Origin of the sequence: Comamonas piscis (assembly GCF_014109725.1) — a bacterium.
Taxonomy (GTDB): domain Bacteria; phylum Pseudomonadota; class Gammaproteobacteria; order Burkholderiales; family Burkholderiaceae_C; genus Comamonas; species Comamonas piscis.
Map to the genome: position 1 here is coordinate 622106 of NZ_CP058554.1, position 57087 is coordinate 679192.

Genomic DNA, 57087 nt, shown 5'->3' on the forward strand with positions numbered 1-57087 from the left:
TGAAGGCTATTGGACCTTGGGTTGGAAACGGCAGGGCATGGATGCCAGAGGCAGCGACTTTTCTGAGCAGGTGATTGCGCTTGCGCAGGACAACGCAAGGTCGCAAGGGATTTCACCCTCCATATTTTCCCAGCGCAGCATCTATGATCTCGTGCCTGCCAGCGACGGCGCAGAGCTGGTGGTGTGCTGCGAGGTGCTCGAGCATCTGGAAGATCCCCGGGCGGGTCTGGAGGCGCTTCAGCGGGTGGCCCAGGAACATGTCATTCTGAGCGTCCCGCGGGAGCCCATCTGGTGTGCGCTGAACATGGCCAGAGGCAAGTACTGGGGAGATCTGGGCAACACGCCCGGGCATATCCAGCACTGGTCCAGCGATAAATTTGTCCGCCTCGTCTCCGAGTATTTTGAGGTCCATGAGGTCTGCAAGCCTTTGCCATGGACCATGCTGCGATGTAAAAAATTCCAGTCCCCCACTTGATGCCTGCCAAATTATTCTCCAAAAAATACCTGCACCTGATGGGCGGGGTGCTGGGTGTTCTGGGTATCTTTTTTGTAGCTGCGCGGCTCTATAAATACGCTGACCAAATCAGCATCGCGCATTTCTCATCCCGAGAAATTTTCTGGATGGTATTGGCTGTGGGTGTGTATGGCGCGGCCAATGTCCTTCTGGCACTGGCCTGGCAAAAAATACTGGCTTTTTTTGATGCGCCTGTCGCGACGCCGTGGGCGATTCGAGCCTATGGAGTCTCGCAGCTGGCCAAGTATGTACCGGGCAATATCTTTCAATTTGCGGGGCGGCAAGCCATCGGCATGGCAGCAGGGTTGGAAGCGCGCGCGTTGCTGAAATCCACCTTCTATGAGTTGGGCTTGCTGGCGCTGGTTGGCGCATGCTATGGGATTCTGGCCTTGCCGCTGTTGCTCGGCTGGCTGAACGGATGGATGGCCTTGCTGCTCTTTATCGCGACGATCAGCGCTTTGGCATGGGGCATCCACCACTTTTTCGCTGCAAAACTGGCTGTCGCTTGGGGAATGCACACGCTATTTTTGATGGTGTCTGGCCTGATTTTCTGGCTGATTTTGCAAAACATCAGTCATGCCACGCCGCTGCCGGTGGCGGGCGTGGCAGGGGCCTATGTGTTGGCATGGCTGATCGGCCTGGTCACCCCGGGTGCACCCGCTGGCGTGGGTGTACGAGAGGCAGTGCTGTTGTTTCTGCTGGGTGCCTGGGTTCCACCAGGTCAGTTGGTCTTCACCATTGTGGTGGGTCGGATGGTGACCGTGCTCGGGGATTTGCTTTTCTTTGGCGTCTGCTGCGTGATGAAACGCAGCCAAGCTTGAATCAATATAAATCTATGCAATTTTCGTTTTCAAAATCGCAGACGCCTCCAGTGCACATAGGGCAGGCTAGTTTTTATGTGATTGCCTGTTTGTTTGTGATTTTTGTGAATGGCGCCGTTCCTTTTTTTGGTATTCCTACCTTGGGACAGGCCGTTTGGACGACAGGCTTTTCTCAGTCGTTTGCCAATGACTCTATTCTCAGTATCCATGCCCATAATATTGGTGCACCCCATCCTGCTGCCATGGCCTTTGGATTGGCAGGCGCCTGGTTGGCGGGGGTGTTTATCCGTTTGGGTTTGCATGCAGCGGATGCTTATGCGCTGATGGTGGCTTGCTGGCTCACGCTCGCATTTTGGGGTGCCTATCGGCTGTCTCGTGCGCTGGAGGTGGCGCCTGCCTTATCCGTTATCGCGGCCCTGGGCTGGGGCACCATGCCCATGGTATGGAACCATGCAGGCTATTCCATGCTGTCGACGGGCATTGCGCTGTTGCCGTTGTATATGTGGACGGCGTTGCGGTTCCTGGACGCCCCTTTGCTGGGCCATTATGGAAGAGCCATCAGCTATTTGATGGCCTGCATACTTGCCATCTTTATGGATGGCTATAGCTTCATGATGTTTGCGACCGGGGCCAGCATTCTTGCCGTTGCCTGGTACTGGAGAAAAAGAGCCAGCTGGCTGCATCTCGGTATCCATGGACTCTGCTTTTTGACTGCCTATGTCTTGTTCGCCCTCTACATTGGAAGAGGACAATATGCGGCCGCAGATTTGAATTTTTTCAGAGGATGGGGTGCCGATCTGGGCTTCTTCCTCATTCCTTCCGCAGGGGTGCACTGGTTCGCAGATCTGGCCGGCTGGAGCAGGCCGCGTTCGATGCGCGAGTATTTTGGTGACGAATCGGTTTGGATTACGACGTTCTGTTTGCCGTTGTTGGTCTTTGCAGCAGTCTTTTTCTTGCTCGGCAAGGGAAGATACAAGTACCCCTTGATGCTCATCTTGCTGTTTGGCTTCTACATGGCGATGGGTCCTTCTTTGAAATTCAATTCTCTGAAGCCCGCCACGGAAACCTCGCTGTCGATGGATGCCAAATACGCCATAGCGCCTACGGGATCGGGCTTTATTTCTCAGCATGTTCCCGGTTTCAAGAACATGCGGGCCAGCTATCGATGGGCTGCGCTGGGGGTTTTTGGCGCCTGGGCATTGTTGGTTGCCGCCCTTTCCCGAACACAGCGCAAAGAGGTCTCGGTAGCGGCGGCGCTGTCACTGGTGTTGGTGGTGGCGGCCAATCTTCCGAATCTTCCCCAACGATGGGAGTTGCAAAAGTCCTATCGCTCTCAATTCATGCAGATCGACCAGGATCTGTTGTTGAGCTTGGGGCAGCAGTTGCACCCCGGCGATAAAGTCGCGTTTATGCCTTGGCGGAATGATTTTCTGGTGAACTACCTGGCAAGCAAGCTGGATGTGGTTGCCTACAACATTGGCGGTGACAAGAATTTTGAAGATGCCAGAAGATTCTGGCCCGAGATATTGAAGACCATGCCGCTGGGCGGTATTCCGGACGACTTTTCGCAGCGGATCGTCAGCCTGCTCCGGAGCGGAGATGCTGACGCAGTGGTCATCCCTTACGTCGATATGCTGTGGGCCGCGCACCGCTGGCCTTATCCGGCTGAGGGCAGGGAGGCACTGCGCCCTAAGCTCCTGGAGCTAAGTGCCTCCCCCCTTGTCAGCGTGGCTGAAGAGACGTCTTATGCGGTTATTCGGCTCAAACCACCAAGTGTTTTGCCCTCCACGCGACAGGAATAGGCGGAGTGGCGACACGAAGTACTGGATCGGCTGGATGCGATCTGATCAAGGGGCTAGAGTGAGGCTGCGTCCAATTCCAGCCCCCGGGGCCAAAAGCCACTAAAGATGGCGGCGCACAGACTCTGAAACAGTTTTGATTTTTGATTACAAATTGCGCGATGTTCACCCCAGGTCCAGGCGGAAAGATCCTGCATAGTCATGCGGGTTTTCTGCCCTAGCGATGGCTTTCCAACAGGCCGCGAAGGCGCCATAGATTCAACGAGAACAAGCTCATGAAAAAAGCCATCATTACCGGCATTACCGGCCAAGACGGGGCCTACCTAGCCGAGCTGCTGCTCTCCAAGGGCTACACCGTGTACGCCACTTTCCGACGCACCAGCTCGGTCAACTTCTGGCGCATAGAAGAACTGGGCATCCAGAACCACCCGAACTTGCATCTCGTCGAGTACGACTTGACCGATCTGTCTTCCAGCATCCGCCTGCTGCAAAGCACAGAAGCCACCGAGGTGTACAACCTGGCCGCGCAGAGCTTTGTCGGTGTGTCGTTCGAGCAACCGGTGACGACTGCGGAGATCACTGGCTTGGGTGCCGTGAACCTGCTCGAAGCGATTCGCATCGTCAACCCCAAGGTGCGCTTCTACCAGGCCAGCACCTCGGAGATGTTTGGCAAGGTGCAGGCGGTGCCGCAGAAGGAAGACACCCCCTTCTACCCGCGCAGCCCCTATGGCGTGGCCAAGCTGTATGCGCACTGGATGACGGTGAACTACCGTGAGAGCTATGGCATCTTTGGCGCCAGCGGCATTTTGTTCAACCACGAAAGCCCGCTGCGCGGTCGCGAGTTCGTGACGCGCAAGATCACCGACAGCGTGGCCAAGATCAAGCTGGGCAAGCTCGATGTGATGGAGCTGGGCAATATTGATGCCAAGCGCGACTGGGGTTTTGCCAAGGAATATGTGGAAGGCATGTGGCGCATGCTGCAGGCCGATGAGCCTGACACTTTTGTGCTGGCCACCAACCGCACCGAGACCGTTCGCGACTTTGTACGCATGGCGTTTAAGGGCGCTGGTGTCGATGTTGATTTCCAAGGCAAGGCGGAGGCAGAGACCGCTGTTGATACCGCCACCGGCAAGACGGTGATGCGGGTCAATCCCAAGTTCTACCGCCCTGCCGAGGTGGAGTTGCTGATTGGTGACCCGGCCAAGGCCAAGGCCAAGTTGGGCTGGGCGCCGCAGACCTCGCTGGAGCAGCTGTGCCAGATGATGGTCGAGGCCGATATGCGCCGCAACCAAGCCGGGTTCTCGTTCTGATGAACGCCGCCGCCAATGCCATGGGTGCAGCAGGCCAAAAGCGGGTGCTGCTGACGGGTGCGCAAGGCTTTACCGGCCAGCACCTGGTGCCGTTGCTGCGCGCTGCGGGCTGGGATGTCTGGTCGCTGGATCGCTCCACCCCTAATGGCGCTGGGCTGATTCCAGCAGCGCAATGCCTGCAGGCGGATTTGCTCAATGAGGCAGCGCTGCAAAGCGCCGTTCAGCAGATCAGCCCGCAGGCGGTGGTGCATTTGGCGGCGATTGCCTTTGTGGGCCATGGCTCGGCGGACGACTTTTACCGGGTCAATGTGGTGGGTACCCGGCATTTGCTGCAGGCGTTGAGCACGCTGCCTGTGAAGCCGCAGTGTGTGCTGCTGGCCAGCAGTGCCAACATCTACGGCAACAGCCATGAAGGCGCCTTGCCAGAGGGCACCACCGCCAACCCCGCCAACGACTACGCGGTGAGCAAACTGGCCATGGAGTATATGGCGCGGCTTTGGCTGCCACAGCTGCCAGTGGTGCTGGTGCGGCCGTTCAACTACACGGGCCTGGGCCAGTCGCCGCAGTTTTTGATTCCCAAGATCGTGGACCATGCACTGCGAAAGGCGGACGTGATCGAGCTGGGCAATCTGGATGTGGACCGAGATTTTTCTGATGTGCGCGATGTGGCTGCTGCCTACGTGCGCTTGCTGGATAGCGCCGCGCAGGGCTCCGTGGCCGGTGGCGTGTTCAATGTCGGCTCGGGCCGCACCTGGTCGCTGCGCGATGTATTGGCACAGGTGCAGCAGATCAGCGGGCATGCGATGGAGGTGCGGGTGAACCCCGCCTTTGTACGCGCCAATGAAGTGCGCATCCTGTGCGCTGACACCACGGCGCTGGAGCAGGCGATTGGTGAATGGCGCAGCCACCAGCTGGAAGACACCCTGCGCTGGATGCTGCAGGCTTGAAGGACGTTATGGGTTTGGACATCATCCTGGGCGCCGATGCGCTGCATGCGCCGTTGACGGGCATTGGGCGCTACAGCTTCGAACTGGCCAGCCAGCTGCGCCAGCATCCCGATGTGGACCGTTTACGTTACTTCTCGCACGGCCATTGGGTGGCAGATCCGTTGGCGGCGCTGGGTGGACAGAGTTCAAGCCCCACCGCCCCGGTGCCTGGTGCGCAAAGCACTCCCAATACCGCGCCAACCCTGTTCACGCGTCTGCGAAGTACCTTGTCGGCCAACCGTACAGCAGTGCGGGTCTACCAATCGTTGATGCCTGCCATTTCGCGTTGGCGGGTCCGCGCAGAAGGCCAGGCCATCTTCCACTCTCCCAATTACCTGGTGCCGCCTTTTCCGGGCCGCACGGTCAACACCGTGCATGACCTCTCGCATGTGTTCTACCCAGAGTTCCACCCGCAGGCGCGGGTGGAGTTCATGAACCTGGCGTTTGGCAGCAGCCTCAAGCACACTGACCATGTCATCACCGATACGGAAACGGTGCGCCAGGAATTTATCCAGCACTTTGGCTGGTCGGCGGACAGGGTCAGCGCCATTGGCCTGGGCATGGATGCCGCCTACCACCCGCGCAGCGATGCGGAACTGGCGCCGGTACTGGCCAAGCATGGGCTGCAGCCATGCGGCTATGCGCTGTATGTGGGCACCATTGAGCCGCGTAAAAATATCAGCCGTTTGCTGCAGGCCTATGCGCAGTTGGACCCGGCTTTGCGCAAGGCCTGCCCTCTCGTGCTGGCAGGTGGCAAGGGCTGGAAATCCGAAGACGTACACCGCCGCATGGAGCAAGCCGCCAACGAAGGCTGGCTGCACTACCTGTCCTATGTCGACCAGGCCGACCTGCCCATGCTCTATGCGGGCGCGCGCCTGTTTGCCTACCCCTCGCTCTACGAAGGCTTTGGGCTGCCGATCGTGGAGGCTATGGCCAGCGGTACCCCCGTGCTGACCTCTGATACCTCCTGCATGCCAGAAGTGGCCGGTGGCGCTGCCGCGCTGGTCAACCCGCTCGATGTGGACGACATTCTGCGGGGCCTGCAAAGCCATCTGGGTGATGACGCCTGGCTACGCGATGCCAGCGCCAAGGGCTTGGCCCGTGCCGCCACCTACTCCTGGCAGCGTTGCACGGCGGAGACCCTGGCGGTTTACAAAGCGCTGTGAGCTGGCAAAGGTCTGAGTCCTGGTTAGGCCTCGTTAGCCCTTGCTGTCGGGCCAATCCACAAAGGAATGGCTCCACCCCGTCCACACCGCGGGCCCCGGCGCCATCTCCGCATCGCTGAGCAGGCAACTGTCCAACTGCGCGCGCAGCGCTGCCTCATCCATCCCCATGCCGATCAACACCAGCTCCTGCCGGGCATCCCCTACGCGGTCGTCCCAGGCTTTGCGGATCAAGGCCAGCGCCTCCGCATCCTGCGGCCAGCGCTCTTCCGGCACAGCGGCCCACCAGTAACCCGCAGCGCTATGGCGCGCCACCGCACCGGCTTGTGACCACTGGCCTGCCAACGTGGGGTGGCTGGCCAGCCAGAAAAAGCCTTTGGAGCGCACAACGCCCGGCCATTCCTGGTTGATCAGCGCGAAAAAGCGCTGGGGGTGGAAAGGGCGGCGCGCGCGGTAGACAAAGCTGCCAATGCCATAGGCTTCCGTTTCGGGCTGGTGGCTGCCGCGCAGCTCCTGCAGCCAGCCGGGCGCCTGGGAGGCCTGCTCAAAATCAAACAGACCCGTTTGCAGCACCTTGTGCAGGGGCACCTGGCCAAACTCGGCCAGCTCAATGCGGGCGCGGCGGTTCAGGCCGCGCAAGATGGCGATGAGCTGCTCGCGCTCTTCGTTGGATACCAAGTCGGCCTTGTTGAGGACGATCACATCGCAGAACTCGACCTGCTCGACCAGCAGATCCACGACGGTGCGCTGGTCCTCATCGCCCAGCGATTGGCCACGCGCCTGCAAGTGGTCGCGCGAGCTGTAGTCGCGCAAAAAGTTGAAGGCATCGACCACCGTCACCATCGTGTCCAGCTGCGCCACATCGCCCAGGCTGCGGCCGTCTTCGCCGGCAAAGGTAAAGGTCTCTGCCACGGGCAGAGGCTCGGAGATGCCGGTGGACTCGATGACCAGCTGGTCAAAGCGGCCTTCGCTGGCCAGGCGGGCGACTTCCACCAGCAAATCCTCGCGCAGGGTGCAGCAGATGCAGCCATTGCTCATCTCCACCAGCTTCTCATCGGTGCGCGATAGCTCGGCCCCGCCCTGGCGCACCAGGGCCGCATCGATATTGACCTCGGACATGTCATTGACGATGACCGCCACGCGCCGGCCTTCGCGGTTGTTGAGGATGTAATTCAGCAGGGTTGTTTTACCGGCGCCCAGAAACCCCGAGAGCACGGTGACCGGGAGTTTGGGTGGGCGTGTGGTTGCCAGTGGATTGGAGAGGGCGGTGGAAGTCATCGTGGAATAGCTGGGTTGGCGCTGGCTGGGGTGGCTTGCTGCATGCAGGGCCCGCGCTGGGTGGTGCCTTTGTTGGTGATGCAATATGTTATAACATAACAAATCGAAGCTGACTTTTCTCAAGCGTTCAGCGGGAACCGGGGGATGGCGGCTATCAGATGTGGAAAGGACAACGATGATTCCCAGAACCTACGCGCAGTGGCGGCACTGCATCACCGTCGAATGCGGCATCCCCTTGAGCGCCGACTTCATCGCGCTGCGCCTCGCGGTATGGCGCAATCCGGAGCTGGAGGAAACCCAGCGCTTCAGGCGCCTCTACGGCGATGCGCATTGGCAGGCGGTGCAGCGCTGGTTTGTGCAAGCCGCGCAAGAGCAGGAGGGCGCCCCTGCGGTGTCCCCGCTGGCCGTGTCCGCACAGCAGAACGGCTAAACTCTGGCCTCTGCCTTTGTTGTCACCATGTCCACAGTCGCCAAAACGCCCCCGCCCGAGTTGACCAAGCACCAAGCCCTGGTGCTGCAAGCGTTGGCGCGCGAGGCCAATCCAGCCAGCGCCTATGCCCTGCTCGACAAGTTGCGTGACGAAGGTGTGCGTGCGCCGCAGCAGGTCTACCGCGCGCTGGACAAGCTGATCGAGTACGGCCTGGTGCACCGGGTGGAGAGCCTCAACTCCTTTGTGGCCTGCGCCCATACGCATGCCGAAGGCCATGACCATGGCCTGGTGGTGTTCGCCATCTGCGATAGCTGCGGCCAGGTGGATGAGTTTTTGGAGCCTGCGGTAGAGCGGCGCCTGAAGACCTGGTCCAAGGCCAATGGCTTTCGCCCCAGCAGCACCCATGTCGAGATGCATGGCACCTGCGGCCGCTGCACTGCTGCACCGGCTGCCTGAGCGCGTCTAACCGCCGCTCTTTCCCCTCTCCGCTTCCGCTAATTCCTTCCCGTCCTTGCCTGGCCGTTTGTGCCGGGCTGGCTGCGTTTGCGCTTTGTTGTTTTCATTTGATGTTATAACATCACATTTTGAAATGCAGCAGTTGCGTGCTTTGTGCCACCAGGCGGATCTGGGTACGGCGGCAACTGTGAACGGGCGAGCTATGGGATCAACACAAACAACCAGGCGCCGCAGTGCCTTGCAGGCATCGGCGCTGGCGCGTTGCCTGCTGGCGCTGGGCTTGAGCGCGCTGCTCTGGGGCGTAGTGCTATGGGCGGTGCAGCAGCCATGATGCAGTCGGTTTCCCCTCTGACGGCGGCAGTGCATGGCGTGGACTTTGAACTCTCCAACCTCGGCCTGGGCTATGGCGGCAAGCTGGCGCTGCGGGGTGTCAGCGGGCAGTTTGCGGCGGGCTCGATGACGGCCGTTGTCGGCCCCAATGGCGGGGGCAAATCGACCTTGCTCAAAGGTCTGCTGGGGTTGCTCAAGCCCATGCAGGGGACGGTGCGCTGCCGCTATCCCCGCGCCGCGCTGGGCTACCTGGCACAGGCTTGCGAGGTGGAACGAGATTTTCCCATCAGCGTGGAAGACTTTGTCAGCCTGGGCCTCTGGGCGCAGACGGGCGCGCTGGGTGCCGTCAGCGATGCGCAGCGCGTGCAGATCAGCACTGCATTAGCGACAGTGGGCTTGCAGGGCTGGCAGCCGCGCTGGATTGCCGAGCTCTCGGGCGGGCAGTTCCAGCGCATGCGCTTTGCCCGGCTCTGGGTGCAGAACCCGCCGGTGATCTTGCTGGATGAGCCCTTTACCGGTGTCGATGAGCCCTCCATCGATGTGCTGCTGCAGCTGTTGCAGCAGTGGCATGTGCGGGGCCGCACCGTGCTGGCCGTGCTGCATGACCGCGAGATGGTGGAAGCGTTTTTTCCGCAGGCCTTGGCGCTGGCGGGCACGCAGCTGGGCTGGGGGGATACCGCTGATGTGCTGCCGAGCCTGGCTGCACGCGCAGGTGCCAGGAGGCGCGCATGATCGACGAGCTGTTGTGGCAGCCCTTTGTGGACTACGGCTTTATGCGCCGCGCGCTGGCCGGCTGCCTGGCCTTGAGCGCTGGTGCCGCGCCCTTGGGCACCATCTTGCTGTTGCGCCGCATGAGCCTGGTGGGCGATGCCATGTCGCATGCCATCTTGCCGGGCGCGGCCATGGGCTATTTGCTGTTTGGCCTGTCTCTACCGGCGATGACGATCGGTGGCCTGGCCGCGGGCCTGATCGTGGCCCTGCTCTCGGGCGTGGTGACCCGCTACACCGCCCTGCGCGAGGACGCGAGCTTTGCCGGCTTCTACCTGATCTCGCTGGCGCTGGGCGTGTTGCTGATCTCGCTGCGCGGCTCCAATGTGGATCTGCTGCATGTGTTGTTTGGCTCGGTGCTGGCGCTGGACGATCCCACCCTTTATCTGACCGCCACCATCGCCAGCCTGTCGATGCTGGGCCTGGCATTGATGTACCGGCCCTTGCTGATGGAATGCCTGGACCCCGGCTTTTTGCGGCTGCAGGGGCGCATGGGCAGCATCAGCCATGGGGTTTTCATGCTTTTGCTGGTGCTCAATTTGGTAGGGGGATTTCATTCGCTGGGCACCTTGATGGCGGTGGCCCTGGTGGTGCTGCCCGCCGCCAGTGCGCGGTTCTGGCTGCGCGGCGTGGGCCTGCAGATGGCGCTGTCCACCGGTATCGCGATGGCCGGCAGCGTGCTGGGCCTGCTGCTGTCCTTCCACGCGGGCATTGCGGCATCGGCCGCCATCACCTTGAGCCTGGGCAGCTTGTACCTGCTGTCCTTGTGCCTGGGCCGGCTGGGCAGCGTGTGGGCGCAGCGCCAGGCACCAGCCAACGATTCTGTGACTGAACCAATGGGAGTATCCGAATGAGCAACTTTTCCCTGAACCGCCGCGCGCTGCTGGGGCTGGCGCTGAGCAGCGCTCTGCCTGTCAGCACCGTCTGGGCTGCGGGCCAGCCGCTGCCCGTGGTGGCCAGCTTTTCGATCTTGCAGGATCTCACCCGCCAGGTCGGTGGTGATCTCGTCAGCGTCTCTGCGCTGGTCGGCCCTGACGGCGACGCCCATGTGTTTGAGCCCACGCCGCAGCAGGCGCGCCAGCTGCAGCAGGCCAGGGTATTGGTGGCCAATGGTCTCGATTTTGAGAGCTGGTTGCCGCGCCTCAAAAAGGCCGCAGGCTTTAAAGGCCAGGAGATCGTCGCATCGCAGGGCATTGCGGTGCGCGCCTTGCCCAAAGGGCAAGGCCATGACCACGGGCACGTCCATGGCGCTGGCGCTGAAAAGCACGACCATGACCATGGGCACGGCCACAACCATGGCCCCAATGACCCCCACGCCTGGCAGGATGTGAAAAACGCCATCGTCTATGTGCGCAATATCGCCAAGGGCCTGGCCACGGCAGACCCGGCCAACGCGTCCCAGTACGACCAGCAGGCCACGCAGTACATCGCCCGCTTGACGGCGCTGGACACGAGCCTGCGCCAGCGCTTTGCCGCCGTGCCCGCAGCGCGCCGCACCGTCGTCAGCACCCACGATGCCTTTGGCTACTTTGCCCAGGCCTATGGCCTGCATTTTGTGCCGGTGCGCGGCCTGTCGACCGAGTCCGAGCCCTCGGCGCGCGACATGGCAGCGCTGGTCAAGCAGGTGCGTGAAGAGCGCATTGGCGCCATCTTCCTGGAAAACATCTCCGACCCGCGCCTGCTGGAACAGCTGTCGCGCGAGACGGGCGCTGCCATCGGTGGGCGCCTCTACTCCGATGCGCTGTCGCCTGCAGGTGGACCGGCTGCCACCTATATCGATATGGTGGAGACCAACGCCAGCACCTTGCTCAAGGCCTTGCAGGCCGGTTGATCGGCGACTGGCTTACCGGCCGCTTCCGCTGTCTGCGCGGCAGCGGCGGCCATGCATGCTGGATTGTCGACCAGATGCATATTTGCAACGGCATCGGGCGGGGGTGGCCCGGTGCCGTCCAACGTCGGTGGCTGAGCGCCGCCGGCTCCTGACTTTTCTGCGCTGAGCACCCCGCTCCCCATGCACACAGCGGTACCCGATACTGCTGAATTCCCCTGATTTTCTAGATCCTCTGCTATCAAATTGTTTTTTGATGGCAGTCTTTCGCGTACCCGCTCGGCCCTCGATTTGCGCCGCAGCGGCCTCGGCGCAGACGCGGGCATCAAGATGCGTTATGACTATTGATATCATTCATTGATTAGTAAATAGCTCGACATCACTTATGATGCGACGCTGTTAGAAATGATATGAATTTCTAAAAATCAATAAATTAAATCGATGATTCGATCGCCGATGCTGGCGTCTACCGCCGCCGCGCGATCTTGTCATCCTAGGTTTGGAGCATCGCCGCTGTGTTTCAAGGCGATGAGGGAGGGGTGTCAACATGGTTTTTATTCAGGAAATCCGTCTGCGGCGGGCGCGCCAGCCTGTGGGCGGTAGCGCCTGTCGTCGGCTCAAGGCGGCCCAGGGCTTTACGCTCATCGAGGTCATGATCGTGGTCGCCATCGTGGGCATTCTGTCCGCGATTGCCTTGCCCAGCTACAGCGAGTACATCAAGCGCGGCCAGATCGTCGAGGGCATCACACCCTTGGCCGATATGGGCGCCAAGATGGAGCAGTTCTACCAGGACAACCGGACCTACGTTGCTGCCTGCCAAAGCAAGATAGCCGCAGAGCCTGCCGAAACGTCCCGCTTCAAGTACATCTGTGACGGACACATGTCTCGCTACACGGTAAAGGCCGAAGGCAAAGGATCCATGTCCGGCTTCGCGTTTGTACTGACCCACGAAGGTGCCCGCAACACAGCCAGCACGCCGCCAGGCTGGACGGCAGGATCAGGCTGCTGGTCCAGCCCATCACCACCCGGATCGAGCTGGTGCAGGGCGGCACGCAGCTGCCGCGTATTCTGGTTGCGACCGGGCGGTTGTTGGGCTTGGCTGATATGAGCGATGACAAGCAGCAGTCGGTCTATGGCTTTGATGACAAGGCCAGTGGCTATGACATGAGCGGGCCTGCGTTCCGCGCTGACCTGAAAGCCTCTGAGCTGAAAAACATCAGCCAGCCGGACGGCACGCTGGCGCGTGAGCTGCGCTGCACCAGCGCCGACCCGGCCGTCTGCAATGACCGCCGCCAAGGCTGGTATGTCGACCTGCCCGATGCCGGTGAGCGGGTCAATATCAACCTGCGCCTGGCGGGCAGCACCTTGGTGGTCGCCAGCAATGTGCCATCGGATGAGCCCTGCGTCGCAGGCGGCCATGGCTGGCTCAACTACCTCAACTTCGAGACAGGCCTGGCGGTGGTCGATGGCCCCAATGGCGGCCCGGCTGGGGTACAGGTGCCCGATACGCTTATCGTCGGCAATGCGCTGACCGCCAACCAAAACGGCGATGTCACCAGCCACGTCAGCCCCGGCAGTGTGCAGGATGAGCCGATTGACATCGCCATTCCGGTGGCAGCGCCCCGGCCGCAGGGCCGGCGCATTGGCTGGCGCGAGGCGGTGACAAACTAAGCGCTGGACCTCAACACAAAGGCCACCCGGGACATCTGTCTGGGTGGCCTTTCTTCTTGCGCAGAAACGCTGCGGGTTTCTGCAGCCAGATGCTCAGCGGGCCTCGGCCCCGGGAGCCGCCGCAGGCAGCCCCGTACCCAGCTGCAGCACCGCCGTCACCATCGTCCCTGCAGGGCTCGATTGCACACTGAAGCTGGCGCCCAGGCGCTCGGCGCGGGCGGCCATGCTGCGCATGCCCACCGATTGGCCGGCGCGCTGCACCGCCTGCACATCAAAGCCCACGCCATCGTCCTCGACCCGCACCAGCAGCTGGTTGGGTTTGGGCTGTGCGTATTCCACCCGCACCTTGCTGGCATGGCTGTGCTTGATGACGTTGGACAGCGCCTCTTCCACCAGCCGGGTCAGCAGCAGGCACTGCAGCGCATTGGGGCGCTTGCCTTCCTCGACCGTGCCCTGCCACTGCGCGGCAATACTCCAGTGGGTCTGCACGCCAATCTCATCCAAGATGCGGGTGATGCGGTGGCGCAGCGGTGCGGCCCATTGCACGGGGGTGTCGGGCACCGAGGCACCGGCACTGGAGCCGTAGTCAATCAGCTGGTTGAGGTCATCGCGCATGCTTTTGAGCAAGGACAGCACGCGCGCGCTGCTGATAGTGTCCGGTGCCTGCTCCACCAGCGCCATGCTGCGCACCAGCGCACCGCCCAGGCCGTCGTGCAGGTCATGGGCCAGGGCCATGCGCTCTTGCAGCTTGGCGTTTTCCAGCGCTTGCAGATGTTCGCGTTGCAGCGCCAGGGCCAGCTCGCTGCGTGCCGATTCCACCCCCACCTTGAGCTCGCGGTTAAAGCGCCGCACCTCGTGCATCTGCCGCACCAGCTGGCCACCCAAGAGCAGCATCAGCAGGCCAATCACCAGCACGCCGCTGAGTGCGGCCCAGTCGCGTGCCACCTGCCAGCGGTCCAGCACCGAGTAGAGGTTGTTCAGCGCCACCAGGGTAAGCAGCAACCAGATGCAGGCGAGCAGGATATGCGCCAGATTGCGCGGCCGATTGCGCGGAAACCAGGCATGGAGCTGGAACTGCAGGCCATTGACCAAAAACACCGCCGTCGCGCCCTGCCACACCAGGCTGAAGCCCTGGCGCGCATGCTCGGCCGGCACCAGGCAGGTGGCAGCCGCGCCGATAAAGGCCAGCAGCCACAAGAAACGCTCCACCCAGGGTAGCTTTTGCGCCCCAAAGCGGAAGGTGAAAATGCAGACGCTCAGCACATAGCCCAGCAAGGCAATCAGGCTGAAGCGGCCCCGGGTCAGCGAGTCGGGCCAGGGCCATTGGGTATCGGCCAGGTAGGTGCTGAGGTAGAGCATCCAGCACAAGGCCATCAGCGCAAACCAACCATAGGTGCGGGCCTTGCGCTGCAGCAGCCAAATGCTGAAAAACAGCACGCCGGCCATCGCACACAGCACGGCATTGACAAAGTAGACCGTGCGCTGGCGCCATTCCTTGGCCTCCTGCATCTGCGCCACCGCCTGGGGCGTGCCCAGCCGCAACTGGCCCATGCCGGGGCTCAATGCCCGGGGGCCCACCGCATAGACCCAGACCGTATTGGTACCCGGCTGCAGCATCGACTCGGGCAGCAACCACCAGCGTGGCACATTCCAGCTGCGCGACAGCGGCTCGACCAGCGAGGCATCGCTCCAGAGCAAATCGCGGTTCACATAGACGGCACCGGCCACGCTGATGCCGTCGATGCCCAGCGCGACGGGCGCTGGCGCTGGCATTGGCGCTGTGGCCAAGGCGGAGGCAGAGACGGCATCGGCGGCAGGCGGGCTGCTGCTGCAGGCACGCTGCCAAAGAATGCGGTACCAGACGGCGCCATCATGCTCCGGCCAGCGGCTGGTCCATACATCGGGGAGCGTGACCGGCTGCCAGCCTTGTTCCGGGGCCGGCAGGGTGGCGTTGCCCTCGGGGGCGCGAACGGCATCCACCTGCAGGATCTGCGCCGGGCAGCGGTCCGCATCTGCGGAAGTGGGTGGCGCAGCCTGAGCCATCGCGGGCCCCGCCAGCAGCAGCCACAGCAAGGACAGCAGCACCAGCAACTGCGCCCCGGCTTGCTGCAGCCGGGGCAGGGGGCTCCAGCGCCCGCTCACTCAATCATTCCCCGTGCGCGTGCTTCGCGCACCGCCATCATGCGTGAGGAGACGGCCAGCTTGCGATAAATGCGTTTGACATGGCTCTCCACGGTGTGGTGGGACAGATGCACTTCATTGGCAATCTCGCGGTTGCTCATGCCATCGGCCACCAGACGCAAAATCTCGGCCTCGCGGGGTGTCAGGCCCACATCCGGCTCGCCGCCGATGGCTGCGGTTGCCGCACCATCGGCCGCCTTGGGCGCGCGCAAGGGCAGCAACTGCAAAATGCGCCGGGCAATAAAGGGGTCGATCGGTGCACCGCCGCGCAAAACACTGCGGATGGATAGCATCACCTCAAAATCATCGCGCTGCTTGAGCACATAGCCGGTGGCCCCGGCGCGCAAGGCGCTCAGGATCAGCTCCTCCGAGCTCCAGGCCGACACCACCAGAATGCCCAGGCCCGGGTCCTCGGCCCGCAGCTCTTCTATCAACGACTGGCCATTGCCATCGGGGAGCCGCAAATCCACTAAGGCCAGCCCCACCGGCTGCTCGGCCACCACCGCCCGCGCGGCAGCCAGGGTATCCGCAAAGATCAGGGCATCGTCCTCATAGCCCAGTTGCTGCAAGATCTGGCGCAAGCGTTCCTGCAGCAGGGGCTCGTCCTCCACCACCAGCACGGGGACGGGCAAAAGGGCATCTTCAGCGAGCAAGGAGGGTTCGAGCATGGGCAATCACAGAAACGCGGGGGCGGACCCCCGCGATGGTAGGCGAGTGGGCGAAAAATGCTATCCCTGAAACTGGGGAATTTCCCCGCCTGTGCGGTTGGTCGATGGCAGGTAAGTGGTCACTGCCCAGCCAGCAAGCCGGGGCAGCGCAACCAGCAATCCCCATTTTGTTTTTGCCGAAGTGATAGTTATGAGTGATTTAAATTGGTATTACCAATATAGCAATTAGGCTATTAGATTGTTAAATTAAGGGTTTACCCGGGCAATAAAATCCGCAGTTTCCCCAATAATCGCCCAACTTTGCCGCAGGTTGGCGATTTCATGGTTTATTGGTAATACCAATTTAGACCAGCGGCCCAACCAATGGCATAGCGTACAAGCCATTCACCTGGCATGTCTCGAAGCAGGGCAGCCCCAAGCAGCCTGCTGCGCGATGTCACTCGGTGAACAGCCCAAGAACAAGGGGCGCCACGCGCCCGTCCAATCACTTCGAGACATCGCCATGCAAACTCTCTGGCAGCAAAATTACGACCCGGCGGGCAACATCTGGGTCTCCGCCCTGGTAGCGCTGATCCCCATCGTTTTCTTCTTTTTGGCACTGACCAAGCTGCGGCTCAAGGGCTACCAGGCGGGGACCGTCACGGTGGTGTTGTCACTGGCGGTGGCGTTGTTGTTCTACCGCATGCCCGTCAGCGCGGCGCTGGCCTCGGCCGTCTATGGCTTCTTCTACGGCTTGTGGCCGATTGCCTGGATCATTGTGGCTGCCGTGTTTCTGTACAAGATCTCCGTCAAAACGGGGCAGTTCGATGTGATCCGCTCGTCCATCCTGTCGGTTACCCCGGACCAGCGGCTGCAGCTCATCCTGGTGGGCTTTTGCTTCGGGGCTTTTTTGGAAGGCGCGGCAGGTTTTGGCGCACCGGTTGCCATCACGGCGGCCTTGCTCGTCGGCCTGGGCTTTAAGCCGCTGTATGCCGCAGGTCTGTGCCTGATTGCCAATACCGCGCCGGTCGCCTTTGGCGCGATGGGCATTCCGATCATCGTCGCTGGCCAGGTGTCGGGCGTCGATGCGTTTGCGATTGGCCAGATGGCTGGCCGCCAGCTGCCCTTTATGACCGTGCTCGTGTTGTTCTGGCTGATGGCCATCATGGATGGCTGGCGGGGTGTGAAGGAGACCTGGCCTGCCGTCCTGGTCGGTGGCGGTTCGTTTGCGATTGTGCAGTTCCTCACCGCCAACTACATTGGCCCGGAGCTGCCCGATATCACCTCGGCCATCGTGTCCTTGATTGCGCTCACCTTGTTCCTCAAGGTCTGGCAGCCCAAACGCATCTTCCGCTTTACGCCAGAGCCCGGTGAGCAGGGTGCCGCAGCCGTGCCTGTAGCACCGGTGTCGTCGGGCGCGCCACTGACGGCCATGGCCGTCATCAAGGCCTGGTCGCCCTTCATCATCCTGACCGCCATGGTCACGGTCTGGAGCATCAAGCCCTTCAAGGCGCTGTTTGCGGCGGGAGGCCCGCTGGCGGCTACCGTCATCAATATTCCGGTGCCGTTCTTGCATAACCTGGTCGAGAAGACGCCGCCCGTCGTGGCCGCTGCTGCGCCTTATGGCGCCGTCTACACCTTCAACTGGCTGCTGGCCACGGGCACCGCCATCCTGATTGCGGCGCTGATCACCATTGCCTTTACCCGCCTGTCACCGTCCAAAGCGGTCGCTACCTTGGGCGAGACCTTCAAAGAGCTTGCGGTACCGATCTACTCCATCGGCATGGTGCTGGCCTTTGCCTTTGTTGCCAACTACTCGGGCCTGTCGGCCACCCTGGCGCTGGCGTTGGCGCATACCGGCCATGCCTTTACCTTCTTCTCGCCTTTCCTGGGCTGGATTGGCGTGTTCCTAACGGGGTCGGACACTTCTGCCAACGCGCTGTTTGCCGCGCTGCAGGCCACCACCGCGCAGCAGCTGGGCCTCCCCCAGGTGCTGACCGTGGCAGCCAACACCACCGGCGGCGTTACGGGCAAGATGATCTCGCCCCAGTCCATCGCCATTGCCTGCGCCGCGGTGGGGCTGTCCGGGCGCGAATCTGATCTGTTCCGCTTCACGGTGAAGCACAGCCTGATCTTTGCCGTCATCATCGGTTTGATTACTACGCTGCAGGCTTATGTGTTTCCGTGGATGATTCCAGGTCATTGAGCGTCGCTGCGCCATCGCCATCGTTGGGGCCGCGACCACCACACAGAAAACCTGAAAGCTCCCCCATGCGCCTTGCTGACCATGTTGTCGAAAAACTGCTTGCCCTGGTGCAGGCCCGTGGGCTGCAGCCGGGCCAGCGCCTGCCCGCAGAGCGGCAACTGGCGCTGGATCTGGGGGTGTCGCGCACGTCAGTGCGCGAGGCGCTGCAAAAGCTCATCAGCCAAGGGGTGCTGTCGGCCCGGCGCGGCGATGGCACCTATGTGCAGACAGTGCCATCGGCCGATTGGCTGCAGGAGGCCATGGCGCCACTGGCGGGGCTGATCGAATCGGACCCCAACTACCGCTACGACGTACTGGAAACCCGCCATGCGCTGGAGAGCAGCACCGCCTGGCTGGCTGCGCAGCGCGCCACCGCGCAAGACAAGGAGCGCATCCAGCGCTGCTTTGAGGTGATGATTGACCACCAGCAAAGCGGCCATGCCGAGCTGGCCGCGCGGGCCGATGCGCAGTTCCACCTGGCGATTGCCGAGGCCTCGCACAACCTGGTGTTGGTGCAGGTCATGCAAAGCCTGTTCACCGTGGTGCTCTCTACCGTGGAGCGCAACCGCCACGACATGTTCCGCCTGAGCGCCCCTGTTACCCTGCAGCAGCTCACGGTGCAGCACCAAAGCCTCATGCAGGCGATTCTGGAGGGTGACCCGCAGCGCGCCCGCGCCTGCATTGGCGAGCACCTGGAGCATGTGCGCCACACCATCCAGCAGATGGACGAAGAGCGCGCCCGCCGCGAGCGGTCGATGCGCCTGCTGGCCGAGCTAATGCCCAGCCCGCCGGCTGCGCCATGATCTGCATTGCGCCAGACGACAGCCGAGACAACAGCCCCGAGACAAACACCCCAGCCCTGAGAGCGCCACCATGATCATCTCTTCCGCATCCGACTACCGCGCCGCCGCGCAAAAGCGCCTGCCGCCCTTCTTGTTCCACTACATCGATGGCGGCGCCTATGCCGAGCAAACGCTCAAGCGCAATGTGGCCGACTACGCCGATGTGGCGCTGCGCCAGCGCGTGCTCAAGGACATGAGCCAGCTCGACACCAGCATCGAGCTGTTTGGCGAAAAGCTCTCCATCCCCGCCATCCTGGCGCCCGTCGGTCTGCTAGGCATGTTTGCCCGCCGGGGGGAGGTGCAGGCATCGCGCGCCGCAGCCGCCCACGGCATTCCCTTCACCCTGTCCACCGTCTCGGTCTGCCCGATTGAAGAGGTGGCACCCGGCCTGGGCCGCCCGATGTGGTTCCAGCTCTATGTGCTCAAGGACCGGGGCTTTATGAAGAACGCGCTGGAGCGCGCGCAGGCCGCCGGCTGCTCCACCCTGGTGTTCACCGTCGATATGCCCGTGCCCGGCGCCCGCTACCGCGATGCGCACTCGGGCATGAGCGGCCCCAATGCCGCACTGCGCCGTTACTGGCAGTCCGTCACCCACCCGGCCTGGTCCTGGGATGTGGGCTTGAACGGCCGCCCGCACGACCTGGGCAATATCTCCGCCTACCGAGGCAGCCCCACCGGTTTGGCCGACTACATCGGCTGGTTGGGCAGCAATTTTGATCCATCGATCTCCTGGAAGGACCTGGAATGGATCCGCGATTTCTGGAAGGGCCCGATGGTCATCAAGGGCATCCTCGACCCAGAAGACGCCAAGGATGCCGTGCGCTTTGGCGCCGATGGCATCGTGGTCAGCAACCATGGTGGCCGCCAGTTGGATGGGGTGCTGTCATCGGCCCGTGCGCTGCCGGCCATTGCCGATGCGGTCAAGGGCCAGATCAAGATCCTGGCGGACTCGGGCATCCGCAATGGCTTGGACATTGTGCGCGCCATCGCCTTGGGGGCTGATGCCACCTTGCTCGGCCGCGCCTTTATCTATGCGCTGGCCACCTCGGGCCAGGCCGGCGTCAAGCACCTGCTGGAGCTGATGGAAAAGGAAATGCGCGTCGCGATGACCTTGACCAGTGTGGCCAAAGTGGCCGATATCAACGGCGACCTGCTGGTGCGCCCCTAAACCCCGACCAGCCCTCGACCCCGACCTGCCATGACCGCTGCCCCCACCACCCCCGTCTCGCGCGATGCGCTGCTTGCCCAGCTGCGCGCCGCCGTCGGCCCCGCCCATGTGCTGACCGGCGACCAGGCCACGCGCCGCTTTCGCAAAGGCCACCGCACGGGTGAAGGCCCTGTGCTGGCCGTGGTGCGCCCGGCCAGCTTGTGGGAGCAGTGGCAGGTGCTGGAGGCTGCTGTGGCCGCCGACCGCATTGTCATCATGCAGGCGGCCAACACCGGGCTCACCGGCGGATCGACGCCCGACGGCAGTGGCTATGACCGCGAGATTGTGCTGATCAACACCTTGCGCATCACCGGCGTACAGGTCATCAGCGATGGCGCTCAGGTCGTCTGCCTGCCAGGCGCGACCTTGGACAAGCTGGAGCAGGTGCTGGCACCCTTGGGGCGCGAGCCGCATTCGGTCATTGGCTCGTCCTGCATCGGCGCCTCGGTGCTGGGCGGCATCTGCAACAACTCCGGTGGCTCGCTGGTGCGGCGCGGCCCGGCCTATACCGAGCTGGCGCTCTATGCCCAGGTGCAGGCCGACGGCACGCTGGCGCTGGTCAACCACCTCGGCATTGCGCTGGGCGCCACGCCGCAAGAGATCCTCACCCGCCTGCAAAACGGCGACTACCACGAGGCCGACATTGCACACGATGCGCAGCGCGCCGCGTCCGATCCGCGCTACGCCGCCGCCGTGCGCGATGTGGACCAGGATTCGCCCGCGCGCTTCAATGCCGATCCCTCGCGCTTGTTTGAGGCCTCGGGCTCGGCCGGCAAGCTCTGCCTGTTTGCGGTGCGGCTCGACACCTTCCCCAAAGTGCCCAGCACCGTGTTCTACATCGGCAGCAATGCGGCCGATGATTTGACCGAGGTGCGCCGCCATCTGCTCACCGCCTTGCCGGAGCTGCCCATTGCCGGCGAGTACATCCACCGCACCGCTTACGACATTGGCGAGCGCTACGGCAAAGACACTTTCTTACTGATTGACCGCTTGGGCACCGCCCGGGTACCCGCTGCTTTTGCGCTCAAAAGCCGTATTGACGGCTTTTTTGAGCGCCTGGGTGTGCGCGGGCTGAGCGACCGCGTCATCCAAACCCTGACCCAATGGCTGCCCAGCCACCTGCCAGCGCGTATGCGCCAGTGGCGTGAGCGCTACGAACACCATCTGCTGCTGCGCGTCTCCAACGACACGGCTGAGGCCACGCGCGCGTTTCTGGCCAGCTATTTTGGCGGTAGTGCCAGTGGCGCTTGGTTTGAATGCGATGCCGACGAAGGCCGCAAGGCCTTTTTGCACCGTTTTGCGATAGCCGGTGCCGCCATCCGCTACCGCGAAATCCACCGTGCGCAGGTGGAAGACATCGTCGCGCTCGATGTGGCGCTGCGCCGCAATGACCGTGCATGGGTGGAGCAGCTACCGGCCGATGTGGAGGCCGACATGGTGCACAAGCTGTACTACGGCCATTTCTTCTGCCATGTTTTCCACCAGGACTACATCGTGAAGAAGGGGGTGGACCCGTTGGCCATGGAGCACCGCATGTGGGCGCTGCTGGATGCACGCCGGGCCGAGTACCCGGCAGAACATAACGTGGGCCACCTCTATGTGGCCAAGCCTGCGCTGGCGGATTTTTACCGTAGCCTGGACCCCAGCAACAGCTTCAACCCCGGCATTGGCCACACGGCACGGGGCAAGAACTGGGAGGCTTGCTGCGATCGGCCAGGCGGCTGGTCCAAGGCGTACTCAGAATAGCTGGCGCGTGCAAGCGACGGGGTGGCGCTGGCCGCTCAGAGCGTGTCGCACAGCAAGTCCCAGAAACTTTGCACCAGCAACGGTGTATCGGCCCGTTTGCCATGCTTCATCAGGCAAATCTTGCGGGCCAGATGCGGGCGGCTGACCGGCAGGTAGCACAGCTGCGGGTCGGCCAGCGCCTGCTTGTTGAGGCTGGAGATCACGCCCACCTTCAGGTCGTTGTGCACCACCGCATACAGCGATTCGATGGACCACAGGTTCTGCGGCGTGTTCATGTTCACGCCCTGGGCCTTGAGCGTGGCGGCAATCATCTCGTAGGTACTGCCCCGGCGCAAAACCACCAGTGACTGGTCCTTCAAATCGCGCCAATACAGCGTGGCATGCTGCGCCAGCGGATGGCGTTCGGAGACGGCGACCAGGATCTCATCGGTGGCAATCAGGCGCGAGTCGATGTGCGCTGGCGTGTCGAAATGCAGGCCCACCGCGATATCGGCATCGCCCTGTGTGATGGACTGGGCCAGCGTGTCGCTGTGCATGTCGTCCATCTGGAACTGCACCTCCGGGTAGTGCGCTTGAAACTTCGCCATATACGGGGCAATCCACTGCAGGGCCGAGGGAATGCAGTGGATGCGGATGACATGGCTGCGGTGCTGCAGGCGCTGCAGCATGTCGTCCATCCCCTGGTCAAAGGTGGCAATCATCCAGCTGACCTGCGCGCGCACCGATTCGCCCGCTGGCGTGAGCCTGACGCGCCGCATGCTGCGGTCAAACAAGGTGGCACCCAGGGTGATCTCCAGCTCGCGGATGGCGGAGGAGAAAGCCGGCTGGCTCATCTCCAGCGACTCTGCAGCCTGGGTGAAGGTGGGGTGTTCGGCAGCTTGCTTGAAACAGCTGAGTTGCCGCAACGTGGGGATGGGGGCCGATCTCTGCGGCTGGAATACGTGCGTCATGTCGAATTCATTTTTTCAAATCGTATTAAATTATCCAATTGTAAATATCTATGCAATGCAGCTTTTACTAAAAAGTAAGAAATTGATGGATATCCAGTGGTGCTCTTAGCCCCATTCCGCATGGCAGACGCGCGAAACGGGTGCTGACTTATGCGGTTAAAAACCATTAGGCATGGGGTTTTTACTGGTTTACATGCGAGCGAGACTGGGTTGTTTGGAGGAAGTGCAGCAGCCAAAAATTCCGTGAAAACGCGCTGGCATAACATTTGTTAAATTTATTGATTGTTATTTTTGATAGATGTACTTTATCATGTAAGTTGGTTTTTTAGCGCAGGTTCTCGCCGGGTCAACGCGCCGGTGTTGGCAGTTTTGGCGATGGGCCGAGCGCATGCAACGCGGTGCCGTCAGCGATGTCGGCCGCTTTCGCAACGGGGGCCAGGCAAGTGCTTACCGGCAGTTGCAGCGGCATTGATGTACCGGTGCGCCGATGCGCCGGTGCGTCGATGCGCCCGTCTCGCCTAGCGCAGCAACCTCCCCGTACTTTTTGTGATCCGCATCTCCGTGCTGCAGCCAACGCCACCCGCTCGCAGGGGCTTGCCTGGCGGCGCGGCGCTGCTTTTTCTGTGATGAACTCAGCTATGAAAATGACCGCAATTGATTGGAACCAGGCGCCAGAGAACGCGCGCTGGTGGGCGATAGATGGCGATGGCCATGCCTATTGGTACTGCATGCCGCAGATTGCAACGGCGACCACGTTCTGGTTCTCTGCGCGCCAGCCGGCCCCCAGCTTTGGCTATGCCCGCGATTTCCGCGTGTCGCTGCAAGAGCGGCCACCGGCAGTGGATGTGTCCTACCCCGCGCCCGTGCAAGTGGCAGCGGCGCGTCTGCTGCGCCGCTGAAGGGGCTTGGGGTGCCCACGCAAAAACGGCGCCCGAAGGCGCCGTGTGCACAGATCCTGGTGGACGCCTAGATGATGCCCAGGAAGCAGGTCGCGGCCAGCAGCGACAGCGACAGCCCCCAAATCCAGAAGAACGAGTAGCGGATGTGCTGGCCCGTCGACAGCTTGGCCAGGCCCAGGCCCATCCACAGCGCGGGGGAGAACGGCGAGACAAAGGTGCCCACGATGCTGCCGATGATCATCGCGTAGCCCGCTGATGTGGGCGCCACACCGGCTTGGCTGGTGATCTGCTCGACGACGGGGAACAGCGCAAAGTAATAGGCATCGGTGCTCAGCACCAGCTCCAGCGGAATGCCGATGGCGCCAATCACCAGGTGCAGATAGGGCAGCAGCACCGCAGGCAGCACATCGACCAGCGCCACGGCAATGCTGTTGAGCATGCCCGACTCCTTGAGGATGCCCAGGAAGGTGCCAGCGGCCAGGATGATGCTGGCCATCATGATCGCACCGCCCGCATGCGCGTTGATGCGCTCAATCTGCATCTTGGGTTGGGGGTAGTTGATGACCAGGGCCACGCACAAGGCAATCATGAAGGTATAGCCCGGTGGGAACAGTCCCATCACCAGCACCGCCAACGTGAGCAAAAACACCAGCGCATTCACCCAGCGCAGGCGGGGGCGTAGCAACTGAGCACGCGCCTCATCGGCCGCTCTTTCTGCCGCTTCCTGGATGGCCAGCTCGGTGGCGCCATGGGGTTGCAGTGCGGCGGCCAGGCCGTCTACCGGCGTAGGGGCAAGTGCGGCTCCATGGCTGGCTGCCAACGCGGTCTGCGCGCCTGCGTCGGCGCTGTCATCGCCTTGCTCCATTGCGCGGATGCGGCGCTGCTCACGCAGGCCCAAAAACACCGCCATGGCCAGCAGCATCACCAGGCCGATGGCCTGCACCGGAATCAGCGCACGCCACAGCACAACGGCATCCATCTCCAGCACCGTGGCCACCCGGCCCACCGGGCCGCCCCAGGGCAGCATGTTCACCACGCCCGCACTGGCGGCCAGCAGCAAAAACAGCAGATACGGGCTCATCTTGAGCCGGCGGTACAGCGGCAGCAACGGAGGCACCACCAGCAAAAAGGTCGATGCGCCGGCGCCATCGAGCTGGGCCACCGCCGATATCAGCACGGTGCCCACCGCCACGGCAATCACATTGCCGCGGGTGATGCGCACCATCGCGCGTATCAGGGGGTCAAACAGGCCCACATCGTTCATCACGCCAAAGAACAGGATGGCGAAGATGAACATGGTCACCACCTGCACCACCGAGCTGATGCCGTGGCGGTAGAAGGCGTTGATCTCTTCAGGGCTGAAGCCGGCCACGAGCGCGCCGACCAGGGGAACCAGAACCATGCTGATGACCGGAGAGACTTTCTCGGTCAGCAGCAAGGCGACGATGACAACAATAATGGCCAAGCCAATCAAGGTGAGCATAGGGACTTACTTCTTATAAGACGTGGGGGGTGGTGGCCCATACCCATGCAGGTATGCAGCCGGCGGGCTCAGAGCGGCCCACAAGGCCTGGTGACGGACCGACCGACGCCTGGCAGTGCTTGTGGCGTGGCCTGGGGCTGGGGCGGTGTCTCCTTGGCAAACTGGGGAGGGGGTGGTTTGCCGGGGCCGTGTGGGCCGTTCTTATCTGCTGCCTGGCCTTTTCTGGGGGTTGAATTTGAAAAGGCCCTTGTCTCTCACGTAGCGGGCAGATTGCTTGCGGGCATTGCGCGCCCGGGTTCGTTTGTGGGTGTAGCCGGACCAGTCGGCCCAGAGCTTCCACAGCAGGGCCATGAACGAGGGCAGCAGCACCTCGGGCCAGAGCCAGCCATCAACGGGTGGCACTTCATAGATTTTGAGCATCAGCACGCTGACAGCAAAGATCAGGAGGTACATGGCAGGGCAAAGGGAGCGCGCTGGTGCTGCTGGGCGCTGAAAGGGCCGGTACCTGTGTGGACGGCGAACCTTTCAACGGCAGCTGCAGCGCAAGGCAGGTGGTGGCTTGGGACAAGGCCAGAACACCTGCCGGGGTTGAACAAGAAAGCCAGGCCGCCTGATTGCCGGGGAGCAAAGGCCACACCCCACACCTTGCAAGCCTGAGAGATGCCTGCCTGGCCTGCGCCGGGCTGCGGCCAAGGCGGAGGGAGAAGCAAGCGCTCGCAAATTATAGCTTTACGCTAAGAAAAACATTAAATAAATCATTAACAGCTATTGTTAATCGTCTGCGGTGCCGTGCCGAGGCGCTGACTTGACCGCCCCAGGCCAGGGCATCGCGCAGCCAATTTTTGCAAGAGATGGGGGCCTTGGCAGTTGCTTCTGTCGCAGGGCGAGGTATTGCCAAACACCCTGTGCTGGCATGTTCCTGAGGGAAGGGCTGGTAGCGCTCAGTGGCCAGGAATTAACCGCCATCCAACACCCCGCAATGCCCTCTATGTCCTAGTGGCATATAGGGTTTGGTTTTCAGAAGTTAACGAATCGATTCCTCTGAATAAACACATTCAGAAAAATAGTAATCAATCAGATATGAGCAAGCTGCTGTGACAAATTAGCAATGCCTGCATCCTATAAAAAGCAACGATAAAAATAAAATTCAGTGTTTTCAATGGCTTCTGAATGCGGTTATTTCGTCATCCTAAGCGTCTCTTTCTGCAAACATAAACCTATCGTTACAAAATAAACACATGCATGATTTTGGACATTCTGAGCTCATATGTGAACCGTTTTGTCGCTTTAGGTTGGTGGGAACGCACGCGCACTTTGCTAGCAGCCATCGCAAGACAGATAGGCGATGCAGCGCATTTAGCGGGGTGGTAAATGGGGTGCAAAAGGCATCCATAACAGGGTGGGTAAACCCGTGGACGAGGGCCTCCATACCTCAGCAATGTCAACTTTTATAAACCTTTGGCGAGTTGGTGGTTTTCACGCCGCCAGTTGCTTCGGGTGCTACTTTTTGGAGGCGAGACCTTAGAATTCTGAAATATTAATATTTTCAATGGATGGAGTGGTTATGATAAAAAACTGCATCAATTTGCTAAGGCCAGGGGCGTCGCCCTCGGCGCTCAACGCCCCTGAGGCGGCAACCCCCAAGCGGGCTGCGCCCCGCATTTCGGCAATCGCCCCCACCTTGCTGGCCCTGGCCGGCTTTTGCGTGTTGGCGGCCCCTGCGCATGCCGCCATTGGCATCACCAGCGTGGTGGTCAGTGCTGATGGCACCATCCCTTTCGATGCCGATAACAACCCCGGCAACGACAGCGGTGCGCTCAATGGCGTGGTGCGTTCGCAAGACACGGTTCTGTACACCGTCAACTACAACGCTTCGGACACCACCAGCAGCGTGATCACCGCGACTTTGTCTGCTGGCATGCGTTGGGATCCGACGGTCACGGCCGCCACGGTCTGTAATGGACCTAGTGGTGGCTCGTTGAATGCTGACCGCAATGTGCTGACCTGTGATCGCCAGCCTGCCACTCCAGGGGTGGAGTCTTTCCAGCTGTTGGGTTGGGTGGGCGCGGTAGCCAATGGCGCGGCAGTGACGATGACGGCAGCGTCGGGTGGCACAACGGCTACTTCGACGCCTGTGACGGTGTCGGCTACGCCGAAAACTGACACCCGAAATCGAGTGGAAGTAGCCAATATCGTGCGTGTGGAGAGTGCACCAGGCTCAGGGGTTTGGTTGCGCCGAATGCCTTTGGTAATCAGCCTCGGGGCAGTACTTCCAGCCAGTGGCCACTTCAAAGGTTACGAGGCTCTGCAGAATCCATTTTCGATTACGCTCAAAGTGCAACCTGGTGCGTTCGTCTCAACATGCCCCATCGGAACTACGTGTAGCCAGCCCGGCGGTCCAGGTACAGATGTAACGGTGCAATTCAACAACCGTGTTACGCATTTTTTGGACGCAGCGTCTGTTGGGGGATATGCGGCCAACTGGCGTCAAACCGCAGCTGTTGAGGTGCGAATTGATGTGCCTGAAGTACCGAACTTTCCAGCAGGTGTGCAGAGCTACATCACGGCACAACTGACGGATTTCGCACCTCAAGGTTTGTCAGGTCAGCCCAATGTGGTGCCTGCGCCGGGTTACGAAGCCGGCTTTACTTGCCCAGTGAACGCGGCCATCAATAATGCGCAAACCTGCCTTAGCGCGTCAATCAATCGCACACAGACGGTGCAATTGCAACCCAGCGGTGGAACAGCATTTGATAGTTCTAACTTTCTGTACAACGATGGTCATGGATTTGCGCAGGGGTTTGAGAAAGTGCTGCCGGGTCAAAACTTTTTCGCTCTGGTGGGTTTGGCTAATCAGAGCGTTTCCGAGCAAGCTGCTACGGACACACAATCTTGCGTGACATGGGATCCAACATTGCTGGAGCTGCGTGCTGCGTCGACCCTCAAGTTCAGCAACGTGACGCTGTTCTATCAGCCACTTAATCTGACTCAGCCTGACGTTGCCCCCGCAGATATGGTGATGGAGTATTCTGCACAGCCTTATGCCGACGACGCAGCACGCCGTGCTGCCAATTGCGGTGTAGCTGGCGATGGCAGCCCACTGTGGACCAGCGACTACGCGTCGTTGCCGGCTAATAGCATTACCAGTGTTCGTTATCTCTACCGCCCAGATCTGGCGCCGGGCCAAACAGTTGGCTTGGTCATGCCGCTACAGCGCAGCACCAGCGCTGCATCGTTAGCGCTGGCGGACAATGCTCCTTTGCCTTGGTTCCGGCAGTACTTCACCGATGCATCCGGTCGTGTGTATTCCACCTTTAATGGCAACAGTGCCTCAAATGGCATTGGCGGTGGCTATGTGCAGGCCGCGTCAGCACTGGTCCGCCACAGCATTGGCATGCCTGCGAGTGTGGCGCCGGGCGATCTCTTCCCGATCACCGTGACGCCGCGTACCATTGGTTCGCCCATCAATGGCCTGAATGCCGTCTCGCGCAATGTGGAGATCACGCTTGATTTCCCCAATACCTATATCCAACCGCTGGAGTCATCGATTGCTCCGGCCTTGCCGCCTGGTGCGACCTACACGCTGACGCCCGCCAACCTGGGCGTTGATGGTTTGCCTGGAACGGGTGACCCTGGCGAGGCACCTGCCAAGCTGGTACTGCACCTGAATGACCTGGCTGCACCAGGGGGGGCTGTTGGCCCGACCCCGCACCAAGGTCATGTCACGGTCTATCCACCGATCACCTTCCAGGCGCAGGCCGCGTACGTATCGCCGGTGGGTGCTTACCCGCTGGTGGGTTTGGTAACTGCCACTAACGACCTGAGCTTTGGTGACTGGACTGGCGTAACCAACATCGCCCCCGTTGCACTGCTGCAAGACCGCACCGAACGCGTCAGCACCACGGTCTCCGGCGTCGCCGGCTTCCAAATGAGCAAGGCGCTTGTCAGCGGTGGTACCGAGGACAACAGCGACCCCGCCAACCCGGTGATCCGTATCACTGCTGGTCAGCCGTTTGGCTATGCGATCTCGTTCGGCAATGCCACCTCGTTGGCCAAGGGCCAGCTGCGCATGGTTGATTTGCTGCCTTTTGATGGTGACGTCCGCGGCACCACGGGCCTGGGCCCGCTGCAGATGCTGACGGCAGACGGCGCCATGGCCAACGCCGGCCAGGGCACGATTGGTATCGAGTACACGCTCACGCCATCAGCGACGGTGCAAACCCAACTGCAAATAGTGGGCAATGAGGATGCGGCCACCGGCGTCGCCTGGGTGGCCTACATGCCTGGTGCTGTCTTCCCCGCCGGCGTGACCGCCCTGCGCTTTACCACCAGCTCGACCCTGCAGCCTGGCTACAGCGGCATTGCCAACCTGACGATGCGCAGCACCCGGCCGCTGACCCCAGCGACCACGCTGTTCAACGACGTGTTTGGCCGCGAGTTGGTCGCCAACGGCCTGGTGCTGACGGCCAGCGGCCGGGTGGCGCTGGCTGGCCAGGCGGCTGCCAGCCTGGTGGGTACCGTGTTCAACGATGCCAACATGAACAACCTGCCTGACCCGGGTGAAGCCGGCATTGCCGGTGTGACCGCCACCTTGACCTGTGTGGCAGGCCCTGCTTGCACGGCCGGCGAGGCGCACAGCGCAGTGACCGATGCCACGGGTGCCTACAGCTTTGCGCCGGGCGCCACGGTTGATGGGGTAGCCAACTTCCCTGGCTTGGCCAGCGGATCCTGGACTCTGAGCATTGCACCCGCTGCCGGTTGGGCCAATGTGGGCTCTACGGCGGGTACGGTCAACGGTGCGGCATCCGGCACGGCCGCGGGCCGCAGCATCAGCGGCATTGTGGTGCCCATCGGTGGCACGGCGATCGACTACCTGTTTGCCGAGCAGGAGCTGGGCGACCTGACCATCAACAAGGCGCTGACCTTGCCTGGTGGTGTGACCGGTCCGTTTGACTTTGCGTTTACCGCCACCTGCGACCTGCCCACGGCAGGCTCGGTGTACCCCGCCACCCTGTCGGGCTACCCCACCAACACGGCAGTGACGATTACCGACCTGCCTGCTGGCGCCAACTGCACGGTGACGGAAGACACGCCTTTGCCTACCGCTCCCGCCATGTACGAATGGGCCGCACCCAGCACCCCCGCTGCGGTCGTGGTGCCTGCCAACAGCAATGTGGCAGTGACGGTGACCAATGCGCTGAACCCACTGCTGGGCAGCATCACCATCACCAAGGATCTGACCTTGCCGGGTGATGCCCCTGGTCCGTTCACCTTTACCTACACGGCGACCTGCGATCTGCCAACGGCCGGCTCGGTGTTCCCTGCCAGCCTGACGTACCCGACCGCGACGTCGACCACCATCCCGAATGTGCCCGCTGGTGCGCAGTGTGTGGTGGCAGAAGGTGCATTGCCAACCGCCCCCGCGAACTACACCTGGGGCCCCGCGGCTGCCAACGCCAATGTGACCGTGCCGCTGAATGCATCGGCCCCGGTGACGATGGCTAGCACCCTGGTTCGCGTGCTTGCTGGTATTGAAGTGACCAAGACCCTGGCTTTGCCTGCCGGTGTGACGGGCCCCTTCAGCTTTGGCTTTACCGCTACCTGCAACCTGCCAACCCCAGGTTCTACCTTCGGCGCGACCTTGGCGAACTACCCGACCAACACGCGGGTGACGATCCCCGGTATCCCATCGGGTGCCAGCTGCGCGGTGACGGAAAACGCGCCGCTGCCTACAGCGCCTAATGGCTACGAGTGGGGCGCTCCAAGCGTGCCTGCGGCGGTGACGGTGCCCAGCTCGGGTGTGGCTTCGGTGGGTGTGACGAATACGCTGATTCAGCAGTTCGGCACGATCACCATCAACAAGACGCTGCCGCTGCCTGCGGGTGTGACGGGTCCGTTCAACTTCACCTACACGGCGACCTGCGATCTGCCAAGCGCCGGCACGGTGTTCCCGGCGAGCTTGACCTACCCGACGGCGACGTCCACCACCATTGCCAATGTGCCCGCTGGTGCACAGTGTGTGGTGGCCGAAGGTGCACTGCCCACGGCTCCGACCAACTTCAGCTGGGGTCCTGCGGCTGCCAATGCAACGGTGACGGTGCCTGCCAACAGCGATATCGCGACCACGATGGCCAGCACCCTGGTGCGCCAGCAAGCCGGTATTGAAGTGACTAAGACCCTGGCGTTGCCCGCCGGTGTGACAGGCCCCTTCAGCTTTGGCTTTACCGCGACCTGCGACCTGCCTGCTGCCGGTACCACCTACACCGCGACCTTGGCCGACTACCCGACCAATAACAAGGTGACCATTGCCAACGTGCCTGCTGGCGCGAACTGCACGGTGGTGGAAGACCAGCCCTTGCCCACGGCGCCGACCAACTACGACTGGGCAGCACCTTCGGTGCCCGCCCCCGTGGTGGTGCCTGCAACGGGTGTGGTGGCTGTGGGTGTGACCAACGCGCTGACGGCCAAGCAAGGCAACATCCAGGTCAACGCCACCACGACCTTGCCTGATGGCGTAGCCGGCCCCTTCAGCTTTACGCTGACCGCGACCTGCGACTTGCCTACCGCTGGCACCGTGCACACCGCGACCCTGACCGCCCCACCTGGCGCGATGGCGATGATCACTGGCGTGCAAGCCGGTGCCCAGTGCACGATGACGCAGACCACGCCGGACGCCCCTGTGGGCTACCGTTGGGCAGACCCTGCGTTTGACCAGACGACGGTGACGGTGGAAGCCGATACCGACATGCCTGTGGCTTTGGCCAACAGCTTGACCCGCATGCAAGCGGCCAATCCTGTGCCGGTGCCTGTGGACAGCCGCGTTGCGCTGCTGTTGCTGGCCATGTTGATGGCGGCTGCTGCTGGCTTGCATATGCGCAAGCGTTAAATCGGAAGGACAGCAGGGCGGGCCACTCCGCGCTGCTGTCTGAGCGATGCGAGTGAGAACCGGGGCTTCGGCTCCGGTTTTTTTGTTTTTAGCGTTGCCGGCGTGTGTCCGCAATGCTCTTTTCTTTTTATAGGCGGTAGCTTTAGCTTTAAAGCTGCTGGCCGGATTTCGCCCGGCGGGCGAGGTACTTTTCTTGCTCAGCCCCGGATCGCCGGCCGAAGAAAAGTACCCAAAAGAAGGCTGCCCCTGCTGCTTGCGTCCCTTCGCTTTGCGAAGGGCAACCTGTGCCGTGGCGTTTGCGGGGTGTGCCGCGAAACTCACTACGCGCCGTAGGCGCTCCGTTCGGACAGACGCGGCAAGCTAGTTGACGAAGCACTGGCACTCTTCGGTGCCAGCGCCACCCCGCAAACACCACGCCCCAGGCGCATGCAAAAGGGGGGATTCGAGATAGCTTCTTTGGGTGGTGGAGGACTTGGTCCTTTGCGGTGGAGTGCGGCTCCCGGCTTGCTTTCCGCTGGGCTTTTTTTTGCCGTTGTTTACTACTGCGTAGGGCAGCTGGCCGGGTCTCGCCCCGGCGGGCGAGGTACTTTTCTTGCGCGGCCAAGAAAAGTACCCAAAAGAAGGCCGCCCCTGCTGCTTGCGACCCTTCGCGTTGCGAAGGGCAACCTGTGTCGTGGCGTTTGCGGGGTGTGCCGCGAAACTCTCTACGCGCCAAGGCGCTCCGTTCAAACAGACGCGGCAAGCTAGTTGACGAAGCGCTGGCACTCTGCGGTGCCAGCGCCACCCCGCAAACGCCACGCCCCAGGCGCATGCAAAAGGGGGGGATGCAGAAAACAGCCAACAGCCAACAGCCAACAGGTCGTCGCTGCGCTCGGCCAGTTTTCGGGGCCGAGCGCAGCGATGGCCCATGTTTGCTCAACCCCCTTCTGAATGCGCCGAGGAGCACAGGGTATGGGCTGGGCAGTTGCACCGCAGAGTGCAGCTGCATCGTGAACTGACTCACCGCGTCTGTTTGAACGGAGCGCGCAGCGCGTAGTGAGTTTCGCGGTGCAGCCCATACCCGAGCACCACAGGTTGCCCGCAGCGAAGCGAAGGGACGCAGTCAGCAGGGGCAGCCTTCTTTTGGGAACTTTTCTTGGCTGCGCAAGAAAAGTGCCTCGCCCGCCGGGCGAACACCGGCCAGCAAAACTAAGCAGCGCCGCAGGCCCATGCACAGGCAAACACTCGCCAAAGAACAAGCCAAAGAACAAGCCAAAAAAATGCCCCAGGCAAAAGCCACGGGGCATCCAGCTCAGTGCTTATCTAAAAAGCAGGCACTCAAACCAGCTTGCGGCGAGCAAAGCCCAGCAACAACAACCCCAATCCTGCCAACACCAAAGGATTTCCCACTGGCACCGCCTTAGGCACCACCACAACCGGCGCCGTCACCTCCAACGTAACAGTAGCCGTAGCGCATTGCGTCGCCTGCACCGTACTGCAGATCTCGTAGCTCACCGTATAAGCACCCGGTGCAGCAGAAGAAGCCACCAGCACATTGCCATCCGGCGTCACCGTGATGCCTGCAGGCCAGGTGCCCACAGCCGCCAAGGTCACATTGCTCGTCGTGGCCGGCGCGGCATCGACCGTGTCGTTCGTCAGCACATTGATGGCCGTCACCGTGCCGCTGGTCGGGCGGGTAACGGCAGGCGCCGAGTCATCGACCGCGTCGACACCGATCAGCTGCACACCACCAATGCCCTTGAAGGCAAAAATATAAGTATTGGGCGTCCCATCCGTGTTCGGGGTGCCGGGTGGGTTCTGGCTGGGTTTGCCCAGCGAATAGGCTTCGGCGCCAAAGGTGGCCAAGGCTGCCAGGGCATCGACCTGGTTACCTGCTGCGCCGTAGCCAATAGTGAACTCCACCTTGGCCCCGGGGGCGATGGTGCCGAAGTTGAAACGGAAGTGCGCGCCATGGTCCTCAGGGCCACTGTCCTCAATATCCTGATTGGTAAACAGAATGCCGCTGTCGGGGTTCAACGGGTCGGCATTGTGAAAACCGTTGTCGCTGGAGAAGACCAGGGCAGTACTGCTACCGCGCTTGATCGTCGTGTATTCGCTGAACGCAGTGGGAAACACATCCCAGTCCATCGCGCGGCCATACAGGGCTTCGACCGGCGCGGAAGAGATGTTCTCGATGGTGACCTTGACCTCGTAAATGTTGCTCGTGCTCGAAGGCGCAAAGGCGTGGGTGACGCGGAAGGTGCCAAAGGCATTGGCCACAGCGGTAGCGGTCGTGGCCGTTGAGGTGAAAGACTCCGAGGTGATCCCTTGAATACCGACGTTGGCGCCGGTGTAGCCCGAGGTATTGCTCACTGCATCGGCCACACCCCATGCCTCGCAGTAGCATCCTGGCGTCAGCCCATCTGCACCACTCGTCAAGTAAGTGATGCCCGTGAGCGGGCTGATCTCGGTGGGCATCAGCGAGCCATCATTGCGAATGCCCATGCGCAAGGTACCGTTCTCGATATTCGCCTGCGCCAGCACGATGGCCGGCAAGCTAACCAGCATCCCCGCCAGCAGTTTTCCTAATTTCATGCTCTCACCTCATCTAGTATTTAAATTTATGATGAGGTTTTTTATCATAGTTATAAAGAATGTGAAAATTACTATACAGAATTTCTCGTATTAGTAAGAGCCGATGAAAAACATGGGCTTAGGCAGTTATTTGGCGTTATTTTCAAGAAGCGTGCACTCATTCACATTTGTCAAAGATTGTCAAAATCTCACGAATCTTAAAACTTGATATAGGTCAAAAAATAGGGTTTGATGCCATTTAACAAATGCCACGGATTGCTTGTTTATTAGCCAATGTATAAATAAACAGATCTTCTTGGCACAGGCTGCAGCTCCGAGAAAACCTGCAAATAAGTGCCATTGCACAAGCACGTGCAAGTTTCTGTGCTCCTAAAAAATTCGCCTTTTCTAGATGTGAAAGTAATATTTACTTACGCTAGAAATTTGAGATCTCGGAAAGCAGATGCAATCTGTTGCGGATTTTTGCGAAGGGATAGCGCGTCGAGCTAACGATGCTGTCAGAGTTCGTCGACCGGGGCCAAAGACATACAACGAACCAGGGCCAAGACCAAGCTGCGGGCGTGGCGAGAGGGGACGTCGGTGTGGATGGCTTGAGAATTCCTCTGCAGAAATCCCTGCCGTGGTTTGAACGCGGCCTCGGGCGATCCGCTGCATCTCTTGCTGCTGTGATCGCCCGGTACGCTTGTCTGTCGCAGCCATCGCTGCGCCATCTCGGCTTTCACCAATCCGCACTGCGGCAGCGGCGGGCCCGTGGCGCCAACGGGCAGGCCTCGTAGTGGCGAGACCCCGTTGCGCCCTTAGCGGCTGACCAGCCGGGCCAGATGCGCCGGGTAGCGCGCCCCTTCGATGGCGATGGCGTCCAGCGCCTTGCCAATGCTTTGTAGGTCGGCGCTGTCCAGAGCGACATGGGCGGCGGCCAGGTTCTCCTCCAGCCGGTGCAGCTTGGTGGTGCCGGGGATGGGCGCTATCCAGGGCTTTTGGGCCAGCAGCCAGGCCAGGGCCACTTGCGCCAGGGTGATGCCCTTGGCCTGGGCGATGGCACCCAGCGCATCGACCAGTGCCTGGTTGGCCTGGCGTGCCTCGGTGCTAAAGCGCGGCACGACATTGCGAAAATCATTCTGGCTGAAGGCCGTGTCGGCCTTGATGGCGCCGGTCAAAAATCCCTTGCCCAGCGGGCTGAAGGGCACAAAGCCGATGCCCAGTTCTTCGAGCACCGGCAGGGTGGTCTGCTCGGGCTCGCGCCACCACAGCGAATACTCGCTTTGCAGCGCTGCGACCGGCTGCACCGCATGGGCGCGGCGGATCGAATCCACCCCCGCCTCCGACAGGCCAAAGTAGCGCACCTTGCCCTCGGCAATCAGGTCCTTGACGGCGCCGGCTACATCTTCCATCGGCACGGCTGGGTCGACGCGGTGCTGGTAGAGCAGGTCGATATGGTCCGTGCGCAGGCGCTGCAGCGATGCATGGACCACCGCGCGGATGCGTTCGGGCCGGCTGTCGAGTCCGGCTTTGGAGTCGCCATCCTTAAAGCCAAACTTGGTCGCGATCACCACCTGGTTGCGCACGGGTGCCAGCGCTTCGCCGACCATCTCTTCGTTCAAGGCCCCATAGGCCTCGGCCGTGTCGAAGAAGGTGACGCCTCGGGCCGCTGCCTCGCGGATCAGCTGCACGCCGGCGGCGCGATCGAGCCCGGGGCCGTAGCCAAAGCTGAGGCCCATGCAGCCCAGACCGAGGGCGGAGACCTGCAGGCCGCTGCGGCCGAGTGGGCGGGTGGGGATGGGGGTTGGGGTATCAGAGTTCATGCCTACGAATGTAGGCCTGCGGTCTTGCGATGACTAGACGGTCAGCGTGGCACGCCATCATGAGCAGGGCTCATCAATGGCGGGCGCTGCCTGCTATTGATTAATCGCTGGCGCTGGCCACCACGCAGATCTCAATCAGCTTGGCCGGGCTGGCCAGGCGTGCCTCCAAGGTGGCGCGGGCGGGGGCATGGCCTGCGGCGACCCATTGGTCCCAGACCACATTCATCTCGGCGAAATGGCGTATGTCGGCCAGGTAGATCTGGCAGCTCAGGATGCGCTCTTTGTGGCTGCCGTGCTCGGCCAGCAGGCGGTCGATTTTGGCGAGGACCTCTTCAGTCTGGCCGCTGATGCCGGCCTCTACTTTGTCGGCCACCTGGCCGGCCAGGTACAAGGTGTTGTCGTGGCGCACGACCTGGGACATGCGGTGGTTGCCGCCGATGCGGGTGATGGTGTTGGGGGTGTTGGCGTTGGTGTTGGACATGTGTGGTTCTCTTGAATCAATGGAAAGGGCTGGCGCTGCTCAGCGCTCGATACCTGCCCGGTATTTTTGGTACTGGATGGTGCTGACAATCGCCATGCGGCGCAGTGGTTCGGGCGGCAGCCAGCTGGGGCGTTCAAAGCCCAGCGCATCGGCCAGCTGGGGGGATTGCTGGCCGCAGGCCATCTCGCCGAGCAGCTTGCCGAACATGCTGCCTTTGAGCATGCCCGCACCATTGCAGCCGATGGAGATGTAGAGGCCATCGCCCACCTGGCCAAAGTAGAGCGCGCCGTTGCGGGTGAGGGCGGTGACGCCGCCCCAAAGCAAGGGCAGCGCATGCGAGCGCATCTGCGGGTAGCGCATCTGGTAGCAAGCCTGCAGGGCCTTGCGCACGTTGGCGAGCGGCTCTTCGCTGTTGTACGAGTAGGAGCTGCGCACCATGAAGCGGCCGCCCGCCACCTTGCGCAAGGTGGTGCCCAGGCGGTTGGCGGGGATCACGCCCCATTCCGGCTCGGCGCCCAGCTTTTGCAGCTCTTCCTCGTCCAGCTGCTCGGTGAGGCCCGCATAGGTGTAGATGGTGAACACGCGATCCCGCGCAAAGCCGAGCTTGCTGGCAAAGCCATTGTTGGCGATGACGATGCGCGGCGCAGTCAGCTCGGCGCTGGCGGTGCGCACGGTGTGGGGCTTGCCCTCTTGCAGCGACAGCACGGGCTCGCCCTCCCAGAGCTGCACATTGGCGGGCAGGCTGTCGGCCAGGCCGCGCACCAGGGCGGCGGGCTGCACAAAGACGTTGTTGTCCGAGTGGTAGCCGTAGTGGTAGTGCGTGGTGCCCAGGCGCTGCTGCAAGGCCTCGCGCCCCAGCTCGGTATAGGCCACGCCCCATTGCTGGTACTGCTGGAGCGTGCTTTTGAGGCGGGCCGCGCCATCGGGCGTGGCGGCGGCGTGGTACTTGCCGACAGGGTTCCAGCCGCAGTCGATCTGGTGCTGGTCGATCAGGGATTTGAGCCAGGCCAGGCCCGTGTTGTAGAGCGCAATCTGCTTGCGCGCCACCTCGATGGGGCTGCCGTGGCCGGACATGCCGGTGTTGTGCGGCAGGTTGATCAAAAAGCCCGAGTTGCGGCCCGAGGAACCGTCGCCCACGGTGCTGGCATCGACCAGCAGCACACGGGCTTGTGGCTCCAGCTCGGCGATGCGGCGGGCAGCGGCCAGCCCGGTGACGCCAGCGCCGATGACGATGGCATCAAAGTGCCGCTCGCTGGGCGCCTGGGTGTGGGCTTGCCTTTTTGGGAGCAAGGCATTCCAGCCCGAGCCCGCTTGGTAGCTCGGGAAAGTAGGTGGCTTGGACATGGGGTGGTGGTGGTTAGTGGCTGGTGGCCTGCAGGCTGCGCATGACTTCGGATTGCACGGTGTCCCAGATCTGGCCCTTGAGCTCGTTGTAGCGCGGGGAGAGTTGGACCTGCGCATTGCGCGGCATGGGCAGGTCGTTGCGGATGTCGGTGACCACGCGTCCGGGCCGCGCGCTCATGATGAGCATGCGGGTGGACAGCAGCAGTGCCTCGTCGATGGAGTGGGTGATGAAGATGATGGTCTTCTTGCTCTTTTCGTAGATCTGCAGCAACTCGTCCTGCAGCACTTGGCGGGTCATCGCATCGAGCGCGGCAAAGGGCTCGTCGAGCAGGATCACATCCGGGTCATTGGCGAGCACGCGGGCGATGGAGACGCGCTGGCGCATGCCGCCCGAGAGCGCATTGGGGTACTTGTCCTCAAAGCCCCGCAGGCCGACCATCTCGATAAAGCGGCGCGCCACCTCCAGCCGCTCGGCCTTGGCGATGCCCTTCATCTTGAGGCCAAAGGCGACGTTGTCGATCACCGTGAGCCAGGGGAAGAGCGCGTACTGCTGGAAGACCATGCCGCAGTGCGGATCGACCTTGTTGACCTCGCGGCCGTTGACGACGATGCGGCCAGCGGTGGGTTTGTCAAACCCGGTGACGAGGTTGAGCAGGGTGGATTTGCCGCAGCCCGAGGCGCCGAGCAGCACCACGAACTCGCCCTTTTCAATCTCCAGATCGACGCGTTCGAGCGCCTTGAAATCCCCGTAATGCTTGGCGATCCCCTCGATGGAGATCATGGAGCCCTTGTGTGTTTGGTTCATTGTTTCCACCTCAGTACCCAGTTTTCAATCAGACGGAAGAAGAAGTCGGTGATCAGCACCGTGGTGCTGATCAGCACCATGCCCAGCACGACGACTTCGGTCTGGAAGAACTCCTTGCCGTTCATGATGAGAAAGCCCAGGCCTTCGCGGGCGGCGACCAGTTCGGCGGCGATCACGCAGGTCCAGGCCAGGCCGAGGATGACCTTGAAGCCGCTCAGAATCTGCGACAGGCTGCCGGGCAAGATCACCTCCTGCATCACCTGCCAGCGGCTGGCGCCCAGGTTTTGCGCAGCGCGCACCAAGAGCGGATCGACATTGCGCGTGGCCTCGATCACATAGACCATCGCTGGCGCAAAGCAGCCCATGAAGACGATGCTGTACTTTTGCGTCTCGGTGATGCCGAACCACAGCAGGGACAGCGGAATCCAGCTCATCGACGGCAGTGGCCGCAGAAAAGACAGGATGGGATCGAAGGCCGCCCGGGCAAACGACGAGGTGCCCAGGAAGATGCCCAGCGGAATGGCCACGGCCGTGGCCGCCAAAAAGCCGATCATCACCCGGCGCGCAGACGCCAGGATGTGGGGCCAGAACGTGCCGTCGCCCAGCATGGCGGCTGCCTTGCCCAGCGCGGCGCTGGGCGGCGGCAGAAAGATGGGATCGACCAGGCCGGCGCGGCACACGGCCTCCCAGAGGGCGATGAAGATGAGCACCGAGGCCGCACTGGTGGCGGCCAGTGCCGTGCGGGATGGGGATTTGGATATCACGTTGCAGACTCCGGCCTTCAGACGAAGGAGGCATCGATCCAGTCTTTGACGACCGGGGCCTTGTCGATCTGCTTGTGCTTGACCAGCATCTCGGCCAGCTTTTGCAGGCCTTGCACAAACTCGCCGGTGAGCAGCTCTTTTTGCTGGGCCTGCGGGTACCAGTCGGAGCCGGTGACGGCGGACATCTGCTCTTTCATGGTCAAACCGGTGAACTTGAGCAGCGCCTGCGAGGCTTTCTCGGGCTGCTCGCGCAGCAGATCGCTGGCCTTGAAGTAGGCCGACAGGTAGCGCTTGACCAGCTCACCGTTCTTGACGGCAAACTCGCGGCGCACCAGCAGCACATCGGGGCCGGGCGTGACCTTGAAGGACTTGTAGAGGCTGAACTGCGAATCATCGGCCAGCAGCTTGACGCCGGGCTCGCGCAGGATGTTGTCAAAGTGGGGCGTCCAGGCAGCAGCTGCATCGATCTGGCCAGTCTTGATGGCGCCATGCAGCTCGGGGCCGGGGATGTTGAGCACATCGGCCTCGCCGGGTTTGATGCCCGCCTGCTCCAGCACATCCAGCACCAGCAGATGGGTGCTGGATGCAAAGGTTACGCCGATCTTCTTGCCTTTGAGGTCGGCCACGGTCTCGATGCCTTTGCGGGCGACCAGGCCTTCGACCCGGCCAAAGTTTTCCGGGATCGCAATGATCGCGAACTGCTTGGCGCCGCGCGACATCAACGCCAGCGCCGAGACGATGCCCGCGCAGCCGATATCAACACCGCCGGACATAAAGGCACTCATGCGGGCCGATGAGGTGGCAAAGGATTGCCAGTCCTGGTTGATGCCCACCTCCTTCAAATACCCCTCGGCCATTGCGAGGTGGGCGGGGTAGTGGCCCAGCCAGGGCGAGCCTCCGTATTTGACGGTTTGCTCTGCCGCAAAGCCGGGCAGCGACAGCGCGCCGGCGAACGAGGCAACGGCGCTTTTCTGGATAAAGGAACGGCGGTTGAGGGTCATATTTGTCTCCTTGGATTTCCTGTTTTTTAAGAGCTGGCCAAGCGCTGGACAAGACTCTCCCCTGGCGCGGATGCAGGCGCATCCCAGCCATAAAAAGAGGCTTGTGCAAAGACTGGCTAGCTCAGCGAGATCCCGCTTCTGAGCCAGGGGATCAGTTGGCGTACATCGGGAAAGATGTCGTTCTCCATGACGCTTCTGCTCACTTGGAAGCAGTTCTCGGCCATGTCCACATACTCCCCCTCGCGGGAGAGCTGGTAGATGGTGCGGTGCAGGCTGGCGCCGGGCAGCGGAATGGCGGTGATCTGCCCGCTGTAGGTGCGGCCTTGCAGCAGGCAGATGGGGGTGGTGACGGTCCAGCCCAGGTCGGCCGCGACCATGGCCATGACCACGTCGGAGGTATCAATCTCCAGATACGGGCGCGGCGTGAAGCCCTGGCGGCGCAGGTGGCGCTCGATCAGGGCCCCAAAGTGGGAGCGGGCGCTGAAGCGGATCAGCGGCATCTTCTCGATCAGGGTGCTGAGGTCGGCGTTCTTAAACTCTTTCTCGCGCACCTTGGGGATCACCGCGATAAAAGGCTCGGAGAAGATGGAGCGGCGCACGATGTGGTCGACGTCATCGAGCGTGTCAGTCGTGACGATCAGGTCGAGCTGGCGCTTCATCAGCGCCGTCGCATGGCTGTTGGCGAGGCCGGACCAGAGCAGCAGCTGGCTGGCCGATTCGGTGACCTTCTTGACGATGGCCGGCCCTGCGGTGGCGGCGAAGGAGTCGATCATGCCGACGCGGACCGCCGGGCGGCTGGCCAGATCGGCATCGCGCACATGCACTACCAGGCGCTCCATGTCTTCAACAATCTGCCCTGCCCGGCGGCTGAGCGCAATGCCGGCCGGCGTGAGCTTGAAGGGCCGCTGCGAGCGGTCGAACACCTGCGTCTCCAGGATCGCCTCGATCTGCGTGATCGTCTGCGAGACTGCCGATTGCGTGACCCCCAGCGCCGCAGCCCCCTTGGACAGGCTGCCCGAAGACGCCACCGCCTCGAAAATCTTCAAGGCACGGACATCGAGACCCGAGCTTGTCTTCATGTTGTCTCCGTGATGGATCCGCTGCAGAAGCGAGGCGCTTAGCAGTAGGTTCTTAAGTATTAGTATTTCTACAAATACTAGCCATTAAGCGGAGATTTTGATAACAACTTAATTAAAACTAATAGTAAGGATCAGTTTTGCTTGGGTGGGGCATCTTCAGCCGTCCACAAAAATGCCTCCGAGGCCGCAGCATGCTGGCGGCGATGGAGGCTGTGGCCGGGGTAGAGAGGGTGCTTTTAGGCTTGTTGACGGGTAGCGGCCAGCACGATTTCGCGAATGCAAACACCATCGGGCTGCGCATAGGCGTAGTGGATGGCGTTGGCCACATCCTGGGCCGACAGCACCTTGCTGCCCATGGAGGTTTTCCAATCCTCGTAGCCGGCCTTGATGCTGTCATCGGTGGTGTGGCCGAGCAGCTCAGTCTCGACCGCGCCGGGGGCGATGGTGGTGACGCGTACATTGTGGGCGGCCAGTTCTTCGCGCAGGTTCTCCGTCAGGCCATGCACGGCGAACTTGGTGCCGACATAGGCGACATGGTTGGGAAAGGTCTTGCGGCCGGCCACCGAGCTCACATTGATGATGCTGCCACGCTGGCGCTGCACCATGCCAGCGGCGACCGCATGCACGCCGTTCAAGACACCTTTGACATTCACATCCAGCATGCGGTCCCACTGGTCTGGGTCCTGGCGCGTGATCTCGCCCAGCATCATGACACCGGCGTTGTTGACGATGGCATCGGCCGGGCCAAAGCGGGCTTCGCCTTGCTGCACGGCAGCGGCCAGCGCGGCGCGGTCGGTCACGTCGACGGAGATGGCCAGGGTATCGGGCAGGTTCAGGGCCTGCATGTTCTCCAGCCGGCGGGCCAGCAGCAGCAGCGGGTGGCCCAGCGACGAAAACAGCTGGGCGGTAGCCAGACCAATGCCCGAGCTGGCACCGGTGATGACGATCAGAGGTTTGCGGTTTTGCATAATCTGCGAGTCTTACAAAGAAATAGATTTTTCTGATGAATCAGTACTGAATCTAGTGTAGAGCGAGTGTATGGCGTTTGAAAAATGGTTTATTCTTCTTTCACCCATACGTTTTACTGATGGCTTGCCATGGATTACCGCCAGTTCCGCGCCTTTGTTGCCGTTTTCGAAGAGCGCAATATCACCGCTGCCGCGCAGCGTCTGCACCTGAGCCAGCCGGCGCTGTCGGGCAGCATCCGCCTGCTGGAAGAGGCCCTGGGTACGGCCTTGTTTGTGCGCAAGGCGCGGGGTGTGGAAGTGACGGACGACGCCCGCGCGCTCTACCCCCAGTTGCGCCGCATGGTGGCCGAGGCCGATGGCCTGGCCCAGCGCTTTCGCAAACGTGACGAGCGTGAGCGCCTGACCATTGGCGTCGAAGAGGATGTCGCCCGCAGCACCGTGCAGCACTTGGCTGCTACCGCCCGCGCATGCGTGCCCGACCTGCAGCTGCATCTGCTCGCGCAATGCGAGGGCGATGCGCGCCTGGCCAGTGAAGAGCTGCGCTGCGAGGACGAGCTGTTCCTGCCCCTGCTGAGCGAGCGCTATGTGCTGGCCCTGCCTGCCCCATCCTTGGTGCCTGGCAACGTAACGGATACCGCGCAAGACGCTGCCATGGACTGGATCGTCTGCCCCACCCACGCCAGCCACCAGCGCCTGTTGCCCCTCTATGGCAGCCGCGGCGATTCACCCGCCGCGCTGGCCGGCAATTTCTCGCTGGCGCTGGACCTGGTGGCGGCCGGTGTGGGCAGCGCCATCGTGCCTGAGTCGCTCGCGCAAGAGGTGCCGGGTGTGCAGACCCAGCCGCTGGAGGTGGAGCTGAAACGCCGTATTGGGCTTTGCTACAACGTGCAGGCTTTAGGTAATGGGGCGCTGGCGCGCTTGCGGGATGGGGTGTTGGGGACGGGTGCGAAGCCCTCGTTCTAAGCTATTCGCTGCTGCGACGGAGAGAGCCGAGTTGACGGAGCGCTTGAGCGCTGATCTTCGTCAGGGCTTTATGAGGCGATGGCCCTGCAAGTTATGCAATAGTGCAGGGCGTCGCGGCTTTCCATTATTGGGGAAGCGCGTAATGTAGCCAGGGCTGCCCGTCATGCACAGATTCAATTCAATTTTCTTCCCCTTACTCGTTGTTTTGCTTGGTTTGTGCACCTGCTTTTTTATAAGATTTATAGCTTCCTTGCCGGCTCTGAGTCTATTCAAGGCATTTGGTCTCGGAATGCTGCTGGCCTTGATCGAGGTGCAATGGCTTAGACGGGTTGATGAGGATAAGCTAAAGTATTTTCTGCTGGATGGTGCCATTTTTCCTTTCTTTTCCTTGGGGGTTGCTGCTGGTTTCTTAATATAATTTATGACTCTAGTGGCTATTTGGACTAAAAAAGCACAACAAGCTCAGGAGGCGGTATGAGAGGTAGATGTGAAAATTGCGGAGAATTCCTGTTTTGGAAAGCGATTTTTAGTGCTATGAAAAACTGTTGCAGTTGTGGGGCGATTTTGAAGCAATCAAAGCTCGATACTTGTCTTTATTTGCTTCCTGTCTCTGTATTCCCCGTTAAGATTTGGCTCGCGGATCCTTTGCTGTCTGATGTTTTTATCAAAAATGTGGCCTTGACCATATATCTGCTTGTTTCCTTTTTTCTTGTTTTGTTGTTCAGATGGTGGATCGGGTATCAGGTGCAAAATTAAGATTTAGCCTGCACCAAGTTTGATGCTAAGGGGGTACTGATGAAAAAATTTCTGCTTATATCCCCAATATTAATTTTGTTCGCAGTACAGGGGCTTGAGCATAAATACTATGGCGGAGCATTGTTCTCATTTTTGGCGTCTGTAGCTTGTTTGGCTAATCTGACATCCGTTGCAAAAGCTGCAAATGAAAATAGAGGCAAGATCGTTGCTGCATTGGTTTTGATGTCGCTGGCCTTGTTCTACTTTCGTTTGTGATGGTTCTGTTTTTTAAGGGTAGTTGCGTTGAAAATGCAAGTCAAGAAATGGTTAATTTTCGTGGTCTGGGTGATACTTTGTATCCCCGGGGTAATGCATTTGATGCAGTATTTTTCATCGTGAAGTGATGTTTCGATCTTCAGCGGAAAAGCTACGTGAGTTTGATTTTTAATGAATCGCCCAGCCATGGTAAGTAACTATCCCTTGATAAAGATAAATTTAAGCCAAAGATGTGTTGGGCACATGGTCTTGCCTGGGATAGTGGTGCATCATTCCAGCTTCATTAGCATCGCAAGATTTTTTAGAAAGATAGCAGCCGCGCAACAGGAGTACCGCTTTGTGAGATTTCCAGCAGGTGTTGGTGGCGATGCACGTTATTTGTGCATTCAATCTTGGCGAAGTGATACTGTGAATCGCGATTTCGCCGATATCCAGATGAAGGCGTTTTATGCCACAACCCCTTTTGCAGGATTCTCATCTGATCTTGTCTTCGGCCCGCGCTCAGAAGACCCCTTTTTGTACTTGCCTGTTTTGGGTATTTTCGAAGAGGGCTGGCCTATCTCTATGGCCAAGAACGGAGGCCATCGAACGATCATGCCGGCTCGTAAAGGTATGGCATATATGGCAGCGCCGCGTCATATTTTTTATATGATGGCGCTTATTTTGGAGGAATTCGCCAAGCGGGATGATGCGCAGACATTGCGCTTTGAACAATCTGCAGCGGGCGGCGGTGTTGGAATGCCAAGCTATGAGCTGGAATTCCAGAAAGCAATATAGCGCTGCTTTTATATCCTGTTATGCAGGCGGTCCTTTACTAAGACTCCGATGCCTAGCTATATGGATATAGTGATTTTCCAGATGCCCTTTTAAGGTAAGGGCTGAGGACAGCTCAGCGGATAGCCATTGGCGCTGCATTCCGTGAAGTTTGGGCTACCCACTGAGCATGGGTATGTGGGGCAGAGAGTCGTGATGCGCTCTGCCCTAGGCGTATCACGACAGCACGTCGCGCAGCGCCGCATCCTTGGCGAACTGGGCCTTGGCAAAGGGGCACAGTGGCAGCACCTTGGTATGCGTCTCGCGCGCCCAGGCCACCAGCGCATTGAGCAGCTGGCGACCGGCGCCTTCGCCGCGCAGCGAATCATCGACTTCCGTGTGGTCGATGATGATCATCGTGGCATTGGTGCGGCTGTAGGTCATCTCGGCGACGCGTGTGGCGTCGCGGGTGATAAAGAAGGCGCCTTTGGAATCGGCTTCTTCGTGTTGGACGGTGTAGGACATGCGGGCCTTGGGCTGAACAAAACCCCAAGAATAAGGGATGGCGGCGGTCTTCGGGTGAGAGGTGGCTTGGCTTGGGGCGCAGGTTCAAAAGGCTTCAGACCGCGTGGCCGTCATCTTCATCGTCGTCCTCGGGCGGGTTCTCGGCACGCTCCCAGGTGCCGCCCACTTCCTGGCGCCAGGCGCTCCAACCCAATGGCAGGTCTGCGATTTGTTCCAGGCTCTGGTCGCGCTCATAGATGCAGCCCATGCAGACCAAGAGGGCCTCGCCGGGCTCGTCAGTGGTGGCGTCCAGAAACTGCCAAGCCCCATCGGCATCATGCGAGACCATCAACACTGGTAGATGCTCGCGTACCACTTTGGTTGTAGAAAAGCTGGCGGTGTTGTGCGCATCGGCAAAGGGCCAATGCGCAAACTGGTGGCTGTGCATACGGGCGCGCCTTGCGGTGTCAGGCTTCGGTGGCGAACAGTTCGACGGCATCGTCGGACCAGTCATGGCCGCTCCAGCCGGAATCTGCATCGGGCGGCGGAAAGGCGGTGCGGCAGTAGCCCTGCTTGGCCGCAAAATCAAACACCGCATGCGGGTAGCCATTGATCAGTAGCACGACCTTGCTGCCATCGGTGGACCAGCCAATCGTCACCTCGGACGGCAGGTGCTTGTCCGAGACATCGGCCACGTTGTAGATGTGCAGCGCGTTCTGGATGGGTTGCTCGGCATTCGCAAAATCCAGCGCATAGAAGTAGCCGGTGTCGCCATCGTCTTCAAACACTGCTGCATAGCTGCCCTCGGGTGCATTGCCTTGCATCGGCTCGGCGGCGCCGATCTGGATGGTGTCCTGGGCGGTAACGACGATGGGCATGAACAGTCCTTGTAATGAATGAGAGGGGAAGCCGTGGCGGCCAGCAAGGGCCCAGCATAAACCGGCTGGGTTACGGCGCTGGGTAGGCCAAGGTCTGGCCAGTACTATCGCCGTGATTAACGTGTGCCGCGGATATGGGCGATCACTTCGCGCAAGGTGTAGGCATCGGGCACCCACCAGTCGGCCAGTGCGCCCAGCGCCACGGCGCAGACCAGGGCGCCGAGCAGCGGCTTCCAGGTCAAGCGCACGGCGGAGGCCAGCCAGCCTGCGCGCTCTACCCGCACCAGCGCGCGGGCGGTCATCATCGAAAACGCCAGCTCCACTGCGACAGTCAGCAGCACATCGACCCCAAAGTACAGCCACATCAGCGCGCCAAAGCCAAAGAAGGTCAGCAGCAGCCCGGCAAACACCGCCAGGATCGGCACGATGATGATGCCTTCATCGCCGCCTCCGATATCGACCACATCGACGGCATCGGTCCAGGAGCTGGATGCCCCGGATGCAGCGGACGATACGTCCACATCTGCCCAATCCCCCGACGCCCCTCCACCGCCAAAGTTGCCGCCTCCGCCCGATGCCCAATCGGGTGCGCCTTTGCCCACGTGCAGATCAGGCACTGGGTCGATGCCATCGACCCAGGAGTCTTCACGCTTGCGCTCGTAGGCATTGCGCACCAAGTAGGCCGCCCACAGCCGCAGCACCAGCAGGTAGACGGCATAGCCCACGCCCAAGCTGACGGCATAGCGCAGCGCCATCGACGTAACCCCGGAATGGAGCAGCGCTGCCGTGACGGCCCACATGACCAGCAACACCAGCAGCCCCATGCACAGACCGTGCAGGCGCAGCCAGTGTTTTTTTTGCAAGGTGGTCGCCATGTGCTGGGGCATGCGCAGTGATGACCAGCTGGACTTGCGCTTGCGCAGAGCGGCGCGATTGTGGGGTGCTTGGGCCAAGGCTCGGGGGGTGGAGAGTGGGGTCGGGAGCAGTGTAGCAGCGCGGGTTTTGGTGGTGGCCTAGGGATGCTCTGCAAAACCCTCGCCAAGCGGGATGGACGCGGATCGGGATGAGGCGCAAGGCGTCTTTTGCAGTCAATAGCCGTAGCTATTGACAAGGAAGACAACGCAGCGGATCGCCCGAGACCGCGTTCAGACCACGGCAGGGAGTTTTGCAGAGGGTCCCTAGCGGTTGCTAGTACCTTCGTGCGGGTGCTTCGGATGGCTGTGACGCCTAGCGCTTACGTGCCTTGGTACCGCGCACAGCCCAGCCCATGGCCAGTGCAATGCACAGCGTGGCAGGCGCCAACAGGCCCAGCCAGGTGATCCACGCCAGGCCGCTGTCCATCACCGCAAGGATGCACACCAACGAAGCGACCAGCCCCGCCGCGCCCAGCACCTGTAGCCAGCGCCGCGCCTTGAGTCCCGACCCAGCCACAGGCAGATGCGCGGCATGGCGGTCCATTGCCAAGGCCAGCGCTGCCAGGCCCAGCAGCATGCACAAAGCGGACAGCGCTAGCATTACCGCAGCATCCTTTGGCGGCGCTGAATGGCCACCGCGCACCCGGCAAACGCAAGGCCCAGCGCCAAAAATCCCAGGTCCATGACCGCCATCACCGCATCGCCGGTAGCCAGTGACTGGAACAGGTGCCGATCGCTGGTGGCGGCATTCAATAAGGGCAGCAAGCCAAAGCCCAGCGCTGCGCACCAGGCCAGCCAGCGCCAAGCTTTGGCAGGCACCGTGCAGGCCGCATACGCAAAGCCGGCGAGCCAAACGGCAAACAGCGCATGCAGCTCCCACTGCGCACGCCCCTCCATGCCGCTGGGCAGCAGCCTGTTGGCCCAAAGGTAGGCGGCAATGGCAACGGGCAAGCCCAAAATGGCCGCAGGGTTGAGCCGGCTGACAAGAGCATGCCCGGCGCTCGGCTGGCGCGCCTGGCGCTTAACAGACCAGAGGACCATGCCGGTGGCAATCATCACGCAGCCGAGCAGGCCCGACAGCAGGTACAGCGCGCGCAGCACTGCGCCTGCAAACAGGCCTTCGTGCAGGCCGAGCCACAGGTCACGGGCGGCGCGCGGGGTAGATTGCCGCGCAGGGCGCTCGGCCAGCAAGGCGCCGCTGACGCCATCAAACACAAGGATGCCGGCCTCGCGCACGGGGCCTGCAGCAAAGTTGCCGATGGCGCTGATGCGGGCATTGGCATCACCCGGGTTCTGCACCGTGAGCACGGCCACGGGCGCGCCCTGCCACCGGGCTTGGGCTTGTACCAGCAGCGGGGCGATGGCGGTCAGCGGCGCCGGCTGGCCGGAGGCAGGGGCAGCGGCCATCGGCGGGAACAGCTCGCCATAAAAGCTGCGCACCGCTGCGCCCGGTGCTTGGCCGTACCAGGCGCTGGCGATCAGTGGCATGAACGAGAACATCACAAACACGAGGCCCGAGTAGCTGATCATCAGCTGAAACGGCAGGCTGGCGACGCTGGCGAGGTTGTGCGCATCCAGCCAGGAGCGCTGGCCCTTGCCCAACCGCAGGGTAAAGAAATCGGCAAAAAAGCGCCGGTGCGCGACGATGCCCGTGAGAAGGGCCAACAGCAGCACCATGGACGCGATGGCTATGACCCACTCCGTCAGCGCCGGGGGCAGGTAGTGCAGGCGCCAGTGCAGCTGGTAGAGCGCCTGGCCGCCCGCAGTGTCGCGCACGGCGATGGGTGCGCCGGTCTGCGCATCCAGCCACACGGGCTGGGGCAGCGCGGGGTTGGGTGGTGACCATTCCACCCGCAAATAGGGTTCGTTGCGGTCCACTGGCAACTGGATGGACCAACTGCGCGCATCAGGCGCATGGGCTTGCAGATAGGCCAGCGCATGCGCGGCTTGCGGCTCGGGCGGTAGCGGGTAGCTGGCGGCGGGCAGCTCGGGGCGCATCCAGCGGTCGATCTCGGTATCCAGATACCCAGCGGTGCCGGTGACAAACATAAAGTACAGCAGCCAGCCCAACAGCACTCCGGCCCAGGTGTGTACGCCCGCCATCGCAGGGCGCAGCGGGCGCTTGGGGGGCGGTGGTTTGCTCACAGCGCCACCCAGGCGACGAATGCGCTCGCCAAACTGGCCAGCAGCATGCCGGCCCAGGCGCGGCCTGGGCTGCGGGCGGCAAATGCCGCCATCAGCGCAGCGGCATACACCACAAAGCTCAGCTGCATCGCCACCAGCACCGCATCGGCACGTGGCAGCGCGGGGGCGATGCTGGCGACCAGCGCCACCGGCAGCAGCTGGGCCAGCGCATAGCCGCCCAGGCCGCCAGCGAGCAGGCGCGATGTTACCGCCCAGCCCGCCGCAGGCTTGCGGGGCCGGGCAGCGACTGCCGCCTTGTTAAGGCCCAATCAGAACTCCGTCGACGCCGACAGCAGCACGGTGCGCGGGGCGCCGGTGGTCAGGCCTTCGCGGGCGGCGGATTGCCAGTAGTTCTTGTTCATCAGGTTCTCGACCGTCAAGCGCAGGGTGACGGGGGTGTTGCCGGCATTGAAGCGGTAGCGCGCGCCGATATCAAAGCGGTTCCACGAAGGCAGCTGCTGGGTGTTGGCGACATCCACATACTGGCTGCTGGTGTGCAGCGCGCGGGCGGTCAGGGTCAGGCCGGGCAAAAAGGGTGTGTCCCATTCGCTGCCGATATTGATCTGTACCTTGGGGGTGGCCGGGGCCGTACGGCCATCGTTGAGTCCGTCCTCGGTCTTGGTCAGCTTGCCCTGGGTGAAGGCCACGCCGGTCAAGAGGCGCAGGCCGCGTTGCACTTCGCCCTGGGTGACGATCTCCAGCCCGCGGTTGCGCTGCTCGCCATCCATGCGGAAGGTGGAGGGCGTGGTCGAGGCATCGAGCAAGCTGCTGGGCCGGCTGATCTGGAACAGGCTGGCGGTGGTGACAAAGATGCCGGTGTCGAACTTGGCGCCCAGCTCCACCTGCCTGGATTTAGAGGGCGCGAAGATCTCGCCGGCATTGGCGGTGCCTTCAGGCGCGGTCGAGCCCTGCGACAGGCCTTCGATGTAGTTGGCATACAGCGAGACGCCTGGCGTGGCCTTGAACAGCACAGCGGCCATCGGCGTGATGGCGGACTTGTCGTAGCGCGCGGTTTCCAAGCCGGAGGTGCCGTTAAAAGTGCGGGTGCGCACCTCCTGGTGGCGCGCGCCCAGGGTCAGCTGCCAGCGCTTGTCGGCCGTAGAGATGGTATCGGCCAGCGCTACGCTGGTCATACGGGTCTCGCCGGTGCGGGGCAGGTTGTCGCCCAGGCTGATCGAGGGTTTGGCGATGTCCGCCGGGTTGTAAATGCTGGATGCATACACGCTGCCGTTTTGGCGCAGCAGGCCGTTGTCTTGCGCATAGGCGCTGGTGCTCAGCACCCATTCATGGCCCAGGCTGCCGGTCTGCAGCTTGCCCTTCAGGCCCACTTCGGCGGTGCGGGTGTTCACGGCTTCTTTCAGGCGGTAGGGCCGGGCCATCAGCGTGCCTTGCGCATCCTGCAGCTGCGAGGTGGTTTGCAGGCTGTCAAAGTCATAGCCCATCGCACCGAGCGCGCCGTAGGCGGTCAGGTTGCTGTTGATGTCCAGCTCGCCGCGCACAATGGCGGCGCGCTCCTTGGCATCCCAGTAGCTCCAGGACGGCTGGAAGTTGATCTTGTTGTCTGGCGCCGCTGCAATGGGTATGCCCGCTGCGGGCGGGAACAGCAGGCTGCTGCGGCCATGGGTCACCCGCTTTTGGTAGTTGATGTCGGCCTCCAGCCGCACGCGCTCACCCTGGTAATCCAGGCCCAGCGCCAAGGCATCGACCCGTTCGCTGGCGCCGTTGATGGGCGTGTCGCCCGAGCGCTTGGCGACGTTGAGGCGCACACCCCATTCTTGGTCGGCACCAAAGCGGCGGCCAAAATCCGCATGCACGCCAAACTGGTTGTCTTCTGCGTATGAGGCTGTGACGCGGTTGAGCGGTGTGGCCCCGGCGCGCTTGGGCACCAGGTTGATGCCGCCGCCCACCGAGCCCGCAGGCGCCATGCCGTTGAGCAGCGCGCTGGGGCCGCGCAGCACTTCCACCCGCTCCACCCCGATCAGCGAGGCTGCATTGCGGGGCGACAGGCCATACAGGCCGTTGTACGACACGTCGTAGTTGAAGACGGTGAAGCCACGGATGTTGAACTCCTCACGGCCCGCATTGCGCCCATAGGTGTTGCGCACCGAGGGGTCGTTAACGAGCACATCGCCAATGGTTTGCGCTTGCTGGTCATCTACCAGCTTGGCGGTGTACTGGGTGGTGCTGAAGGGCGTGTCCATCACATCGCGGTTGCCCAGCAGGCCCACCTTGCCGCCGCGCGCCACCTGGCCACCGGCATAGGGGCCGGGCAGGCCTTCAAGCGCTGCGGCCGTGACCGAGACGGTGGGCAGCACCACGGTACCCGCCGGGTCTGCCGATGTGGCGGGCGTTGTAGGCACTGCGGGCCGCACCAGCACCGCACGGTCTTTGACCGAGCCCTGCAGGCCGCTGCCGGCCAGCAAACGGTCCAGCGCCTGTTGGGGCGTCAGATTGCCCGACACGGCGGGCGCCGTCTTGCCAGCGACGAGCCCTGCCGGAAAGCCCAGCTGCAGATCGCCCTGGCGTGCCAGCTCATTGAGCGCCTGGGCGAGCGGCTGCGCTGCAATCGAAAAACTGCGTGCCCCCTCTTGCGAGGATGCCGCTGTCTGCGCATGTGCCGTCAGCGGCTGAACAGCGGCGATACCCAGCGCCAGTGCGGCAGCCAGGGCAAGGGGAGTGGGGCGAAAGCGGAAGAGGGGCGCGGTGCGCTGCATGGAAGGGGCTCCTGGATCGGCAAGGGGAAGGCTTGTGCGCTGCGCACAGCGCGCCGCCACCCCCTGTAGACGCAGCTGCAGCAGGAATCCGCACGTCCTCAGAAAAATATTTTGAAAAATTTAACGGGCGACGATTTCTGTCACACCATCGCGCTTGATGAGCCGCACCGGCAACAGATGCGGCAAAAACTCCGCAAAGCGCTGGTGCTGGTTCAAACCATAGCTGCCGCCCACCGGCAGGGCGGCCACGGCCGGATCGCGCACCACTAGGCCGGTGTGGCCGTATCGCTCAAACTCGGCCAAGGCCTGGGCCAGGGGCGTGCGGTTAAAGCTCAGCCGCCCGCTGCGCCACTGGGCCACGGCGGCGGGCGCTACCTCGGTGATGGTGCCCAGGCCCGCGTCTTGCGCGCTGCCGCCTTCCAGCATCTGGCCTGCTGTCAGCAGCACCATGGCCGGTGCTTGCTGGGCTGGGTCCGCATCGCGCTGCAGCCGCTCTACTTTGACTTTGCCTTCTTCCACCGCCACCTGCGTGTGGCCGGCGCCCACCCCCTGCGCGGTGTGGCGTACCGAAAAGCGGGTGCCCACCACGGTGATGCGCAAATCACCGGCCAACACCTGGAAGGGCCTGCTGGCGTCGGCATGCACGGAGAACATCGCCTGGCCATCGGCCAGCGCCACCTCGCGCCGGTTGCGGTAGAGCCGCGCGGTCAGGTGCGTGTCGGTGTCCAGCTGCACGCTGCTGCCAGAGGCCGCATCGTCGGGCAAGGTGACCATCAGCTGCTGGCCGCGCTGCGAGGCGTAGCTTTGCTGAAAGCTGGGTTGCACCCACCAACCAAACCAGCCTGCGCCCACGACGGCCGCTGCCACCAGGGCCGTGGCGGCATAGGGAAGTGCGGGCCGCAGCCAGGCTTGCCAAAAGCGGGGGCGTGGGGCACTGCTGTGCTGTGCATCGCGCGTGGGCAGGCTGGCGCGCAACCGCGCCAGGTCTTGGGCGGGCAGGCTTTGCACACCGGCAATGCTGGCGCGCATGGCATCCAGTGCCGGCGCATGGCGCGCATCCGCCGCCAGCCAGGCCTGCAAGTCCGCCTGGCCCTGCGCATCCAGCCCGGCGTTGCAGCGAACCGCCCAAGTTGCAGCCTCGTGCTCTAGCGCATCGGCATCGTCCGCAGCCATCCCTTCGGGCAAGGCGCCCGGGCGGTGGTCAACGGATGAAGAGATGCTGGACATGCGCAGAAAAATCAATAGAAAAAGGTGGCAGGCAGTGGTGTGAAAAACGCGGTGTAAAGCAGGGGCTGAGGGCGGCTAACTAAGCGCCAGGCCCCTGTCCATGCCGTTTGCAGGCCAGGGTGCCGCGCACCACATGCTTCTCAACCATGCTAACCGATATGCCCATGCGCGCTGCAATCTCCGCCTGGGGCAGACCATCGATCACATGCAGCACAAAGGCCTCGCGGCAGCGCGGCGGCAGGTTCTCGATCACCTGCACATAGCCATGCACGGTCTGCTGTCGCACCAGGGCCTCCTCGGGTTGCAGATGCTGGGGGGCGGGCGGCTCATCCGCCGCTGCCACCTCATCCAAACTGTCATGGCGCCGCACTTCGGCGCGGCGGTGCTGGTCAATCACGAGGTTACGCGCCGTGCGGTACAGCAGCGCCCGCCCATCCATCACGGGCGGCCCCGCCCGCTGCGCCGCCAGCACCCGCGCATAGCTCTCCTGCGCCAGGTCCGCTGCCGCGTCGCGGTCGCCCACCTGGCGGTGGAGAAAGTTCAGCAGTTCACGGTAGAAGCGCTCAAGCATGGAGGGACCGGTGGGCCGGCGGCAGTCCCTGCAGGCAGGGGTGGAATCGTGACGAAAATAAGAATCATTCTAATTGGAGTGGGGAAGCCCTCAGGCGGCTTCTGGTGGCTGGTGGGCTTTTCTGTTGGGTGGCTGAGGGCTGATGCCGAGGCTTGCTGGGGGCTGTGCTAGCTCAGCCGCTCCAGCATCTCTGCCATTACGATATGGCGCATGGCGAGGGCGACGCGCAGGTGTTGTGGGTTGCCATGGATGTGCGGTGCATCGTCGCGCAACAGCTCTGCTGCGGCTTTTTCGATATGGGCGCGCTCTCGTTCAGAATGCGGCCCGCCATGCCCGCAGCCAAGCCGATTGCGACCCCGGCTTCGACCACGCTGGGTCGCGTCACCTGGCGGAACTGTGTTGCACTTGGCAAGGGAAACACCAGCGGTGTCCATGACCAGTCATTCAGGTCGGCGGTGTCTGTTGGTAGGCTTGATGCAACAACTATCTGTTGATAATCCAAATTCTTGTCGGCATCCCTTCCTTTGTAGCGATTAGCCTCTTGCGGCAGCTGAACAGGGTGAGGGAGCGCGGTGTTGTTTCCAGATCACGCCATCAACCAGGTAGTGATGAAAATTCAGCGTGAAGTGTGCGATGAGCACAGTGGGAAGTCCCAGCCAAAGCAACTGTGTCCCAACCCAGTCTACGGCCAAATAGAGTAGGGCTCCCAGTAGCAGACAAAGGCAGATGTATTGCCGGGCACTCTTCCAGAACAGCGTTGTTGAAGTCCTTTCGCTGCTTTTCTCAGCGTCGCGCCGGATGTTCTGCACCCAGACGAACTGTAAGTACTGCAGGTTGTGCCAGAGGTTGATCACCAGCCAGCCAAGGGTTATATCGGTGATCCAGATGTAAGCTGCGAGATTGGCACACACGTGCGATGCCACAAACCCATCGTGACGCCAATCGATCTCGCGAGCCAGAGCCTTATGAGCAAGCCGCCACAACCACCATGCGCCGCACACGATGGTGGCTACGCCTGCAATTTCGGCCACCTGTGTAGGCACAGCCGGAAGTTCAATGGGGTACTCAAGAAAAGTTTTGGGAGACTCGGCGCAGCGGGCAAGTAGTCCCCAGGCTGCAACCATATAGATCAGGGTTTCGGACAGTCGATCTGCTTGAAACGGTTGCGTCGACCCTGCCCGTCGATAAGCCCTGGCGACACCGAAGGATTGCCGCGCGACGTGATAGCTCTGAGCGATGAAATAGAGCGTGAATAGTCCGCTAATCTCGTACGCTAGTGCCGTGGCCACCACACCTCCGAGCACGATCACGGGTAACCCGAAGATCAGAAAACGATATCGTCGGACGTGGACCAAACTGGCGCCGATACGGGTGAAGGTCGCCACCACATGGGGATTGGCGAAAAGCCAGGTATCGATCAGTACAACGGCGATCAGCATCGCAGGAGAGAAGGATGCGATGCCCGTCAGGCCGAGAGCTAGCCCCAGCGTACCCACGATGAAAGTGCCATCAAACCAGGCATGCTGGCCCAGCAATCCAGTGCGGGGGGGCCGTTTCTGGGCCGAAGTCTTCATGTAACAGTCATCGGCCTGATATGTGGCCGAGGTGACCCGAGCGGTGCAGGCTTGGGAGGTATGGTGAACATGGTTCCTGCACGAAGGTGTTGCGCAGTGCTGTTCCTGAGTTTCTCCAACGCTAATGCGCGGGAGGCTGCAAAACGTGATTCAAGTGTGAGCCGCTTGGACATTCCGGACAGGCCTGCAGCGGGAAGCTTTTGGTACGGATCGTAGACTTCGGTAATTTCACACGGATAGCAGCGATCACTTGCATCAAGTTGGCTCGCAAGGCTAATTTTGTAGACAACACCTTCGACCTGATCGGGATCCACAGGAAAGGAAAAGACCAAATCGTAAACCCTGAGGTCTTTCCTTACATCGCCTTGAAATACGAATCCCGCAGCCCGATAGGCGTCAATGACCGTAGATTTCAAGCTGGCCTGCTCAATGCCGACGAACGAGTTTTCATAGAGGTTCTTCTCGCCTTGCCACTGGTTCTTGTAATCGAACCCTAGACTGCCATCCATAAATGCCTGCCCATCTTGCTGAATGCT

At 61.7% G+C, this 57087-nt stretch carries 52 protein-coding genes (2 of these 52 only partly in view); 23 read left to right on the forward strand and 29 right to left on the reverse strand.

Annotation, left to right across the window (positions count from 1 at the left end; translation table 11 throughout):
- The 6 genes from HS961_RS02850 to HS961_RS02875 all read left to right on the forward strand — a co-directional run.
- A protein-coding gene (locus tag HS961_RS02850; RefSeq protein WP_182326285.1) for a class I SAM-dependent methyltransferase crosses the window boundary here: on the forward strand, window positions 1-475 show its 3' portion. Its footprint begins 170 nt before the window's first position; only the last 475 of its 645 coding nucleotides appear in the window; its start codon lies beyond the left edge, outside the window; the stop codon is at window positions 473-475.
- A complete protein-coding gene (locus HS961_RS02855) occupies window positions 475-1335 on the forward strand; it encodes a lysylphosphatidylglycerol synthase domain-containing protein (RefSeq protein WP_182326286.1) in 861 nt (286 codons plus the stop codon). The genes HS961_RS02850 and HS961_RS02855 overlap by 1 nt, the downstream gene beginning before the upstream one ends.
- A 14-nt stretch (window positions 1336-1349) precedes the next feature.
- Window positions 1350-3137 (forward strand): hypothetical protein, encoded by a 1788-nt coding sequence (locus HS961_RS02860; RefSeq protein WP_182326287.1) that lies wholly within the window; start codon window positions 1350-1352, stop codon window positions 3135-3137.
- 272 nt (window positions 3138-3409) lie between these two features.
- Window positions 3410-4444, forward strand: a complete 1035-nt coding sequence (gene gmd / locus HS961_RS02865) for a GDP-mannose 4,6-dehydratase (RefSeq protein WP_182326288.1) — start codon at window positions 3410-3412, stop codon at window positions 4442-4444.
- Window positions 4444-5391, forward strand: a complete 948-nt coding sequence (locus tag HS961_RS02870) for an NAD-dependent epimerase/dehydratase family protein (protein WP_238347758.1) — start codon at window positions 4444-4446, stop codon at window positions 5389-5391. The genes gmd and HS961_RS02870 overlap by 1 nt, the downstream gene beginning before the upstream one ends.
- 8 nt (window positions 5392-5399) lie before the next feature.
- A complete protein-coding gene (locus HS961_RS02875; protein WP_182326289.1) occupies window positions 5400-6596 on the forward strand; it encodes a glycosyltransferase family 4 protein in 1197 nt (398 codons plus the stop codon).
- 33 nt (window positions 6597-6629) lie between these two features.
- Here HS961_RS02875 and zigA read toward each other — a convergent pair whose 3' ends face one another.
- The gene (gene zigA / locus HS961_RS02880) at window positions 6630-7871 is read right to left on the reverse strand and encodes a zinc metallochaperone GTPase ZigA (protein ID WP_182326290.1); all 1242 of its coding nucleotides are present in this window, start codon (window positions 7869-7871) and stop codon (window positions 6630-6632) included.
- Between the two features lie 175 nt (window positions 7872-8046).
- On the opposite strand from zigA, the gene HS961_RS02885 reads away from it, so the two are divergent.
- The 8 genes from HS961_RS02885 (at window position 8047) to HS961_RS02915 (ending at window position 13354) form a co-directional block, all read left to right on the forward strand.
- On the forward strand, window positions 8047-8301 hold the full coding sequence (locus HS961_RS02885; RefSeq protein ID WP_182326291.1) for a hypothetical protein: 255 nt from the start codon (window positions 8047-8049) through the stop codon (window positions 8299-8301).
- A 27-nt stretch (window positions 8302-8328) separates the two neighbouring features.
- Window positions 8329-8757 (forward strand): Fur family transcriptional regulator, encoded by a 429-nt coding sequence (locus HS961_RS02890; RefSeq protein ID WP_182326292.1) that lies wholly within the window; start codon window positions 8329-8331, stop codon window positions 8755-8757.
- 202 nt (window positions 8758-8959) lie between these two features.
- Window positions 8960-9088 (forward strand): hypothetical protein, encoded by a 129-nt coding sequence (locus HS961_RS23690; RefSeq protein WP_272956286.1) that lies wholly within the window; start codon window positions 8960-8962, stop codon window positions 9086-9088.
- On the forward strand, window positions 9088-9819 hold the full coding sequence (locus HS961_RS02895; RefSeq protein WP_182326293.1) for a metal ABC transporter ATP-binding protein: 732 nt from the start codon (window positions 9088-9090) through the stop codon (window positions 9817-9819). The genes HS961_RS23690 and HS961_RS02895 overlap by 1 nt, the downstream gene beginning before the upstream one ends.
- A complete protein-coding gene (locus HS961_RS02900; protein WP_182326294.1) occupies window positions 9816-10709 on the forward strand; it encodes a metal ABC transporter permease in 894 nt (297 codons plus the stop codon). The genes HS961_RS02895 and HS961_RS02900 overlap by 4 nt, the downstream gene beginning before the upstream one ends.
- On the forward strand, window positions 10706-11686 hold the full coding sequence (locus HS961_RS02905; RefSeq protein WP_182326295.1) for a metal ABC transporter solute-binding protein, Zn/Mn family: 981 nt from the start codon (window positions 10706-10708) through the stop codon (window positions 11684-11686). The genes HS961_RS02900 and HS961_RS02905 overlap by 4 nt, the downstream gene beginning before the upstream one ends.
- A 544-nt stretch (window positions 11687-12230) precedes the next feature.
- Window positions 12231-12791, forward strand: a complete 561-nt coding sequence (locus tag HS961_RS23695) for a type IV pilin protein (RefSeq protein WP_182326296.1) — start codon at window positions 12231-12233, stop codon at window positions 12789-12791.
- Window positions 12788-13354 (forward strand): hypothetical protein, encoded by a 567-nt coding sequence (locus HS961_RS02915; protein ID WP_182326297.1) that lies wholly within the window; start codon window positions 12788-12790, stop codon window positions 13352-13354. Before HS961_RS23695 ends, HS961_RS02915 begins: the two co-directional genes overlap by 4 nt.
- A 93-nt stretch (window positions 13355-13447) precedes the next feature.
- Here the strand turns inward: HS961_RS02915 and HS961_RS02920 are convergent, their stop codons facing one another.
- Both HS961_RS02920 and HS961_RS02925 read right to left on the reverse strand, forming a co-directional pair.
- The gene (locus HS961_RS02920) at window positions 13448-15496 is read right to left on the reverse strand and encodes a sensor histidine kinase (RefSeq protein WP_238347759.1); all 2049 of its coding nucleotides are present in this window, start codon (window positions 15494-15496) and stop codon (window positions 13448-13450) included.
- Window positions 15493-16203 carry a response regulator transcription factor gene (locus HS961_RS02925; RefSeq protein ID WP_182326298.1) on the reverse strand — a complete coding sequence of 237 codons (711 nt, stop codon included), beginning with the start codon at window positions 16201-16203 and terminating at the stop codon, window positions 15493-15495. The genes HS961_RS02920 and HS961_RS02925 overlap by 4 nt, the downstream gene beginning before the upstream one ends.
- A gap of 502 nt (window positions 16204-16705) precedes the next feature.
- Here HS961_RS02925 and lldP point away from each other — a divergent pair.
- From lldP to dld, 4 genes are all read left to right on the forward strand, one after another.
- Window positions 16706-18388, forward strand: a complete 1683-nt coding sequence (gene lldP / locus HS961_RS02930; RefSeq protein WP_182326299.1) for an L-lactate permease — start codon at window positions 16706-16708, stop codon at window positions 18386-18388.
- Between the two features lie 65 nt (window positions 18389-18453).
- Window positions 18454-19230 (forward strand): transcriptional regulator LldR, encoded by a 777-nt coding sequence (lldR, locus tag HS961_RS02935; protein ID WP_182326300.1) that lies wholly within the window; start codon window positions 18454-18456, stop codon window positions 19228-19230.
- A 70-nt stretch (window positions 19231-19300) separates the two neighbouring features.
- Window positions 19301-20437, forward strand: coding sequence for an FMN-dependent L-lactate dehydrogenase LldD (gene lldD, locus HS961_RS02940; RefSeq protein WP_182326301.1), 1137 nt, complete (start codon window positions 19301-19303; stop codon window positions 20435-20437).
- Window positions 20438-20467: 30 nt separating this feature from the next.
- Window positions 20468-22222 (forward strand): D-lactate dehydrogenase, encoded by a 1755-nt coding sequence (gene dld / locus HS961_RS02945; protein WP_182326302.1) that lies wholly within the window; start codon window positions 20468-20470, stop codon window positions 22220-22222.
- Between the two features lie 35 nt (window positions 22223-22257).
- Here dld and HS961_RS02950 read toward each other — a convergent pair whose 3' ends face one another.
- Window positions 22258-23172, reverse strand: coding sequence for a LysR family transcriptional regulator (locus HS961_RS02950; RefSeq protein WP_182326303.1), 915 nt, complete (start codon window positions 23170-23172; stop codon window positions 22258-22260).
- 644 nt (window positions 23173-23816) lie between these two features.
- On the opposite strand from HS961_RS02950, the gene HS961_RS02955 reads away from it, so the two are divergent.
- Window positions 23817-24071, forward strand: coding sequence for a hypothetical protein (locus HS961_RS02955; protein WP_238347760.1), 255 nt, complete (start codon window positions 23817-23819; stop codon window positions 24069-24071).
- A 67-nt stretch (window positions 24072-24138) separates the two neighbouring features.
- Here the strand turns inward: HS961_RS02955 and HS961_RS02960 are convergent, their stop codons facing one another.
- The 3 genes from HS961_RS02960 to HS961_RS02970 all read right to left on the reverse strand — a co-directional run bounded on the left by HS961_RS02960 (window position 24139) and on the right by HS961_RS02970 (window position 27375).
- Complete coding sequence (locus HS961_RS02960; protein ID WP_182326305.1) at window positions 24139-25554, reverse strand: CitMHS family transporter; 1416 nt, start codon at window positions 25552-25554, stop codon at window positions 24139-24141.
- A gap of 201 nt (window positions 25555-25755) precedes the next feature.
- The gene (locus HS961_RS02965; RefSeq protein ID WP_182326306.1) at window positions 25756-26007 is read right to left on the reverse strand and encodes a TIGR04438 family Trp-rich protein; all 252 of its coding nucleotides are present in this window, start codon (window positions 26005-26007) and stop codon (window positions 25756-25758) included.
- A 1068-nt stretch (window positions 26008-27075) separates the two neighbouring features.
- On the reverse strand, window positions 27076-27375 hold the full coding sequence (locus HS961_RS02970) for a hypothetical protein (RefSeq protein WP_182326307.1): 300 nt from the start codon (window positions 27373-27375) through the stop codon (window positions 27076-27078).
- 1198 nt (window positions 27376-28573) lie between these two features.
- On the opposite strand from HS961_RS02970, the gene HS961_RS02975 reads away from it, so the two are divergent.
- A complete protein-coding gene (locus HS961_RS02975; protein WP_182326308.1) occupies window positions 28574-32440 on the forward strand; it encodes a DUF5979 domain-containing protein in 3867 nt (1288 codons plus the stop codon).
- 1317 nt (window positions 32441-33757) lie between these two features.
- On the opposite strand, the gene HS961_RS02980 is transcribed toward HS961_RS02975, so the two are convergent.
- The 9 genes from HS961_RS02980 to HS961_RS03020 all read right to left on the reverse strand — a co-directional run bounded on the left by HS961_RS02980 (window position 33758) and on the right by HS961_RS03020 (window position 43258).
- The gene (locus HS961_RS02980) at window positions 33758-35014 is read right to left on the reverse strand and encodes an Ig-like domain-containing protein (protein WP_182326309.1); all 1257 of its coding nucleotides are present in this window, start codon (window positions 35012-35014) and stop codon (window positions 33758-33760) included.
- 797 nt (window positions 35015-35811) lie between these two features.
- Entirely contained in the window at window positions 35812-36792 is a 981-nt protein-coding gene (locus HS961_RS02985) for an aldo/keto reductase (RefSeq protein ID WP_182328093.1), read from the reverse strand.
- Window positions 36793-36916: 124 nt separating this feature from the next.
- Window positions 36917-37297 carry a RidA family protein gene (locus HS961_RS02990; protein ID WP_182326310.1) on the reverse strand — a complete coding sequence of 127 codons (381 nt, stop codon included), beginning with the start codon at window positions 37295-37297 and terminating at the stop codon, window positions 36917-36919.
- Window positions 37298-37336: 39 nt separating this feature from the next.
- On the reverse strand, window positions 37337-38641 hold the full coding sequence (locus HS961_RS02995; protein WP_182326311.1) for an NAD(P)/FAD-dependent oxidoreductase: 1305 nt from the start codon (window positions 38639-38641) through the stop codon (window positions 37337-37339).
- Window positions 38642-38654: 13 nt separating this feature from the next.
- The gene (locus HS961_RS03000) at window positions 38655-39422 is read right to left on the reverse strand and encodes an ABC transporter ATP-binding protein (protein WP_182328094.1); all 768 of its coding nucleotides are present in this window, start codon (window positions 39420-39422) and stop codon (window positions 38655-38657) included.
- 20 nt (window positions 39423-39442) lie between these two features.
- Entirely contained in the window at window positions 39443-40180 is a 738-nt protein-coding gene (locus tag HS961_RS03005; RefSeq protein WP_412101649.1) for an ABC transporter permease, read from the reverse strand.
- Between the two features lie 47 nt (window positions 40181-40227).
- Window positions 40228-41211 (reverse strand): ABC transporter substrate-binding protein, encoded by a 984-nt coding sequence (locus HS961_RS03010; RefSeq protein WP_182326312.1) that lies wholly within the window; start codon window positions 41209-41211, stop codon window positions 40228-40230.
- Window positions 41212-41327: 116 nt separating this feature from the next.
- Complete coding sequence (locus tag HS961_RS03015) at window positions 41328-42290, reverse strand: LysR family transcriptional regulator (RefSeq protein ID WP_182326313.1); 963 nt, start codon at window positions 42288-42290, stop codon at window positions 41328-41330.
- Between the two features lie 236 nt (window positions 42291-42526).
- On the reverse strand, window positions 42527-43258 hold the full coding sequence (locus tag HS961_RS03020; protein WP_182326314.1) for an SDR family oxidoreductase: 732 nt from the start codon (window positions 43256-43258) through the stop codon (window positions 42527-42529).
- Between the two features lie 129 nt (window positions 43259-43387).
- On the opposite strand from HS961_RS03020, the gene HS961_RS03025 reads away from it, so the two are divergent.
- The 3 genes from HS961_RS03025 to HS961_RS03035 all read left to right on the forward strand — a co-directional run bounded on the left by HS961_RS03025 (window position 43388) and on the right by HS961_RS03035 (window position 46009).
- A complete protein-coding gene (locus HS961_RS03025) occupies window positions 43388-44221 on the forward strand; it encodes a LysR family transcriptional regulator (RefSeq protein ID WP_182326315.1) in 834 nt (277 codons plus the stop codon).
- A gap of 795 nt (window positions 44222-45016) precedes the next feature.
- Window positions 45017-45232: a hypothetical protein gene (locus HS961_RS03030; protein ID WP_182326316.1), complete on the forward strand. Its 216-nt coding sequence runs from the start codon at window positions 45017-45019 to the stop codon at window positions 45230-45232.
- A 171-nt stretch (window positions 45233-45403) separates the two neighbouring features.
- Complete coding sequence (locus HS961_RS03035) at window positions 45404-46009, forward strand: hypothetical protein (protein ID WP_182326317.1); 606 nt, start codon at window positions 45404-45406, stop codon at window positions 46007-46009.
- A gap of 213 nt (window positions 46010-46222) precedes the next feature.
- On the opposite strand, the gene HS961_RS03040 is transcribed toward HS961_RS03035, so the two are convergent.
- From HS961_RS03040 to HS961_RS03100, 13 genes are all read right to left on the reverse strand, one after another.
- On the reverse strand, window positions 46223-46510 hold the full coding sequence (locus HS961_RS03040) for a GNAT family N-acetyltransferase (protein WP_182326318.1): 288 nt from the start codon (window positions 46508-46510) through the stop codon (window positions 46223-46225).
- A gap of 94 nt (window positions 46511-46604) precedes the next feature.
- Window positions 46605-46937, reverse strand: coding sequence for a hypothetical protein (locus tag HS961_RS03045; protein WP_182326319.1), 333 nt, complete (start codon window positions 46935-46937; stop codon window positions 46605-46607).
- A gap of 19 nt (window positions 46938-46956) precedes the next feature.
- Complete coding sequence (locus HS961_RS03050) at window positions 46957-47367, reverse strand: DUF2251 domain-containing protein (protein WP_182326320.1); 411 nt, start codon at window positions 47365-47367, stop codon at window positions 46957-46959.
- A gap of 116 nt (window positions 47368-47483) precedes the next feature.
- Window positions 47484-48320 (reverse strand): hypothetical protein, encoded by an 837-nt coding sequence (locus tag HS961_RS03055; RefSeq protein ID WP_238347761.1) that lies wholly within the window; start codon window positions 48318-48320, stop codon window positions 47484-47486.
- A 274-nt stretch (window positions 48321-48594) separates the two neighbouring features.
- Window positions 48595-48882, reverse strand: a complete 288-nt coding sequence (locus tag HS961_RS03060) for a DUF3325 family protein (protein ID WP_182326321.1) — start codon at window positions 48880-48882, stop codon at window positions 48595-48597.
- Window positions 48882-50426, reverse strand: coding sequence for a PepSY-associated TM helix domain-containing protein (locus HS961_RS03065; RefSeq protein ID WP_238347762.1), 1545 nt, complete (start codon window positions 50424-50426; stop codon window positions 48882-48884). The genes HS961_RS03060 and HS961_RS03065 overlap by 1 nt, the downstream gene beginning before the upstream one ends.
- A complete protein-coding gene (locus tag HS961_RS03070) occupies window positions 50423-50734 on the reverse strand; it encodes a DUF3649 domain-containing protein (protein ID WP_182326322.1) in 312 nt (103 codons plus the stop codon). The genes HS961_RS03065 and HS961_RS03070 overlap by 4 nt, the downstream gene beginning before the upstream one ends.
- Window positions 50735-53179 (reverse strand): TonB-dependent receptor, encoded by a 2445-nt coding sequence (locus tag HS961_RS03075; RefSeq protein WP_182326323.1) that lies wholly within the window; start codon window positions 53177-53179, stop codon window positions 50735-50737.
- 120 nt (window positions 53180-53299) lie between these two features.
- Window positions 53300-54406, reverse strand: a complete 1107-nt coding sequence (locus HS961_RS03080; protein WP_238347764.1) for a FecR family protein — start codon at window positions 54404-54406, stop codon at window positions 53300-53302.
- Window positions 54407-54485: 79 nt separating this feature from the next.
- Window positions 54486-54977, reverse strand: a complete 492-nt coding sequence (locus HS961_RS03085) for a sigma-70 family RNA polymerase sigma factor (RefSeq protein WP_182326324.1) — start codon at window positions 54975-54977, stop codon at window positions 54486-54488.
- A gap of 167 nt (window positions 54978-55144) precedes the next feature.
- On the reverse strand, window positions 55145-55411 hold the full coding sequence (locus tag HS961_RS03090; RefSeq protein ID WP_182326325.1) for a hypothetical protein: 267 nt from the start codon (window positions 55409-55411) through the stop codon (window positions 55145-55147).
- Window positions 55412-55510: 99 nt separating this feature from the next.
- Entirely contained in the window at window positions 55511-56551 is a 1041-nt protein-coding gene (locus HS961_RS03095; RefSeq protein ID WP_182326326.1) for a hypothetical protein, read from the reverse strand.
- Window positions 56548-57087, reverse strand: partial view of a hypothetical protein gene (locus tag HS961_RS03100; protein WP_182326327.1) — the 3' portion only. It continues 57 nt past the right edge of the window; only the last 540 of its 597 coding nucleotides appear in the window; the start codon falls outside the window, past its right edge; it ends in the stop codon at window positions 56548-56550. Before HS961_RS03100 ends, HS961_RS03095 begins: the two co-directional genes overlap by 4 nt.

Bases quoted from the DNA above. Each gene is read 5' to 3' on its own strand.
- HS961_RS02855 (WP_182326286.1), top strand. From the start codon at position 475: ATGCCTGCCAAATTATTCTCCAAAAAATACCTGCACCTGATGGGCGGG.
- HS961_RS02860 (WP_182326287.1), top strand. From the start codon at position 1,350: ATGCAATTTTCGTTTTCAAAATCGCAGACGCCTCCAGTGCACATAGGG.
- gmd (WP_182326288.1), top strand. From the start codon at position 3,410: ATGAAAAAAGCCATCATTACCGGCATTACCGGCCAAGACGGGGCCTAC.
- HS961_RS02870 (WP_238347758.1), top strand. From the start codon at position 4,444: ATGAACGCCGCCGCCAATGCCATGGGTGCAGCAGGCCAAAAGCGGGTG.
- HS961_RS02875 (WP_182326289.1), top strand. From the start codon at position 5,400: ATGGGTTTGGACATCATCCTGGGCGCCGATGCGCTGCATGCGCCGTTG.
- zigA (WP_182326290.1), bottom strand. From the start codon at position 7,871: ATGACTTCCACCGCCCTCTCCAATCCACTGGCAACCACACGCCCACCC.
- HS961_RS02885 (WP_182326291.1), top strand. From the start codon at position 8,047: ATGATTCCCAGAACCTACGCGCAGTGGCGGCACTGCATCACCGTCGAA.
- HS961_RS02890 (WP_182326292.1), top strand. From the start codon at position 8,329: ATGTCCACAGTCGCCAAAACGCCCCCGCCCGAGTTGACCAAGCACCAA.
- HS961_RS23690 (WP_272956286.1), top strand. From the start codon at position 8,960: ATGGGATCAACACAAACAACCAGGCGCCGCAGTGCCTTGCAGGCATCG.
- HS961_RS02895 (WP_182326293.1), top strand. From the start codon at position 9,088: ATGCAGTCGGTTTCCCCTCTGACGGCGGCAGTGCATGGCGTGGACTTT.
- HS961_RS02900 (WP_182326294.1), top strand. From the start codon at position 9,816: ATGATCGACGAGCTGTTGTGGCAGCCCTTTGTGGACTACGGCTTTATG.
- HS961_RS02905 (WP_182326295.1), top strand. From the start codon at position 10,706: ATGAGCAACTTTTCCCTGAACCGCCGCGCGCTGCTGGGGCTGGCGCTG.
- HS961_RS23695 (WP_182326296.1), top strand. From the start codon at position 12,231: ATGGTTTTTATTCAGGAAATCCGTCTGCGGCGGGCGCGCCAGCCTGTG.
- HS961_RS02915 (WP_182326297.1), top strand. From the start codon at position 12,788: ATGAGCGATGACAAGCAGCAGTCGGTCTATGGCTTTGATGACAAGGCC.
- HS961_RS02925 (WP_182326298.1), bottom strand. From the start codon at position 16,203: ATGCTCGAACCCTCCTTGCTCGCTGAAGATGCCCTTTTGCCCGTCCCC.
- lldP (WP_182326299.1), top strand. From the start codon at position 16,706: ATGCAAACTCTCTGGCAGCAAAATTACGACCCGGCGGGCAACATCTGG.
- lldR (WP_182326300.1), top strand. From the start codon at position 18,454: ATGCGCCTTGCTGACCATGTTGTCGAAAAACTGCTTGCCCTGGTGCAG.
- lldD (WP_182326301.1), top strand. From the start codon at position 19,301: ATGATCATCTCTTCCGCATCCGACTACCGCGCCGCCGCGCAAAAGCGC.
- dld (WP_182326302.1), top strand. From the start codon at position 20,468: ATGACCGCTGCCCCCACCACCCCCGTCTCGCGCGATGCGCTGCTTGCC.
- HS961_RS02950 (WP_182326303.1), bottom strand. From the start codon at position 23,172: ATGACGCACGTATTCCAGCCGCAGAGATCGGCCCCCATCCCCACGTTG.
- HS961_RS02955 (WP_238347760.1), top strand. From the start codon at position 23,817: ATGACCGCAATTGATTGGAACCAGGCGCCAGAGAACGCGCGCTGGTGG.
- HS961_RS02960 (WP_182326305.1), bottom strand. From the start codon at position 25,554: ATGCTCACCTTGATTGGCTTGGCCATTATTGTTGTCATCGTCGCCTTG.
- HS961_RS02965 (WP_182326306.1), bottom strand. From the start codon at position 26,007: ATGTACCTCCTGATCTTTGCTGTCAGCGTGCTGATGCTCAAAATCTAT.
- HS961_RS02975 (WP_182326308.1), top strand. From the start codon at position 28,574: ATGGAGTATTCTGCACAGCCTTATGCCGACGACGCAGCACGCCGTGCT.
- HS961_RS02980 (WP_182326309.1), bottom strand. From the start codon at position 35,014: ATGAAATTAGGAAAACTGCTGGCGGGGATGCTGGTTAGCTTGCCGGCC.
- HS961_RS02990 (WP_182326310.1), bottom strand. From the start codon at position 37,297: ATGTCCAACACCAACGCCAACACCCCCAACACCATCACCCGCATCGGC.
- HS961_RS02995 (WP_182326311.1), bottom strand. From the start codon at position 38,641: ATGTCCAAGCCACCTACTTTCCCGAGCTACCAAGCGGGCTCGGGCTGG.
- HS961_RS03000 (WP_182328094.1), bottom strand. From the start codon at position 39,422: ATGATCTCCATCGAGGGGATCGCCAAGCATTACGGGGATTTCAAGGCG.
- HS961_RS03010 (WP_182326312.1), bottom strand. From the start codon at position 41,211: ATGACCCTCAACCGCCGTTCCTTTATCCAGAAAAGCGCCGTTGCCTCG.
- HS961_RS03015 (WP_182326313.1), bottom strand. From the start codon at position 42,290: ATGAAGACAAGCTCGGGTCTCGATGTCCGTGCCTTGAAGATTTTCGAG.
- HS961_RS03020 (WP_182326314.1), bottom strand. From the start codon at position 43,258: ATGCAAAACCGCAAACCTCTGATCGTCATCACCGGTGCCAGCTCGGGC.
- HS961_RS03025 (WP_182326315.1), top strand. From the start codon at position 43,388: ATGGATTACCGCCAGTTCCGCGCCTTTGTTGCCGTTTTCGAAGAGCGC.
- HS961_RS03030 (WP_182326316.1), top strand. From the start codon at position 45,017: ATGAAAAAATTTCTGCTTATATCCCCAATATTAATTTTGTTCGCAGTA.
- HS961_RS03035 (WP_182326317.1), top strand. From the start codon at position 45,404: ATGAATCGCCCAGCCATGGTAAGTAACTATCCCTTGATAAAGATAAAT.
- HS961_RS03040 (WP_182326318.1), bottom strand. From the start codon at position 46,510: ATGTCCTACACCGTCCAACACGAAGAAGCCGATTCCAAAGGCGCCTTC.
- HS961_RS03045 (WP_182326319.1), bottom strand. From the start codon at position 46,937: ATGCACAGCCACCAGTTTGCGCATTGGCCCTTTGCCGATGCGCACAAC.
- HS961_RS03050 (WP_182326320.1), bottom strand. From the start codon at position 47,367: ATGCCCATCGTCGTTACCGCCCAGGACACCATCCAGATCGGCGCCGCC.
- HS961_RS03060 (WP_182326321.1), bottom strand. From the start codon at position 48,882: ATGCTAGCGCTGTCCGCTTTGTGCATGCTGCTGGGCCTGGCAGCGCTG.
- HS961_RS03075 (WP_182326323.1), bottom strand. From the start codon at position 53,179: ATGCAGCGCACCGCGCCCCTCTTCCGCTTTCGCCCCACTCCCCTTGCC.
- HS961_RS03080 (WP_238347764.1), bottom strand. From the start codon at position 54,406: ATGTCCAGCATCTCTTCATCCGTTGACCACCGCCCGGGCGCCTTGCCC.
- HS961_RS03085 (WP_182326324.1), bottom strand. From the start codon at position 54,977: ATGCTTGAGCGCTTCTACCGTGAACTGCTGAACTTTCTCCACCGCCAG.
- HS961_RS03090 (WP_182326325.1), bottom strand. From the start codon at position 55,411: ATGGACACCGCTGGTGTTTCCCTTGCCAAGTGCAACACAGTTCCGCCA.
- HS961_RS03095 (WP_182326326.1), bottom strand. From the start codon at position 56,551: ATGAAGACTTCGGCCCAGAAACGGCCCCCCCGCACTGGATTGCTGGGC.